The sequence below is a fragment of the Acinetobacter venetianus RAG-1 = CIP 110063 genome, assembly GCF_000368585.1.
Lineage (GTDB): Bacteria > Pseudomonadota > Gammaproteobacteria > Pseudomonadales > Moraxellaceae > Acinetobacter > Acinetobacter venetianus.
Genome location: NZ_KB849557.1, coordinates 57,672 through 101,762, shown reverse-complemented (window position 1 = coordinate 101,762; position 44,091 = coordinate 57,672). Strand labels below are relative to the sequence as shown.

Genomic DNA, 44,091 nt, shown 5'->3' with positions numbered 1-44,091 from the left:
CCTTTCATTTCTAAATCATCTAAGCGATGACGAACCATAGCTCGGTTTCTACTGTGTTTTAGCATATTTTCTAAATCATCTAAGCGATGACGAACGTCTCATTTTTAAATCACAGAAGTTCGACCGTTTTCTAAATCATCTAAGCGATGACGAACCTGTAGTGGATAATCTTGATCATTCGCTTGATTTTCTAAATCATCTAAGCGATGACGAACTCTTCTTATCGATATAGTCCTGAGCTGGGGAATTTCTAAATCATCTAAGCGATGACGAACATAAATAATTGTTACGCTAATTCAATCGGATATTTCTAAATCATCTAAGCGATGACGAACTAAATTCGATGTTTATAACAAAAAATGATATATTTCTAAATCATCTAAGCGATGACGAACTAAAGTAACTACGTTTATGATGTTTTGCATCATTTCTAAATCATCTAAGCGATGACGAACTGTAGTTTTCATCATGATCATGCTCTTGCTTATTTCTAAATCATCTAAGCGATGACGAACAGACCGAATTGTCCGCGTAGGTCTTGGATCGCTTTCTAAATCATCTAAGCGATGACGAACACATTTTTATATGATAAATCACTCAATCGAGTTTTCTAAATCATCTAAGCGATGACGAACATACATAAACCATATTCTTGCCTTCATACTCTTTTCTAAATCATCTAAGCGATGACGAACTGTTCGCAATGTACTGCTTAATAAGAGAAAAATTTCTAAATCATCTAAGCGATGACGAACCCATGTTTGTTTTTATGGACTGGTACAGTGATTTTCTAAATCATCTAAGCGATGACGAACTAAAACTCTTGATTCAGAAAGTCAGTCATAACTTTCTAAATCATCTAAGCGATGACGAACTATTAGGTGTGGTATCACCATTGGCATCGTTGTTTCTAAATCATCTAAGCGATGACGAACAGATTAAGGCTTCGCCTGCAAAACTTCTTCAATTTCTAAATCATCTAAGCGATGACGAACATCGTATAAAAAATGCTCCCCCAACTGATGACTTTCTAAATCATCTAAGCGATGACGAACGTGGTGAGGGTTATGTATCGGGTTCTTTCAATTTTCTAAATCATCTAAGCGATGACGAACAAACTAAACGCCATGGGTGGCGTGTTTAGCGATTTCTAAATCATCTAAGCGATGACGAACTCATAGCTGAACTCGATGAACATCGTCATAAGTTTCTAAATCATCTAAGCGATGACGAACAGAGGTAAGTTTTTAGAAGAAGCTCAGGTAGTTTTCTAAATCATCTAAGCGATGACGAACTTTACCTGTACCAGTACTTCCTGCCATTACAATTTCTAAATCATCTAAGCGATGACGAACTAATTTCAATAATTTTGGCTGTGCTTGCAATATTTCTAAATCATCTAAGCGATGACGAACAAGTTTTTAGTAAGTCATCTTTAGAGAATGCATTTCTAAATCATCTAAGCGATGACGAACGTAATAAGCCTTTAGCGAATTTCTGTAATTCATTTCTAAATCATCTAAGCGATGACGAACTGGATGGCTGTATTGGGTGGTATCTGTGCATTTTTCTAAATCATCTAAGCGATGACGAACGATTGATCTTATCTAATTTCTTCTCAACTCTTTTTCTAAATCATCTAAGCGATGACGAACATTGAAAGGCCTTTGACTAATCCAGATTTAATTTTCTAAATCATCTAAGCGATGACGAACAACAACAAGTAAAGTTCCTGAACTTGGGCATTTTTCTAAATCATCTAAGCGATGACGAACTTAAACCCCATCTATTAGTAATGCCCCAGTAGTTTCTAAATCATCTAAGCGATGACGAACCTGATAAAGCAATATTTGCATCTGTTGTTGATTTTCTAAATCATCTAAGCGATGACGAACTTTTTAACGTGGGAGCAAAGATATATATCAGCTTTCTAAATCATCTAAGCGATGACGAACCGTTGCATCCAAACCAAGCTTTCGAAATGCCTTTTCTAAATCATCTAAGCGATGACGAACCAAGCGATTGCAGAAGAATTCAGAAAAACTGATTTCTAAATCATCTAAGCGATGACGAACGCTAAAGAGTTCAATTGCCCAGTGATTGCTTTTTTCTAAATCATCTAAGCGATGACGAACGAGCCATTATTTCAGCAAGTTGCAGATGTAGCTTTCTAAATCATCTAAGCGATGACGAACTATATAACTCAGTTGCAGCAATTCCTTATGTCTTTCTAAATCATCTAAGCGATGACGAACAGTCTATGAACTTAACTGGTATGGCTCATGATTTTCTAAATCATCTAAGCGATGACGAACATTTTGGATCAGGATCACCCTTGGCAGATTTCTTTCTAAATCATCTAAGCGATGACGAACGTTTATTTGCAGCCTTTTTCACTTCTTCATAATTTCTAAATCATCTAAGCGATGACGAACTTCTTCGATGGTGCAGCCACCGATTCCGTTGATTTCTAAATCATCTAAGCGATGACGAACAGTCTATGAACTTAACTGGTATGGCTCATGATTTTCTAAATCATCTAAGCGATGACGAACACTACGAAAGCATTGGAGGTGAGCATGTTTAATTTCTAAATCATCTAAGCGATGACGAACTCTACTAAATCTGCATGATCATCATTGTCGTTTTTCTAAATCATCTAAGCGATGACGAACCATCTCTATTCTCAACAGCTGTAAACCCTGCTTTTCTAAATCATCTAAGCGATGACGAACTATAACAACATGCTTTCTGATGCTCAAGTAAATTTCTAAATCATCTAAGCGATGACGAACGGAAGTGGCTCACACAATTCGCTGATCATGTCTTTCTAAATCATCTAAGCGATGACGAACGAGTAATCCAACAGCGCCTGCTGACTGATCAATTTCTAAATCATCTAAGCGATGACGAACGAATTAAAGGCGTGGAAGTGGTTAGGGATTGATTTCTAAATCATCTAAGCGATGACGAACAGTGTCATCCGTACGGGCAACTTGATGATTAATTTCTAAATCATCTAAGCGATGACGAACTGTTCTAGATGCACTTCCAACAACTCGCTCATTTTCTAAATCATCTAAGCGATGACGAACCCGTACAAATTAGCCCTACTGCCCACTCTTGCTTTCTAAATCATCTAAGCGATGACGAACTCTGTATTAGCTACAGCAGGTCGAGGGGCTTTTTTCTAAATCATCTAAGCGATGACGAACTGTTTGTTCAACCTGCCCAAGTGATCTATCGATTTCTAAATCATCTAAGCGATGACGAACTTAACCACCCATCATTAAAATCATCGTTCAAATTTCTAAATCATCTAAGCGATGACGAACGAGTCATTCAATCCTGCTGCATTGGCTTCGATTTTCTAAATCATCTAAGCGATGACGAACACCATTGTCCGTCCGACGATTCGGGGTATGTATTTCTAAATCATCTAAGCGATGACGAACTATTCATGATCGTGGTGTCGAATTGATAGTAGTTTCTAAATCATCTAAGCGATGACGAACTAGAGTTAAGTAAGCACAAAACCCCTAAAATCAATTATATAAGCTTTTAATGAATGAAAATACTTCAAAAAGAAGTTGTGTTTGTAATATTATGATTTTATTTGATTTTAGAGCATAGCTCAGAAATAAAGCCAAACATATAATCTAACAGATCACTATCTTGGCAAGTTTCAATCAATTGCATACGAAAGTCTTTTTGATTTTGTCCTTTCGCAGCACAAGAAAAAGCAAGTGGCATGACAAAAGCATCTTTAACCAAATCAGCAATATCAAATACCAAGCCACCACGGCGAGTTTTACCGTGTAAGATAGGTAAGGCAAAACTAATTCCCATACCATTTAGGGCAACGGCTGAATATCCATAAGCAATATAATTACCATGATCCAGATAATTATTGGCTATATCTGTAATGGTATCGTGGGAATTTTTACCCTCATCGCGAGTGAAATTAAACTTAAAACCTTTTGCCAACTCTTTATATAACGCTTTTGCCCATCGACCCTCAGCGGCTAATAATTCTTGTTGATTGGTTGCTTGATCAATATCCTGTTTAAAGGTATTTAACGCATTTTCATTGATATAAATACCATGCTGAATCAGATCAATATTCTTTTTCCAAGTATCAGAGACTAAGGCGATACGCTCCAATAATAATATTTTTGCCATGAGTAAACGGGCATCATCTTCTAGCCATGCTTTCATCCAAATTTGCATATACTCAGTTGGACGATATTCACTTTGAGGTGCCAGAAAGGTTAAATCTAAAGCAGAAAATAGGGGAGAGCCACCTGAGCCACAGAATCCAACCATAACATTGGATTCTGCTAAACGTCGAGCGGCTGCATCCGTGATCGAACTGCCTTTACCCAATAAAAGAAAAGCCGTGTTTTTCTCAGGAATATTATAAAAATACTCAACAGGCTGTAAGCTATTGGTTAAATATACAACTCTATCATCTTTTAAAACGACTTGTACTTTCTCTAAATAGAATACACAAGCTCGCTTTGAAAGCATTAACGGTTTGCTGCGTTCCTGACGAAGTTGGCTCATTTTATTTCCCTAAAATACTGGCAATGCAAAAGGACTTTCTTTACGAGCCAGCCCATAACTATCAGGTAAACCATGTCCTGCATTTTCACTATCTTGAATATCAATAATGACGGTAAATCCTTGCCCTGTACTTTGACTCATGACTTGAAAAAATGGTTTGTCTTTTGCTGTTTTTAAACGTCTATCGCGCAAAGGCTCATTTTGATCAGAAAGTTGGGTACGTTCTGCTTTTTGAGTCGGTATACGAAAACGTCGATAACTTTTCCAACCTGATATTTTGGCTATAGGCACTGCAATCGCTGTCCCGAGAACAGTGTAATCTCGAATTTTCCAGTGTCCTTTAATGGCTTCAATCAGTTGTTCTAACTCATCTTGTTGTTCTGCAAAAATACGCAAAATATCAAAATTAGGTTTAGCGGTACGACCATGCTTTTTTTCAAATTGTTCTTGTTTTGCTTTTAACTTATCCGACATTTCCACCGCCAACGCATAATGCGCTGGCAGTTTGCGAAATGCACCATGAATCACGGTATAAATCTGATTACGAATATGACCCAGTTTTAAATCCGTATCATCTGAAGATTCCAGTACACGGACATCAAGGTAGAAATGAGCATCCATGATTATTCACCTTCAGAGTAAACGCCACCACGAATGAGACAAGCAATCAGGAACATACCTTTTTCACTGTTTGGATCAAGCTCATCTACTTCTTTTAAAATATCAAATGCAGATACTTTATCTTTACCAACGCGATAGAAAATCTGTCCCTCTAAATTCGCGCCGTTTGGTTCAACTGCAATTGGTTTTTTATCGTTTTCCTCAAATTGTGGATACCAAGTATCAATGGTGCGTAGAGCATTACCAATTTTTTGGTCGCGCAACGCAGCTTGCCCTAAATATTGATTATCATTGGCTTTGTGATCAGGCTTTTTAGGCGTGAGCTGGTAGAGAGAGCGAGAAAATCCTTTGGGTTTATCTTCTAAATAATTTTGAGATGGGAAAACTTCAACACCGCCCATACCAAAATCAACAATCGCTTCAATGTGTAAAGCTGCATTGGTTGATTCGCCAGTAATGCCTTTCAGTAAAATATCCGCCAATTTTTGTTCTTGTTCCGATGGATTTTCAAAACTCTTTAGGTGATAAGAGAGCGCATCAAAACTAAAATTCTCAGGGTGGTCTTGAGCAGTCACTTGAATATCAATACTTTCAGCGACGATGCGATTACGCCATAACCAACGACCATTCACAATATTGCGGATATAACGGCGGATTACTTCTTTCAAACCATCACTTTGTTTGGCACGATCTACAAAACTTAAAAATGCTTGGCGGAAATTATATTCTTCACTTTTATCGGCACCTGCCTTTGATGCACTGGCAAAGAGCACGTAGCTTAAATCAATAAAACGAAAATCCCATTTCACTAGAAGCTTAGCATTCGGTTGTAATTTTGCAGATTCAGTCAGTTGAATATTGGTGACTTCACGAGCAAGGGAGTTACCTGTTGCTGCGCCTTTTTCTTTATTACCAGCGACATTCTGAGTACCTCGAATCCCGTGATACATTACGTGCAAAGCTTCTTGTCTACCATCGTCAAATAAGTTGAAAAATGCCCCATCACTCACGACTGTGCCACGTTGTAGGGAAAGACTGCCCGGTAATTTTTTAAAAATTGTCATGTGAAAAATCCTTATATTTAAAGTTTAATTTGCATTGGTACAGTTTTGTTGTAAAAGGAAAATGTCATCTTGTGGCCATTGATAAGTCCACAAAAGTTGTTCTAATTCATGCCATGATGAATCGTCAGCTTCAGCAGATTTTCGTAAAATTTCTCCTAGAGAAAAATATTGCACAATTCCTGTTAATGGCTCGGCATAGGCGTGTGCTGTACTGTGCTGATCTTGAGCTTGGCGAATCCCTGCACGCTGATCGGTTGCTGTTTCAAGCAAGGCATAACCTAAATTGGTTGCAGAAATCCAACTTAAACTTTGATCGTTAAAAAATGTTCTCAGTGGATCAGACTTCAATGCTAAAAGTTGGGTAAATGCCTGAATTCGATTGATCTGATTACGTTGTTGATACTCAATCAACAAGTCTTGTCGATCCAAAATCACAAAGCCTGTTTTTATCTCTTTTAAAGCTGTTTCCAGTTCATTTTCATTGTGTGTACTGATTTCGGAAAACTCGATAATTTGTCCACCTGCAAAACGACTACGTTTTAAAAGATGGGTCAGTTTCTCAGGACTCAATCGAGAACTGGCAAACTTAATGATTAGACTAAATTCTAAATGACAGGAAGCAGTTGGCTGTAAAGACAATGCATATTTATTTTTAGAGGAATAATCCTTTTTACCAATAAATACCGCACCACGTCGTTGGGCAGGTGTGAACTTTCCATATGCCTGACCGCCTAAACGTTGTTGGTCATGGTGAATATATATGATGCCTTGGTCTTGTGTGCCTAACTGTCTGGCCAAATGATGAGCAAACATATTGGCAGCCATGAGTGGCACACCACCCAGTAAAAAGCCATTACTTTGCATATTGGCATTTTGCACCCGAATACGAGGAATAACCGCATAACGACTCATCGAATGATCTCCCGTAAACGTCGGGCAATATATCCCTCTGCATTGTGATCTAAACTAATGGCGACCTCTTCACTTTCTGTTTCGATCATAATGGTTTCATGGGTAATTCTTTTAGCAAGATGATCGGCAAACTTGGTTTTCCAAAGATCATCGCGCAGCTCAGGATCAATGAGCCCTTGAATTATAAGTGGCTGGCTTGGATGCACCCAAAAGGATGGACGCTCTATTTCATCCATACTTGGCAATATGGCTTCTGCTTCTTGCAAAATATTCTTTTGAAAAAAGCCTTGTTTTAATACATCTTGAGCAATAATTTTCAGAAACTTAAGCTCTTGCTCGCGGATTTCCATGTTGGTAGAAGGGGAAAAAATTTCTAATTCATGCCAGTTCTGAATGACATTATTAGCCGTAATTAAAAGCTGTCGATTTAAAATACTTGCCCATTCTGTTAATGCCGCTCCTGCATTTTTTCTTGCACTCACAAATTTCACTTTACGTAGAATACGGTAAGTAAAACCGTTATAGAAAATGGCTAAAGCTTGACGGATTTTTTCACTGGCTTGTGGTGAGCTGAGGGTAATCGGACGTTGCATGGCTCGAACTAGACTTCCGACATTTTGTGGGTTTGCACCACCTATACCAAAAACTGCAGTCTGAATCCCATTAAATTCACTGTCTTTTTCTTTACGCGCAATATTAATGGTATCAATTTCCTGATTTATCAGATAATTCACACCTGCAGCAGTGAGTGGGCTGATTGAAATATATTCACCATTTTTAGGAATTAAAAGTTGGCGCATACGAATATCAATATCTTCTATGCCTGCTTGATAAGGTGCGTTAAAAATAGGCTGAATATATGGTTTCAGTTGTTCAACTTGTTGTCGAAACTCAGCCTCTTCTAAACTGATGTCATCATTGAGCATCGCGGCTTTCACTACTTTAAAATACGAAGCAGTCTTGCCTGCGTTAGCTTGATAGTCGGTTGGAATCAAAAAATTTTCATTGAGTAAAGTTCTGGCGCTGAGATAAGGTAAATCAAGTGCTTGCTGTTTATTTAAACGAATTCCGCCTTTTTCAATATTAGAATTAATCGTCTTAAATGAGAAATGTACCGATTCTTCTAACGCATTTATATAAACATCATTTTTTGGTTCGGACATTCTATTCTCCGTTTTTATTGTCTGGTCTATTTTTAACAGGTTGTTTAGAAAAATAAAGTAATAATGATCATTATTGCGACATGAAATGTCGCATAAATATTTTTTCTAAACTTATGGATTTGCATCGTTAATTCAAGAAGATTAACTTGTATGACAGGAATTACAACAGTAGTAGCAACCGTTGATTCTTGCTTTAGGCCAATTTCTTTTCGCTAATGAAATAGCTCCAGAGCAATGTGTGTGTTCACCTAAATCAATTCTATTTTGAGTTTGAGGCATAAATGAACAACCAGTGGTGAGGTTGTGAACCTCATGATCACCATTTGTTTGTTGATTCTTATTAATAATAAATTTAGACATATATTACCCCCTCACACTTGATGAATTGTTGAGAAGCTAACAAAACTCGCAACATGAAGTTGCGTAGAAATAGATATATAGGCTGTGCTATCATTGAGATAGTCCTCCGGAGTAATTAGACGCTGTGGAAATGGACCTAAGGCAGGTATGAAGTTTGGTCACAGAATACCTGCTTTTTTTGTGTCCATTCGATAATAAAACTATAGATGTAATAAAACCTTGTCAATATTTAATATAAATTTTTCTATCAAAATATCCTAAGTATTAAGGGTTATTTTTTGAGTTGCTGTTTTTTTGGAAAATATTTCTGTCTAAATTTGATATCATGGATAGGAGGCAGCATCTCAGCGCATATAGGAGGTTTAGAAAAGAATCGGAAGGGTTCTAATAGTAGTATTATGTTCTTTGCTACTATAGGATAACTCAGAAAATACCGATTATTCTAATCATGTAGCGTTTATAGTTCACTGCCGCATAGGTGGTTGAGAAATTAATACTTAGTATTGGTTGATATGTGACTTTTACCATCGCTTAGATGGCTTAGAGATGTTTGGAATAGATTGTCCCAAGAGGAATAAGAATGATCAAACGATTAAAAGATTTTAATGTTGAAAATCATAAAACACGTTCAGCTCGGGCTGGGCAAGTCGTATCGATTCAGTTTGAAAATAATGAAGCAACTAAGCGTATGGTTATGCACAGTGCTAAACGTGTTATTCGTCAACATAAAGAAGAAATACAAGAGCTTGCTTATAAATGAGTATGATTAATTCAACCTTTGTAATTGCTGTTCATAACGAGATTCTTCGTCAGACAGGTGTGGGGCGAGAAGGGTGCCATATTGAAAAATTAGAGAGCGTGTTGGGACGTATTGATCAGCAAATTTATTATAATGATGTGAATGACTTGTTTGAAATAGCAGCATGGTATGGTATTGCTTTAGCCAAAGGTCATGCTTTTGTGGATGGTAACAAGCGTACAGGACTAGCTGTAATGCTGACTTTTTTAGAGATTCAAGGAGTGTCTATTCATGAGAGTACAGGCTTAGATGATCTAATGGTTGATATTGTTGAGAGTCAGGAGCAACATGAAGATTTAGCTAAAATTGTTTCTGATTTCTTATATGAACTGTCTGAAATATAATAAAGTTACAGATTCAACTTTGTTGAGATAAAAAATACGACGCAAAATGTCGTTTTGATAACTATTAAGTAATTTCTTATCTTTCCCTGTCTAAAACAACCCACTATATTGTTAATACTTAAAAATTTAACAACTATAAACTATGCACGTTATTTTCATTTCCGCTTGCGAAAAAAGAGCTTTAAAAAAGACTAGAGCGATTTTAGATAGCTATGCTATCCGTACAGGACATACTTCTTGGCATGCGCCAATGACAGAAGCAGCTTTAAAAGAAATCAAAAGTGCATTAAATAAAGTCGCAACTCGGCAAACCGCAGTAGCTGCCTATCGAAATTTTGGTATGCGACGGATGAAACTGGCTTGGGTGGTAGGAGCTAAACAAAAGTTTGCTTTAGATGGCGCCTATCCAATTGCTTCGACCAAGAAACATCAAAAGCGATTGATGCTAGAAAACTGGGTCAAAGCTAGTAGCTTATTGGCAGGTGCAGCAGGGGATATGCATGATATTGGCAAGGCATCAGTGCATTTTCAACAAAAACTCAGCCCCGAAATGGCAGGACAACGCATCAAAGATGATGTCCGCCACGAATGGCTCTCTATGAAGCTGTTACAACAACTCAGAAAAAATAATTGGAATTGGCAATTTGCTTGGAACAATTTAAATAGGGGAATTGAGAAATTTACTTTGGGCGATCGTGAAATTAATCATGACTCAGAATATGGTATCTCCAACCAGTTTGAAGCGGTTGATTACCTTGTAGTTACCCATCATGGCTTATTGGGTATTGAACCTGATGGGGATCATCCTCCTTTCAATGCATTACCGCATTATGAAAATCATGTTCGAGCGCTAAATCCTCACGTCAATCAATTAAAATGTGCAGGGGATTTGCCAAATTCTATCTTTAGTAGTCATCAAAAACGCATGCAGCGTTTAATGGCACTGCTGCCTGAGCAGCCTGTTTCCAAGCCAGAGGATCAACGACTTTATTGGAAAGCATTGGTACTACATTCACGAGCTGCCTTGATCCATGCCGATCATATTGTTTCTGCTCAGCAGTTTTCAGCAGTAAAACCTGAAAATTTCACATTGTTTGCCAATACAAAATTTAAAGAGATAGAGAAAGACAAAAAGGAAAAAATACAAGATCAACCTTTAGAATGGCATTTACACCAAGTCGGTGATCGAGCCTCTCGTATCGCTGTTCAGATGATGACTGATTTGAATTTATCAGGACTATCTGAGCAAACGGTCGATTATATCTGCCAGCCAACAACTCACCCACGTTTCCAGTGGCAGAACATTGCGGCGAATGCATTACAAAAACAGATTCAGAAAATGCCAGACACACCCGCTTTAATTTTGAATATTGCAGGTACTGGCAGCGGGAAAACCCGTATGAATTTACGAGCGGCTTGTACCTTAAGACCTGATGATCCGCGTATTAGTATTGCATTAAATTTACGCTCTTTAACCTTGCAAACAGGCCATGCCTTGCAATCTTCGATGAGTCTTTCTGATGAGGAAATCGCTGTTGTTATTGGTGATACTGTCACACAAAATTTATTTAATGCTGCTAAATTAACTGCCTATATAGATGAAGATGAAAATCGGATTGAGCCTATTTTTGATGCCTTTGGGGATGAGTGTGGTTTACCTGATTGGCTCAATCCCTTATTTAGCATTGAACAAAAAGGTCGAAAAGTTCCAGACCAAAAGAGCATGACTGTACTGGCATCACCCTTATTGGTCTCAACCGTTGATTATTTAATTGCTGCTGGTGAGCCACATCGGCAAGGTCATCATGTCAAAGCCTTACTCCGTGTGATCAGTAGTGATTTGATATTAGATGAAATTGATGGCTATGAACCCAAAGCCCTGATAGCCGTGCTGCGTTTGGTGCAATTGGCTGCGATGTACGGGCGTAATGTGATTTGTTCATCTGCAACTTTATCAATGACAGTCGCTAAAACGATTCATCGAGCATTTGAGTCAGGTATACAAATGCGCTCTGCTTTATATGGAAAACAACAAAAATCAATCATTGCTGTGATTGATAATGAACTTAAACCGCAAATTTGGTTAGATTGTTCAGATCAGCCATCTGATTTCAATACCAAATATCAGCAGCATCTTGATGCCTTGCAAACCCATTTAATGGAAAAGCCAACTTATCGTTTGGCACAGCTTATTTCCTTCACGGATACTTCGGTATTGGGTTGGAAACAGGCGGTATTGGCAGCAGCCCAAACATTGCATCATGATCATGCTTGGGATTTTAGTCAAACAGGAAAACAAATTTCATTTGGCTTGATTCGGGTTGCTAATATCAAGCATGCGATTGGACTGGCCCAGTTTCTATCTGAGTATTGGTCGGAGGCAAAAGTGGCTTGCTACCATGCCAATGATTGGTTGATTTCTCGTTTTTATAAAGAGCAGCGTTTGGATCAGCTTTTAACTCGACATAAAGATGGCAAAAAAAGAAAAACGGGTAATGAACAGATTTTAAAAGATACTGAGGTGGTAGAGCTTGCTAAACACAGTTCTGCGAGTTCCGTACCTTTTATCGTTATAGCAACGCCAGTCGAAGAGGTGGGACGAGACCATGATTTTGATTGGGCGGTGATTGATGCTTCGAGCGTACAATCTATTGTGCAAACCGCAGGGCGGGTCAATCGACATCGTTTAGATAAAATTAAGCAGCCTAATGTGATGATTCCACAATGGAATTATCGTTATTGCCAAGATAGAGATAGGGAACGCCACAAAAAACAGGGGATTCGAAGAACGAGTGCTTTTATCTATCCAGGATATGAAGGCTATAGTTCATCACCAAATATTATAAATACCTATAAAACACAAAACTTGTCGGAATTACTGCCATGGGATCAAAATCAGCAACTGGTGATTAACGCTCGATTGCGGTTTGATCAACAGAACTGCTTGTTTGCGCAATTAGACGATCAAGAGATTCAGAAGTTTTGTCAAAATTATTTTTATGATCAGGGGGAGCAAATGTTTTCTCGTCCTGATGTTGATGCCTGTGTTATGACGGAACACATCTATAATCAAACATCTTTACGAGAACGGAATTACCAAGAAATTTATAAGTTTAAATGGGATGATGGTTTGGTTGTAGAAAAACAGGTGTATGGTCTTGATGTCAAAGCAAGTCAATATGCCAACTACAGTAAGTATGGGTTAGTGTGGGACCGAATCAAATTTGATGAGCGAGCTGCGACAGCACAAGCATGGTTGGCGCTGACACCACAACAAATGCTGGATTATTGCCATGAATATAAAATTTCTGAGGAGCAAGGTTGTCGAGTTTCTTTGACACTATATAACAGCGAAAATCCACCAACTTGGTATTATGACTATGGCTTTGGTATTTCTAAAGCCTAAATCATGGTGCGCTCAGCGGGACTCGAACCCACGTCGGTCGCTTAGGAGGCAACTGCTCTATCCAGTTAAGCTATGAGCGCATAATTTAATGATTATAAACAAAAAAGTGACTACCTTAGCAATCACTTTTTTAATAAATCGATCAATTATTTAGTCTGCTTTCTTTTTATTTAAAACATTAAATAAAATAAACATGAGTACAATCCAGATCGGAATCATCAGTACAGATTCTTTAAAACCTTGCTGCCACATGATGTATAGAACAACTGCAATAAATGCTAAAACTAAATAGTTGCTCAACGGAGACCATAATGCAGGGAAACTGGTTTTTAAACCTTTCTCTTTCGTCATTGCTTTGAATTTTAAGTGCGTTAAGCTGATCATCGCCCAGTTCAGAACTAGAGCACCCACCACGATATACATCAAATGACCAAGAGCATCTTCTGGAACAAAGTAGTTCAATAATACACAACCAAAGATCAATAATGCAGAAAGCAAGACAGCTGGTACAGGAACACCTTGCTTATTTACTTTCGCAAAAACTTTCGGTGCATTGCCTTGTTCAGCCAAACCAAACAGCATACGGCTATTAGCATACATACCACTGTTATAAACCGAGAGTGCAGCTGTTAGAATAATAAAGTTAAGTAAATGCGCAGCCCAACCAATCCCCATTTGACTGAAGATCATCACGAATGGGCTCTTGTCTAAACCACCTAAATCAAGCTGATTCCAAGGCACAAGCGATAATAAAATTGCGAGTGAACCGACATAGAAAATTAAAATACGAACAACAACTTGGTTAATCGCTTTTGGAATTGTTTTCTTTGGATCATTCGCTTCAGCTGCTGCCATACCAATTAGCTCAATACCACCAAAGGCGAACATGAGGAAGGCAAGCATATAGAATAGCCCATCAAAGCCATTCGGGAAGAAACCGCCGTGTGACCATAAGTTGCTAAATGACGCTGTTGAGTTTGCATCTGCGGTAAACAATAGATACAAACCAAAAAGAATCATAGCAACAACAGCAGTGACTTTAATGATTGCTAACCAGAACTCAGACTCACCGTAGAATTTCACATTGGTGAGGTTGATCGCAGTAATGATGACAAAGAAGAATAATACTGACTGCCAAGCCGCAATATGAGGCCACCAGTAGTTGATATATTTCGCTACCGCCGTGAGCTCACTCATGGCAACGAGAATATATAAAACCCAATAATTCCAACCTGATAAGAAACCAGGAAATTTACCCCAATATTGATAAGCGAAATGGCTAAATGAACCTGCTACAGGTTCTTCAACGATCATTTCACCAAGTTGACGCATGATTAGAAAAGCAATCAAGCCTCCAATCGCATAACCCAAAATAATAGATGGTCCAGCAGACTGGATGACTTGCGCAGAACCTAAAAATAAGCCCGTACCAATAGCCCCACCCATCGCGATGAGTTGGATATGGCGGTTTTTTAGTCCACGCTGAAGTTTAGAAGAATCGTTGTTCAAAGGACTGAGCTCGACGAGGAATAAGTGGATTATTCTAATAGATTGAAAGATTTTCGCCTAGTAAAAGTACAGATGAGCTATGACTGGAAAGTTGTTTTTAAAATTCATTTAAAATCTTATATTTGAGTGAATAGTAAACTAAGATTTGTATTTTATTTATACACTTAAATGAGGGCTTTGTTTAATTAACCTTGTTTATTGGTTTAAACGCCATTGTTAAATTTACAGAATAGACTCAATATCAAAGACATATTTTGTTCGCGATCGATGATCTAAAATCAATTGGTCGTATGGCATTTTCGATTGCTGTGCAGTAATTTAGACTCAAAATTTACTTGCACCAAGTACATGATAGAAGGATGAAATTGACATGAGCTCAGTACCGCAAATTAAAGTCCCTGCAACCTATATGCGTGGTGGCACAAGTAAAGGTGTATTTTTCAAATTAGATGATTTACCTGAAGCGGCACAAGTAGCAGGCAAAGCTCGTGATCAACTTTTACTTCGTGTAATTGGCAGTCCTGATCCTTATGGTAAACAAATTGATGGAATGGGAGGTGCAACCTCTAGTACCAGTAAGACGGTGATTTTGGCAAAAAGCACGCAACCAGAACACGATGTTGACTATCTTTTTGGACAAGTTTCAATTGATCAGCCATTTGTCGATTGGAGTGGAAACTGCGGTAATTTAACTGCTGCAGTGGGTTCATTTGCGATTTCTAATGGTTTAGTTGATGCTGATCGTATTCCTGAAAATGGCATTTGTACGGTGCGTATTTGGCAGAAGAATATTCAAAAAACCATTATCGCGCATGTACCAATAACCAATGGGCAAGTACAAGAAACAGGTGATTTTGAGCTTGACGGTGTGACATTCCCAGCAGCAGAAGTTCAAATTGAGTTTTTAGATCCAGCAGATGATGGCGAAGAGGGTGGCGATATGTTCCCTACCGGTAATGTCGTCGATCAGCTTGAAGTGCCTGAAGTTGGTTCATTCCAAGCCACCTTTATTAATGCAGGCATTCCAACGATTTTCTTGAATGCTGAAGATATTGGTTATCAAGGTACAGAATTACAAGATCATATCAATGGTGATTCAGTGGCATTAGCGCGGTTTGAAAAAATTCGTGCTTATGGCGCAGTGCAAATGGGCTTAATTAAAGATATTTCTGAAGCAGCAGCACGTCAACATACACCTAAAATTGCATTTGTTTCAAAACCAAAATCATATACATCTTCAAGTGGAAAAGCTGTTGAAGCTACAGATGTTGATTTACTGGTTCGTGCGCTTTCAATGGGTAAATTACACCATGCCATGATGGGCACAGCTGCGGTTGCAATTGGAACGGCAGCAGCGATTCCCGGAACTCTCGTTAATTTGGCTGCTGGCGGTGGCGAACGTGAAGCTGTTCGTTTTGGTCATCCATCTGGAACGTTACGTGTAGGCGCTCAGGCTGACTTGATTGATGGCAAATGGTCAGTGAAAAAAGCCATTATGAGCCGTAGTGCGCGGGTATTGATGGAAGGTTGGGTACGCGTACCGGGTGATACGTTCTAATCAAGATTTATAGTCGATAAAACCTCCTTTTTAGGAGGTTTTATTATTTTGAATGGATTAAAAATACAAACACAATCTAGTGAGATAAATAGTGTTATGATGTCGCCACTTTGACAAGTTCTGTCATTTATTCTTCCATTTAAATTCCAGAGGCAATTGTGTCATCTATTTCTCAAGTTAATGCGGATGTTTTAAAACAAGCTCAACAACGTATTCAACAAGATTTATTGACAGCATTGGCTGCATTTTCGATTCCAGAACCCTTAAAAGCCGCAGTACACCACGCGGTCATGTTAGGTGGAAAGCGAATTCGTCCAGCATTGTGTTATGCCGCAGCTGCATTAAAACCAAATCCTCATTTTGCTGCTGCTCGACGTGCTGCGGTTGCAGTTGAATTAATTCATTGTTATTCACTGGCACATGATGATTTGCCTTGTATGGATAATGACTTGCTGCGTCGTGGTCAGCCAACTTGTCATGTTGCTTTTGGCGAAGATACTGCTTTATTGGCAGGTGATATTCTGCAATCCATGGCGTTTGAGATTCTAGGTAGCCGTTTATTCGATGAACAAGGGCAGGGCACTGATCCTGCAATTGTACTAAAGCAGATGCAAATTTTAGCGACAGCCAGTTCAAAAATGGTTTGTGGACAGGTTTTGGATTTACAAGCTGAAGGCAAACAGGTCGATCAAGCCGAACTTGAAAATATCCATCGCAATAAAACAGGTGCATTAATCCAAGCGGCAATTATGATGGGTGCAGTCACGGTTTTCGCTGGAACTGATCAAGCAATTCCAAAGCTACGCCAGTTTGGGCAAAGTATTGGCTTAGCGTTCCAAGTTCAAGATGACATTTTAGATATTACGGCAAGCACCGAAACACTCGGAAAAACTGCGGGTAAAGATGAACAGGTGCAAAAATCCACCTATCCTGCGTTAATGGGATTAGCGCAAGCACAAGCTTATGCGCAAACATTACATGATCAAGCCTTTGAAGCTTTGGCATTCTTTGGTGAAGACGCAAAAGATCTCACTGCAATCTCTCAATTCTTATTGGCACGTCAAAGTTAATTTAAGGCATGTTATGAATATTCAATCTTTACGTATTGTTGGCACACTTGAAGGTATTTCATTTTTACTTTTACTCGGCATCGCAATGCCAATTAAATATATTTGGGGAAATCCAATTTTCGTAAAATATATTGGTATGGGGCACGGTGTCTTATTTCTGTTATTCCTCGTGATGTTGTTTGTGGTATGTCATCGCATGAAATGGTCTTTATCAGTCTTTAATATGGGGTTGATTGCGGCAGTATTACCATTTGGCCCATTTGTATTTGATCGTAAGATTAAGCAGCTTGCTGATCAGAATTAAATTAAAGCGACTTATTTAAAAATCTAGAGAATAAAAAAGCCATGGAGAACCATGGCTTTTTGCATACAGAACGATAATTAAAATTAACGTCCCATAATTCCGCGAATCGTGTTCAGTACATCGGCAGGGAGTACGACAGTCTTGGCATTGTTTGATTTTGCCATATCTTGCATCGCTTTAACGTATTGTTCACCGAGTAGGTAAGCAACTGGAATTTCTTTATCACCTACTGCACTTGTAACCATTTCAATGGCACGTTGTGAAGACTCGGCAAGTACAACCTGTGCTTCTGCATCACGACGAGACGCTTCAAGACGACCATCTGCTTCCAGAATCGCAGCTTGTTTTTCACCATCGGCTTTGGTCACAGTCGCACGACGCTGACGTTCAGCAGCAGCTTGTGCTTCCATCGCAGCCTGCATGGTGTGTGATGGTTGAATATCCTGAATTTCAACTGTTTTAAGGGTAATTCCCCAGTCTGAAATATCATCAGAAATGGCAGCTTTAAGTTTAGCTTTGATGTGATCACGAGATGAAAGTGCATCATCCAAGTCCATTTCACCTACGATAGAACGCAATGAAGTTTGAACAAGGTTTTGAATTGCCCAAGTATAGTTCTCGATCCCGTACACTGCTTTTTCTGGTGTCGTGATATTAATATATGCTACAGCATTGGCAATAATGACGGCATTGTCACGAGTAATCACTTCTTGAGAAGGGATATCTAAAACAATATCTTTGGTTGTGATTTTATAAGCAACTTCATCAATATACGGAATGACAAAGTTAAGACCTGGACGTAAGGTAGTATGGTATTTACCTAAGCGTTGTACAATCCATTTATAACCTTGGGGAACAATACGCACCCCTTTAAAAATAGTTGTACCAATAAAAGCGAAAAGCGCTAATACAACAATAGTACCGACAGACATTGAAAACCCTCTTTGTGTTTATGCGGAGCTATGTGGTTGAACGACTAAATCATTACCCAAAATATCAATAACTTGAACGCGATCCCCAACCTTTACTTCGGCTGTTGAACGGCAGTTCCATTCATCAGAGCCTAAGACAGGCATTGGAAAGCGTACAATAATTTGACCATGATCGAGTCCAGTATGGATGACCATGCCAACTTGTCCAATGGTTGATTCACGAGACAAACCAGCTTTGGTTTTATCGATTGAAAGTGGTTTTATAAACTTAAACCAAAGAATCGTGCATAAAATAGATAAAATTCCCCAAGTAATTACTTGGGTTGTAAATCCCATCATCGGGAAAAGCCACAACAAAATGCAGACCATAACGGCTGCAATGCCAAACCATAAAGCGGCAAAAGCTGGCAAAATTAACTCTGAAAGAATGAGTAAAATCCCTAATACAAACCAGTGCCAAGGCTCAACTACAAATTCCATAGATTTGCTCGTGTGATTAAAGTGAGTAGAGGTGAATAAATATTCACCTCTTGCACTCTATCAGATCATTATCTTTATGAATATACAAAGATTGTTTTTTTAGAATTTTGCTCTTGGGGCAGGCTTAAATGCTGCTGGAGATTTCTTAAAATTAGTAATTGCGCTTTGAATTGCCGTGATTTTTGCTTGCGCAGCTTTCTCACCTTCTAGAATGGCTTCATTACTTGATTTAAGGTCGAGCACACCTAAATGTCCGACTTTAGGTTGAATCACAATCGTCGCTTGGTTGAGTTCTTCATTAATACTTTGTTGTCCCATAATATTAATGGTTTGATCGAGTAATCCCCACATACTCAGTGGTTTGTCACCCGTTGGACGTGCTGAAATATCGACAGCAATCACAATATCCGCGCCCATATCTTTTGCCGTTTTTACAGGAATTGGACTTACTAAGCCGCCATCCACGTATTTAGTGCTGCCAATCACGGTTGGAACAAACACATTTGGGATACTGCATGATGCTCTAACTGCTTGTCCTGCATTACCTTTGATGAATTCAGCCTTTCTACCATTATCTAATCGGGTTGCTACTGCTGCAAAACGAATTGGAAATTTTTCAATCGGCTTATTACCAACCTGAGCATTGACATAGTTTTGTAGTTTTTGTCCGAGGATGAAGCCTTGGCTATTCAAAGTAAGATCGCGGATATCCGACTCTTGGAGTTTGAGCGCTAGATTTTGCATTTGATATGGTGTTTGACCACTTGCATAAATGCTCCCGACAAAGCTACCTGCACTCGTGCCTGTTACGATTTTTGCTTTAATGCCATGAGACTCTAATACTTTGATCACACCAATGTGGGAGAATCCTTTCGCACCGCCACCACCTAAAGCCAGTGCAATCACTGGTTCACGTGCTTTTAATGTCGTTGTGGGCGGTATTTTTTTCGTTGCTTGATCACAGCCGAATAAAGCAAGGCTAAGCAGTGCCAAACAAGAAAGTCGAGCAATTTTCATAACAGTTGAAGATAAAATAGACAGAGGAGATGGGCACATCAGATCAGATTTGCCCTTAACTTTCTAGTTTTTTTTCACAAGTTTTTGTAATGGTTCAGCCAGCCAATGTGGATTTTTCGGCGAGAAATGACCTTCATAAAAACTCATAATTTTTTCTAAATCTTGTTGATAGTGACCTGTTGGGGTAAAAGCCCCTAAGCTATAAATGGTTTTATGGTCGTAATCGAAAGAGAACATCACGATTGGAATACCCGCTGCATGAGCAATATGGTAGAAACCACTTTTCATTTTCTCTGCTTTTTTACGTGTTCCTTCAGGTGCCATACCCACCCAAATTCGGTCATATTTTTGAATGGTTGCGACAACTTGCTCCGTTAGCCCATTGGTACTGTCACGGTGAACAGGAATCAGTCCAGCCCAGTCTAAAAGTGGTTTGAAAGGTGGTTTAAATAACGTATCTTTGCCTAAAACTGTGATTTTCAACCCTAAGCCACCAATCGCTAGAAAACCATACCATCCATCGATATTTGAGGTGTGTGGTGAAATAATTGCGACTGCTTTAGGTAGGTTTGGAATATCGCCTACAACTTTCCAGCCTTGGCTTAAAAAGATTTTTTTACACAAAGCCCGACTATAATGAGTTCCACGTTGAGGAACTAATGGGGGTAAATCTGGAAAATGTTGTGGCATAAGTAAAGCTAAATAATGACAACTATAATTATCTTAAACGCTGATGAGATACTCTGCATTGGCAAAAAATGAGAAAATATCGTCAAGATTTTGAGAGGATTAGATACTTTTGAACTTACTAAGCACTTGTCGAGGAAATTGATACATGCCTAATTTACGGCAAGTTTATGTCTTATTATTTTCACTGTATTGGGCTCAAGGTCTACCTGTCGGCTTTATGACACATGCTTTGCCGGTCATTTTGAGAGCGCAAGGTGTTTCACTGGCACATATCGGCGGTTTTGGTTTGTTGATGCTGCCGTGGTCAATCAAAATATTTTGGGCTGCCTATGTTGATCGTTATGCCATACCTTATCCATCCGTTTTCGGCAGGGAAAGAAATGGGAGTGTTAATATTGGGCATTATCGAAGCTGGATTATTCCTACACAGCTTTGTAGTGTTTTGATTTTAATTTTACTTTCATTTTTCCCCATTCAAGCTTTGGATCAACCAAGTTACTTGTTGATCTTCTTTGTTCTATTGTTATTGAGCAATCTAACAGGCGCAACGCAAGATATTGCAACAGATGGTTTGGCTGTTAATTTGCTTAAAACTGATCAACAACATTGGGGCAATACCTTCCAAGTAATTGGTTCAAGGCTTGGCTTTATTGTCGGTGGTGGTGCTGTATTGTGGAGTCTGGACTGGCTGCAATGGCAAGCAACTTTTCTATTACTGGCTGGGATTGTCTTTTTAAATACATTAGCGATCTTATTTTATAAAGAACCTGTTCATCCTAAAGCTTCTACTGATATTGCAAAAATACAGACATCACTACTTCAGGCAATTCGACAATATCTTGCTTACTTTAGTTCATCTGTAGAGTTAAAAGCTTGGTTAATGGTATTAATCAGCTTCAAAATTGCTGATGGGCTTGCAGGACCACTTTTAAAACCGTTAATGGTTGATATGGGGCTGAGTTTTTCGCAAATCGGAATTTACATTACCATGCTTGGTGCAATCGCAGCATTGATTGGTGCAGGTATAGCAGGATTATTACTCAGATATTTTTCTAGATCATCGGCTTTGATTTTATTTTCAATATTAAAAATACTTAGTCTTATCGCTTACGGTTATCTTGCTTATGCATTTGAGCATCAATCTCCGATCGCGCCGATGTGGTTGTATGCTGTCAATGCATTTGAAGATGCATGTTCGGCAATGCTTTTGGTCGTGATGCTGACTTTAGTGATGCAATACAGCCGTAAAAACTTTGCAGGCACAGACTTTACTTTTCAGGTTTCTGTGATGGCAACGATCAGTGGTTTGCTTTATTTAATGAGTGGGGTAATAGGGGATTGGCTAGGGTACACTCGTTATTTAACTGTGATTTGTATGATCGCGGTGATTTGCTTATGGCCGATTTATTACTGGTTGAAAAAGGCAAGACCACATTAGATATTTATTACAAAATTAATTTTTTTGTTGTTATAAGTTGAAATATTGAACAGATGTATACATGGATAAAAAGAGATGAAGATCCTATTTCAATAAAATCAAAAAATTGCCTACCAAGATTTGAATCACCTTAAATTAAAGAAATGGTTGTTTTTATAAGATATTGATAATAAATAATATTATTGAATATTTTTTATTTTTTACAGTAAATGATTATCGTGTATAAAAATTAAACTTTAGTCGAAAATAGAATAAATAAATAAGATTTTAATTGTTTTGTCATATAAAGTTAATGTGTAGGATTTGTTACAAATTAACTAGGATGTCAACAATGAAAATCAAAATTGTAACAGCAGCAGTGCTCAGTTTACTTGCAACATCAACTTTTGCAGCGCCAACAATCTACGGTGAGATTGATGCTAGCGTTGACTATTTACCAGAAAAAAATGCAACTAAATCGAATAAAGATGTTTGGGAAATTAGTTCAAATAGTTCGTTTATCGGCGTAAAGGGTGATGAAAAACTGACTGACCGTTTAAGCGCTGTATACGCTGCAGAATGGGGTTTTAGTGCTGATGGTGATAGTAGTGACTGGACTCAACGTAACCGTTATGTAGGTTTAAAAGACAGTCAATTGGGTACTGTTAAAATCGGTAAGCATGATACGCCATTGAAACAATTATCAAGCGTCGTAGATACCTTCAATAACTATGTCGCAAATAAAGCGGATGTAACAGGGATCTTCACAGGCGAAAACCGTATTGATAATGTGGTTGTATATGAATCACCAGCAGTGAAACTTTTAGATGGTGGTTTCAAATTCAACGCATTACTGGCAACAGGTGAATCTTCTGGGATTAAGAAAACTAGCGGTGGAGCTAAAGTTTCTGGTCGTGGTTTAGGTGATGCATGGTCTGCTTCTGTTGTATATGAAAACCCAATGGTTGTGGCAGCTTTAGCTTATGACAAAGCAATTCCAAGTAATTTTTTAGGACGAGGTATGTTAAATGCTGCTGAACCTGAAATTGGTGGTGGATCTTTATTTGCAGCAGCGAATACTGTTCGTGCCATTGGTCGTGTGAATCCAATTGATGGTTTGGCGTTAAAAGCAATGTACCAAACCTCCGAAGTAGAAGCTGTTGCTGGCAATGATGCAGGTTCTGAAAATATTGATGATGCGCAAGGTTGGTTAATCGGCGCTGAATATAATATTCCTCAAGCGAAAAACTGGACGGTAAAAGGTCAGTACAGCCAAAATGATACGAGTTTTAAAGATAACTCATCTGATTTTAAAGCGAAGCAAATTATCGCTGGTGCAGACTATGCTTTTAACAAACAAGTTAAAACTTATGGTTATGCGGGGTATTTGACTCTTGAACAAGCAAGTAAGAAAGACAAGCAACCTGTTGCAGGTTTAGGTTTAGAGTTCAAGTTCTAATACTTTAGCTTAAAACAACACCCTTAAGTACTGCTTATAGGGTGTTTTTTTATTTCAATTTTTCTTCATTACACTATAATCGCCTTATCCACTGGATGGCTTGTTAACAATAAAATAATACGATGTTTGGAATGATCGGGTATAAGGAAATTATTGTTTTCATATAAATAATTTTTAGCGTCATGATACGAGTTTTAGCGTTCAATCAGCAGTATTGTGAAACATCAAGTATTTAGTTTAAGTCATTTTTAAGTTTCAATTTTTATCTTAGTGAAGCTAAGAATTTTCTTTTTAGATTGTGATGATTATGCTGCTACAAAAACTCAAGATCAGGCCGATTTCACTGCTTACTTTTAACTTATTGCTTGCAATTTGGTTAGGGGTTTTCCTGAATATCGCTTTTTATGAAAAGCTTCAATCCCTTACTCCTTATACAGGCATCAAAGCAGGTCTATTTGTTGCGGCTTCGGTTTTGGTTGTTGTTGCACTGTATAACTTTATTTTTCAGTTATTCAACTGGAAGTGGACGGCTAAGCCAATTGCAATTGCACTGGTTTTTATCGGTGGATTTGCTTCATATGCAGTGAGCACTTTAGGTGTCTTGATTACTTCTGATCAAGTGCAAAATCTGATGCAAACAGATATGGCAGAGGCGCGTGATACTTGGTCTTGGCATTTGGTTGTTTGGACTTTAGGGATGACGGTTTTACCAATCATTGCGATTTTACTGGTAAAACTAAAATCTGAACCTATCGTTGGTCAGTTGCTCAAGAAAGTAATTGCTACTGTTGTTTCTTTAGCAATGGTAGGTGGTCTGCTTTTTGTTTTCTATGTTGATTTTGCAGCAATCTTCCGTGAAAACCGTGATTTGAAAGGTATGATCTCACCACAAAATATGATTGCATCTTTTGCGTCTTATTATAAAAAGAAAGCACCTAAAGAAAATCTTCCGCTCGTAACCTATGGTGAAGATGCAACGATGCAAAAAACTGATGCATCCAAGTTGCCTAAATTAATGGTTCTAGTCGTCGGTGAAACTGCGCGTGCAGAAAATTTCTCTTTAAATGGCTATAGCAAGAACACCAACCCTAAATTATCGAAACAAGACATTATCAATTTTTCTCAAGTGAGTTCATGTGGAACGGCAACGGCAGTTTCAGTGCCGTGTATGTTCTCAGGTATGCCACGCGAAGATTATGATGAAAGTCTAGCGAATCATCGTGAAGGATTGCTAGATATTGCGAAGCGAGCTGGTTATCAAGTGACATGGATTGATAACAATTCTGGTTGTAAAGGAACGTGTGACCGTGTTGAAGAGTTCAAAATTCCAGAACCCATTCAAAAGAAATGGTGTAAAGATGAAGAATGTTTTGATGATATTTTAATTGATAGTTTAAAAGCATACTTAGCGACGATTCCGAAGGATGACACACGTCCGCATTTAGTTGTATTACATCAAATGGGAAGTCATGGGCCTGCATATTACAAACGCGTTCCACCGCAATATAAAGTCTTTAAACCAACGTGTGATACCAATGCGATTCAAGGTTGTTCTCGTGATGAATTATTAAATAGTTACGACAATACTTTGCTCTACACGGATTATGTTTTAGATTCTTTGATTGAAACCCTAAAGACAGCAACCCAATACGAAACAGGTTTGTGGTATTTGTCTGATCACGGTGAGTCGACGGGTGAAAGTGGCATGTATTTACATGGCGCGCCTTATGCAATTGCACCATCTCAGCAAACACATGTGCCGATGCTAATGTGGTTCTCTGATGCGTGGAAACAACAGGCACAGAAACAAATGAGTTGTTTGTCGCAACAACGTCAAAAGGAATTAAGCCAAGATAACTTATTCCCAACGATGTTGAGTTTGTTAGACGTAAAAACCAAAGTAATTGACCCTAAAAATGACATGTTAGCTACATGCTCAAATCCATAAGTGAGATGAAATCATGACCAAAATCTTGATGATCGAAGATGATTTTATGATTGCAGAGTCGACATTGACGTTATTGCGATATCATCAATTTGACGTGGAATGGGTCAATAACGGTGTAGATGGGTTAACGCTTTTATCAAAGCAAGATTTTGATTTGGTGTTACTCGATCTTGGTTTGCCATTAATGGATGGTATGCAGATTTTGCGTCAAATTCGTCAACGAAGCGCATTGCCTGTGTTGATTATTTCGGCGCGAGACCAACTGCAAAATCGTGTTGAAGGTTTAAATCAGGGAGCAGATGACTATTTGATTAAACCTTATGAATTTGATGAATTGCTTGCCCGTATCAATGCATTGTTACGCCGTGGCAATACAGCAATGACGCAATTGAAAAATAATTCGCAACTGTTGAAAAGTGGCGATTTAGTCTTGGATGTCGAACAGCATTTAGCGACGTTCAAAGGTCAGCAAATCGAGTTGTCAAATCGTGAGTGGGCGATTCTTATTCCAATGGTAACGCATCCCAATAAGATTTTTTCCAAAGCAAACCTTGAAGATAAGTTGTATGATTTTGATAGTGAAGTCACGAGTAATACAATTGAAGTGTATGTCCACCATTTGCGTGCAAAACTAGGTAAAGACTTCATTCGTACGATTCGTGGATTAGGCTATCGACTGGGACAACCCTAAGACTTATGAAAACACCCAAGCAATATTCGCTAAAAAAACGGCTCATTTGGGGCACATCAATCTTTAGTTTATTGCTTGGATGCTTATTGATTTTTACTGCTTATAAAATTGCCTTGCATGAAGTAGATGAAATTCTTGATACGCAAATGCAATATATGGCAGAACGTTCAACAACTCAGCCTCTAACGCCCGTTGCAAGTAAGGTTGAGTTGCATCGCACCTATCATGAAGAAGACCTACTTGTCGATATCTGGGCGTATAAGGATCAAAGCCATTTATGGCATCAAACCCATTTGTTGATTCCACCAGTGCAACAGGCGGGTTTCTATACCCAAGAAACACCACAAGGCAAATGGCGCGTTTATGTTATTCCGCTAAAAGATTATCAAATTCAAGTCAGTCAACAGGAGCAAGTCCGTAAAAGCTTCGCATGGGAACTTGCTGGGAGTATGTTTATTCCTTATGTGTTGCTACTACCATTTGCGATTATTATCTTGGCTTTTATTATTAGCCTGAGTCTCAAACCGCTAGATGATTTTAAAGCAGAATTACAGCAACGTGATTCGGATGGCTTAGCACCGATTGATAGTAAAGAATATCCTCAAGAACTCATCCCAACCATTGAGGAAATGAACCATCTGTTCGAGCGAATTCAACATGCTCAGGCGGAACAAAAGCAGTTTATTGCAGATGCTGCGCATGAGCTTCGTACGCCAGTAACTGCATTGAATCTACAGACTAAGATTTTGATGAGTCAGTTCCCAGAACATGAATCCTTAAAAAATCTAAGTAAGGGACTGGCACGTATTCAGCATTTGGTCACTCAACTCTTGGCTTTGGCAAAACAAGATGTCGGTCTGATGTTGATCGAGCCGAATACGCTATTCCGTTTGAATGATGTTGCTTTGAACTGTGTTGAGCAACTGGTCAATCTCGCTATGCAGAAAGAAATTGATCTTGGTTTTGAACGAAATGATGTGATTGAGATGCAAAGTCTTGAGTCGACGGTGCATTCAATCATTTTCAATCTGATTGATAATGCAATCAAATATACGCCAAGTCAGGGCATCATTAACATTTCAGTTTATAACGAGAATGAGGATTATGCTTGTATTCAAATCGAAGACAGTGGTTCAGGAATTGCCCCTGAAAACTATGACAAAGTTTTAAAGCGCTTTTACCGTGTTCATCATCATCTTGAAGTGGGTAGTGGTTTAGGACTTTCTATTGTTGACAAAGCGACTCAGCGACTCGGTGGAACGTTGCAATTGGGGCGCAGTATTGATTTGGGCGGATTGTTAGTGACAGTTCGCTTGCCTAAAAAGCTTGAGCGTCACGGATAAGTTGCTAGCAAGTTAATATGTGATCATCATTTAACTTCGCCATGTTCTCTTAAATAGCGTAAAAACAGCACGCATTTTTGGATGCGTTTGCCATCATTGCCAACACGACTGACATTTAAACGTAAAACCCAATTTAAGCGCTTACCCACTTTGCAAATGTCTTTATAGACTTGCGGCTCTGCGAGTAATGCTCGATATAGAATTTGACTGGCTTCAGAAAGCTGTTCAAACTCGAAGTGATAAGCAGTAGAGAAAATATACAACAACCAATCTCGAACATAGCAATCATGTAGGCTTAGCACAGATGCTGGATCTGTTTCAAAATCAATAAAACTAAAATGAGTATCTTTGTCTACCAGAATGTTGCGAGCAAAAGCTTCACTTAAATATCCACCTTGCAAATGTACATGCTGGATGGCTTGAATCGCTTGAGTAAACAAGTTTAATTTGCCTGCAATATCATCTTTGCAACGTGCCAAGGATTGGTCTAATTGCTTTACCTTGCTTTGACGTTGCGAACCAAGATCTTCTAAGAGTATGCCTTTTTTGGAAAGCGCTAGAACATTTGGGGTTGACACTCCCAATGCTTTGAGCTGTTGGATACGATTGTATTCACATTGAATCGCTGCCGAACCACCTTGATTCGGAACAGGCATGATTGCACCCAAGTTAAAAATTTTGGCCAACCATTTTAGAGGCGTGTATAACCACAAACCATGACGTTCAGACGCTTTCTTTAACCACACTTTCCCAGAGTCTAAGGTGTACGCTTTAATTGATTCTTGCTGAGTAACTAAAGCGGTTTCTAGAAATTCTTGAAAGTCATCCATTCGCAACAAACTATACCTAAGTGATTATAACCGTTCCATTAGGAGGTCACTTTACCACATCAAGCTTAGATTGAGGTATGGAAATGGTCGTACTATTTGCAAGATGGCGTTTGTAGGTGATTGCATAAACAACAAAGTTAATTGCAAGGCAGATCCATCCCGTCCAAAGATTATGACTTAAGAAATGCGCACCACGCATCATTTGTGCCCATCCCATTGCAAAGCCTAAAATGACACTTGCAAATAAGTAAAACCATGCACGACCTTTTTGATCAAGTCGATAAACAAAATAGCCTGTAATGAGTGCAAAGCCAGTACTTGCATGCCCACCTGGGAAACAATGGCCTGCGGTAGCTGAAAAATCCCATACAAATCCTGTCGCAGTTTCATGTGTCATTGCCCAAGGGCAGGCGTGAGCCGAATGCGCTTTCATAAAGCCAACGATACAAGTACATAGCATGCTGACCCAAAACATATAGCCATATTGCCAACGTTTCGCTTTGAATTTTTCGACTTTAAAAGACAGTGCCCATAAAATAAAAAAGGTCACATACACAACGGTAATGATCTGTTTTACATAGCTATGATTTAGCTTTGCCAAATACCAATCACCTTTGAGTGCAAAGTCTCCAAATGTACCGACCCACGGTTGGATGAGATATAAGTCAATTGATCCACCCACAGGAAAAACCCAGAGTAAAATGAAAAAACTGAGTAGCAGAAGAAAACTCATCTGTATAAAAAAAGGTGTTTTCAGGTGCATAGGCGGCACAATTCAAATGAAGACAATATATTTTTTATTAAACTGTTCTAATCTTAAGCATCTCTTAAATAAGCATAAAAAAAGCGGCTTTTTAGCCGCTTTAACTTACTGAAAAATTAGAACATCGACTCTTCGGAGTTGGCTGAAATTTTATGAATAGAAAGGTCAGCACCACGATATTCATCCTCTTGAGAAAGACGGATACCTAAAGTTGCTTTCAAGATGCCATACACCACAAAGCCACCGACAAGTGCGATCGCAATTCCTAAACCTGTACCTATGATTTGAGACATAAGCGAAACCCCACCTAAACCTCCAAGCATTTCTTGACCAAAAATACCCGCAGCGATACCACCAAATGCACCACATACGCCATGTAATGGCCATACACCTAGTACATCATCCACTTTTAATTTATTTTGTGTATAAGTGAATAGGTAAACAAATAGTGCACCCGCAACGCCACCAATCAATAATGCACCAATTGGATGCACAATATCTGAGCCTGCGCAGATTGCAACTAAGCCAGCCAATGGACCATTGTGTAAGAAACCAGGGTCATTTTTGCCCATAAAGTTCGCTGCTAAAGTACCGCCGACCATTGCCATTAAAGAGTTGATTGCCACCAATCCCGAAATCGCTTCTACACGTTGCGCACTCATCACATTAAAGCCAAACCAACCTACAATCAGAATCCATGAACCTAAAGCGAGAAATGGAATTGATGAGGGTGGATGCGCGCTGACGCGACCATCTTTCTTATAACGACCATGACGAGCACCGAGTAAAATCACGGCTGCTAAAGCAATCCATCCACCCATTGCATGTACAACGACAGAACCAGCAAAGTCATGGAAACTTGCGCCGAATGTACTTTCTAACCATGTTTGTACACCATAGTTACCGTTCCAGATCATGCCTTCATAGAATGGATAAATCAGTGCAACTAACAGCAAGGTTGCGATAGCTTGTGGGCGCATTTTCGCGCGTTCAGCAATACCTCCCGAAACAATAGCAGGGATCGCAGCAGCAAATGTCAGTAAGAAGAAGCAGCGCATCAAGTTATAGCCATGATCTTCTGCAAGGACAGCCCCCATATGGAAAAAGTTTTGTCCGTATGCAATCCAATAACCCACAAAGAAGTATGCGATTGCTGAAATCGCAAAGTCTGTGAGGATTTTACTTAGAGCATTGACTTGGTTTTTATGGCGTACTGTGCCAAGTTCCAAGAATGCAAATCCAGCATGCATTGCCAATACCAGTACTGCACCGAGCAGTAAGAAAAATAAATCTACGTTTTGCATAGTGGTGCTCAAAAAAAGTGCTAAATCTAGTCTTGGTGTAAATGTTTGATTCGTTTTTTGCACCAAAATAGATTTAGTAAATCTAAAAACTCAAGTTATACGAGTACAACTCAATTTAATGGGAATTATTATGCAAAAAACGCACCAATTTAGAATTTAATTGTGAGTTTTGGTGAAAAGTGGTGCATTTTGCTTAAAAATAGCACAGCTTTATGGATATTGTAGAGCTAAAAAAGAAAACGGTCGTTATCCTTGTCTGAACCTTGATAAGAATGCCATTTTTTTGTGGCAAGGATAGTACTAGAACCAAAGTCTATTTCTATCGGAATGATTGAATTTTCAAGGCTATTAGGTATTTAAGCTTAATAATTAATAAAGGATATCTGATATATTGCGAACCTTAAAAAGCAGTTTGCTTTAAGGTGAAAATGATATGTTTCGTATAGATTCCTTTCGTAATCGACTCCTGATTTTATTTGCAGGGATGTCTTTTATCTTAGGACTCTGTATTACCTTATACATAGGTAAGACTGCCTCGGTTCAAATGAGCAAAAGTAGTGGGCAAACCTTATATATTGCGGCAAAAAGTATCAGCAATACCTTGGCAAACTCCCTCACAGAACGTGAACGGGAGATGGTGCTATTAAGTCAGTCGCCGTTTTTTGCTGAAGCCGATTTTCAAAATCCAAGAGTGCAACAACAACTCGATCAAGTTAAAACATCTTATAAATATTATGCTTGGATTGGGATTGCTGATCCTGACGGACAAGTTGCCGTTGCTGCTGATCATCTCTTACAAGGCGCGGATGTATCGGAACGCCCGTGGTTCATTCATGGTTCCAAGCAAGTCTATTTGGGCGATGTGCATAAAGCGGTTTTACTGGCGAAGAAAATTAAAGCTATTAACCCCAATGAACCAATGCGTTTCATTGATTTTGCCACTCCCATTTATGATCCGTATACCAAGAAACTCAAAGGGGTATTGGCGGCGCATGCCGACTGGAGTTGGGCAAGTCATGTATTGAGCAGTTCACTGTCTGAAAATGCTGCACAACGTGGCATTGAAGTCTTTATTGTGAATCAGCAGGGTGAAATTCTGTATCCGTTTAAGAGTATCGGACAAGTACAACCTCCTGTTTCTAAAAAACATAAAGCCAATTATTTTGTAGATAATTGGAGCGAAGATCAACAATATTTAACCACTGACGTGCCTGTGCTTTCACAGACCCAGATGAATTTAGGTTGGCATGTCATTATTCGTCAGCCGATGTCGATTGCCTTAGCTGAAGTGAAATCACTGCAACATAAAATCTTGGCGATCGGCTTTATCTTGTCGCTGTTATTGTTATTGATGACCTATAAATTAGCGAATCGTTTTAGTCGTCCAATTGAAACTTTGGCGCAGTCAGCCCATGCAGTCGAAAAGGGGCAAGAAGATATTCGCTTTGCAACCCAGACCAGTATTCGCGAAATAAAAGGTTTGTCACATTCTTTACAAAGTATGACTGATACCTTGCTCACTCAAAAGCATCAACTGCTGGATGCCAATGCCACACTGGAACAGAAAGTGGCTGAACGCACACATGAGTTACAAGTAGCCAATGTCGAATTGGCGCACATTGCTCGTTACGATGCTTTGACTGGCTTGCATAATCGTCGTGCTTTTAATGATTATTTGAGCTATTTATTTACCCAAATGTCACGTACTGAACAGACCTATGCAGTACTGTTGATGGATATCGACTTTTTCAAAAAGGTGAATGATAGCTTTGGGCATGAGGTGGGCGATCAAGTGTTGCAACGTGTAGCTGAGATTTTACCGACGACGCTACGTATTACTGACTTTGTGGCGCGTTTGGGGGGTGAGGAATTTATTGCATTATTGCCTGCAACAACGCTTGAGGGGGCGATGCACTTGGCGGAGAAAATCCGTAGCGCGATTGAACAAGAATCCATTATCGACAATCATCCCGTCAGTCTTAGTATTGGGGTCAGTCTGGCTCAGGTGGATGATGCGGATATGAACGATGCTATTCGCCGTGCCGACCAGTGCTTATATCGGGCGAAACAGCAGGGGCGTAATCGGGTAATTTCTTTAATTACTGATGCTACGGATTGTCTTGCTTAGTTGTTCCTTTGCTTTTTCAGATCGATTTGCCTAGCTGTTCAAAGGCCTGAGTGCTACTTTTGGCCTTTGATTATTGCTACACTTTTTCTTTTTCAGGTAGATGTGTGATGTCCTTTGATCTTAAAGTCAGCATGCAGCAAGGGGCAGAACAGTCTCCACAGCAGAAAAAACTGAATCGCCTGATTGATAAAATTGAACAGCAAAAAATCAGCCTTGCTATATGGCAAAATGCCCAAGACGAAATTCAGCAACATACACGGCAAAAACTTCTACCTATTTATAGTGAACTCCATGCTGTTCTATTTCAGCAGTTGCAACAGCTTTGGGATATGTTACACAGTCATGAATTTTCCAAAGCAGATATGCAGCAGTTGGATGAAAGCATTGCCCAACGTGCGCGCATGTTGAAACATTCCAAAATGCTCTCCAACGAACAGCAGCAACAAGTCGATCAGATTGATACTTTTTATCAGCAACATGCACAGCAGTCCGCCAAGAAAAGCAAAAAAGTGCAGCAAGTAAAAGTCGATCAGCTTGAACGTGATGAGCAAATAACATCGTATGAAGATGACTTTGAACAACATGCAGCCGAGCAGCAACTAGCACGAGAACACGCTAAACAGCAAAGACAGCAGCAGAAACGGGAACAAGCGGAGCAGATGGCAGCCCAGTCACTGAAAACGGTGTATTTAAAAATTGCCGCGATGATTCATCCTGACCGTGAGCAAGACGAGAGCAAGAAAGCAGAAAAAACCGAGTTGTTCCAGCAGGCAAGTCAGGCTTATGAGCAGCAGGATTTGTTTTATTTACTCAAACTCCAATTACAGCTTGAACAGAATAAATGTGTAGGGGCGAAAGCGTTATCTGCGGAGCAAGTAAAGTTTTATCGACTGGCTTTGGATGCTCAAAGTCAGCAGTTGGAAAGCCAAATAGATGAGATTTTAGATTCTTTTCAGTTGGCGAAAAAAGTTAAAGCCGAGCATGTACATATTGGGGATGTGTATAAAGCCATAGATGTGGATTGTGATGAGTTAAAGCAGCAGTTGAAGTGGGAAAAGGAACGTTTAAAGTATATGAAAAAGGTGAGTGGGATAGAGATGTTGTTGGGGCATGGAGTTTTATAGGTTTCCCTCACCCCCTTGCGAAGCAATACTTCTCATCCCATAGGGAGAGGGAGTCACAAGTGATTATATACTTGCATAAAATTTATAATGAACGTTCCCTCTCCTTTTAGGAGAGGGCTAGGGAGAGGTAATAATAAAAAATGAAACTAGACCCACAATTATTAGAATTCGCCAAAACCATGCGGACTAATGCCACCGATGCAGAACACCTGATATGGCAATTACTCCGTGCTAAACGATTTATGAATCTCAAATTTCGCAGACAGCATGTGATTGCGCCGTATATTGTGGATTTTTATTGCCATGAATTGGGTTTAGTGATTGAGTTGGATGGTAGTCAACATAATACAGATGATGGTCGAGCTTATGATTTTGAGCGAACGAAGTTTTTAGAAGCTTTGGGTTTGAAAGTGGTGAGGTATTGGAATAATGATGTGTTTACTAATACTGAATTGGTTTTAGAGGATTTGAGGATACTATGCTTGGAGCTGAAGAACAAAAGCTCCTCCTGATAATCATCTCTCATTAAAAATATAGAAGATGTAAGAATATAAAGTAGATATATTTAAAATTTAAAATAGAATTTATTTGGAGTAAAAATTGAAGATCTTTTTTGTTGCAAAATTACATTTATTAGATTGGTTTTTTCATATACACGAAGATGGTGTTGAATTTTTATCAGATTTAAATGTACGACTAGTCTTATTAAAAAGTGATGAGGGAGAAGGGGTAGTATGCAAAGCATATTATGAAGCAGAAGTTGATGATGAATCCTATAATTTTATAGATACATTAATTTATAATAATAAATATATAACCCTTGAAGATGCACCAATAACTGTTCCTTTTAAGAATTTTGCCAAAGTAGAAATTATTGACTCAAATGGATTTTTGAAAGATGGATTTTCCGTCTATAGAAATCATCTACCTAAAAAAATAGAAAACTTATATATGGATATCGAAGAATTATTAAGAAATACAATTCACCGTTTTGTAAGTGGTATAGTTTGGTTTCAGGGAATCGAAAATCAAATTTCTTTTTTAGATCAGATTTCCTTTTATTGGAAAACAAGAAAAGAAGCTAAAGAATTCCACTTAATGCCTTTGAGTAGCCACCAATTTGACTTGGGGATGAAGAAGGGGCTCTATTGGAACAGCGAATATGCTCTAAAGTATAAGGCATTTTTTAATAGCTCTTTTCATGTTCCTCTTGGTCATGAATTATTACGAGAAGCTAAGAATACATTAGAAACAAGTCCCAAGAGTGCTTTGATGTTATTAACGTCTGGATTGGAAGTAGCAGTAAAGCAACATATAGGAAAGATAGCTCCTCAAACTGATTGGATACTACATAATCTTCCTAGTCCACCCATCCATAAGATATTAAAAGATTATATTGTTATCTTACATAATTCGCAGTTAGAAGTTGAACAATGGAAAAGTTTGGCAGACTTATTTAAAAAAGTTCAAAAATTAATAGAGGTCAGAAATGAAATTGCACATAAGGGAAAATTGAAAGATGGCGAAAAACTTACGAAAACTGATATAGAACAATACTTTCCAATAGTAACTAATGTTTTATACATTTTAGATGTATTAGCTGGTGAAGAATGGGCAAAAAATCATATTTCTAATAAGTATTTAAAATTATTGGGGTGGGAAAAAGAAGACAGTAAATATGATGAAAGAGATAATATTAGCCTAAGAGTAATATGGAACTCTTAAAATAAATTGAAGATAAAAAGGGCTGATTATTCAGCCCTTTATACAACAGATCAGATTAAATATGCAACACCTTAAAGCGCAGCAATCTGCTCCATATTCGCTTTAATCTTCACTAACTGATCAGCAAACTCAGCCAATTTCACTTTTTCACCTTCAACCACAGCCGCAGGTGCTTTTGCCACAAAACCTTCATTGCCAAGTTTAGTTGCAATTTGGTCATGCTGCTTTTGCACTTTGTCTAAGTCTTTTTGCAGGCGACCCAATTCTGCTTTAGGATCAATCAAGCCTTTCATCGGAACGAATACAGACACATGTCCAACCACAGAAGATGAAGACAATGGCGGTTGTTCAGCATCAGCTAAGAACGTAATGCTTTCCACTTTTGCTAATGCTTTAAACAACGCTTCAATACGCGTGATCTGTGCTTTTTCAGCTTCAGTGGTGTTTTGAAGCAATACAGGTAATAAACGTGCATTCCCTAAGCCCATTTCACCACGGATGTTACGTACTGCACCAATCAAACCTTGTAACCATTGCATGTCTGCTTCAGCTTGCTCATTAATTTTCTCTTGAGCAGGCACAGGGTATGCCGCAGTCATAATGGTTTCACCTTGAATACCGAGCATTGGCGCAAGTGTTTGCCAAATTTCTTCAGTCAAGTACGGCATAATTGGGTGAGCTAAACGTAAAGACGCTTCCATTACTGCCAATAACACACGACGAACTTCTGCTTTACGCTCTTCAGACACTTCAGCATCGTTTAATACTGGCTTGGTCAATTCGACATACCAGTCGCAGTATTCATTCCAGATGAAGTCATAAATCGCTTGTGCAGCCAAGTCTAAACGGTAAGTTGCAAACGCTTGTTGAACCGCAGCTTCCGCTTTTTGTAAACGGCTGATAATCCACTGTTCAGGCAATTCCCAAAGATCAGGACGCGCAGTTTGACCGACAGTTTGACCTTCAACATTCATCAATACGAAACGGGTTGCGTTCCAAATCTTGTTACAGAAGTTACGGTAACCTTCAACACGCTTCATGTCGAACTTGATGTCACGACCCGTGTTGGCAAGCGCACAGAAAGTGAAACGCACAGCATCTGTACCGTAAGCTTGAATACCCTCAGGGAATTCTTTACGGGTCGATTTTTCAATCTTCGCGGCTTGTTTCGGGTTCATCAAACCTGTAGTACGCTTTTGTACTAAGGTTTCAAGGTCTACACCGTCAATCAGGTCTAATGGGTCAAGTACGTTACCCTTAGATTTAGACATCTTCTGACCTTCACCATCACGCACTAAACCATGTACATACACAGTTTTGAACGGAACTTGTGGCGTGCCATCTTCATTCTTCATGAAGTGCATGGTCATCATGATCATGCGCGCTACCCAGAAGAAGATAATGTCAAAACCTGTTACCAACACATCTGTTGGGTGGAAGGTATTCAGGAAATAGTTTTCCGCATCTTTAGCTTTGTCGCCCGTCCAACCTAAAGTAGAGAAGGTCCACAGTGCAGATGAGAACCATGTATCGAGTACGTCTTCATCTTGACTCAATGCAACATCAGCAGGGATGTTGTTGTTAGCACGGACTTCAGCTTCGTCACGACCAACGAAGACATTACCTTCGGCATCGTACCAAGCTGGAATACGGTGACCCCACCAAAGCTGACGTGAAATACACCAGTCTTGAATATTGTTCATCCATGCCATGTACATGTTGCTGTACTGCTCAGGAACGAATTTGATGTCACCATCTTTTACCGCTTTAATAGCTGGCTCAGCAAGTGGTGCAATTTTCACATACCATTGATCTGTCAATAATGGCTCAACAATCACACCAGAACGGTCACCGCGTGGTGGCTTCAAGGTGTATGGTTGAATTTGATCTAACCAGCCTTCCGCTTCTGCTTGTTCAACTAATTTTTTACGTGCAGCAAAACGCTCTAAACCAATATAGTCTGATGGTGCAGCGATGGTTTTAGAAATTTGTTCGCCAGCTTTGGCGATGTATTCAAACTCAGCCAATACTTCCGCATTTTTATTGAAGATATTGATGATTGGCAATTCACAACGCTTACCCACTTCATAGTCATTGAAGTCGTGCGCAGGGGTGATTTTTACACAGCCCGTACCAAACTCTTTATCGACATATTCGTCTTTAACAATTGGAACAGCACGGCCTGTAATTGGTAAAATAATGTTCTGACCGACAAGGTGCGTATAACGTTCATCATCGAGCGCCACTGCAACGGCTGTATCGCCCAGTAATGTTTCAGGACGTGTGGTTGCCACCACGATGTGATCTTTACCATCGTGTGTGCGGAGTGATTTATCTTCAAAGAAATATTTGAAGTGCCACAATGAACCTGCTTCTTCTTTATCTGACTCAACTTCAAGGTCAGAAAGCGCAGTTTGCAGTTTCGGGTCCCAGTTTACGAGGCGTTTACCACGGTAAATCAAACCATCTTCGTGTAGCTTAACGAAAACTTCTTTTACCGCATTGGATAAACCTTCATCCATAGTAAAGCGTTCACGAGACCAGTCCACAGAAGAACCTAAGCGACGGATTTGACGAGTAATCGTACCGCCAGATTGTTCTTTCCATTCCCAAATTTTTTCAATGAACTTTTCACGACCCATGTCATGACGGCTAATGTTTTGTGCACCAAGCTGACGTTCTACAACCATCTGCGTTGCAATACCTGCGTGGTCAGTCCCTGGTTGCCATAAGGTATTTTTGCCAGACATACGATTATAGCGGGTGAGGGCATCCATGATGGCATTGTTAAAACCATGCCCCATGTGCAAACTACCCGTGACGTTTGGCGGTGGAATCATAATACAAAATGAATCACCTTGACCTGATGGCTTAAAGTAGCCTTTGTCTTCCCAGATTTGATACCACTTTTTTTCGATCTCAGTTGGATCGTAGGTTGTTGCAATATTTTGAGCAGATTGAGCGTCGGTCATAATATAGAAGATTAAAAATGAATAAAAAATTGGATCTATTGTAGCAAAAATTCTATCAATTTTTTCATCTAAAAAACCCGACGAAATGCGTTGGTTTTTTATGTGAAAAAAGCTAAATTTATGTCTATTGGATCACATATTTAATAAATGTAGATGCATAAAACAACAAAATAAAAATGCGAAAATTAAAAAAAGGATGCTTCTTATGAGTTATTCAATTCTATTGAAAATTAATGAAGTGACACATGGACAGTTTGAGACGATTCGCCAACAGTTGAATTCAGGGACTCAAGAAAGCCAGTCACGCATTTTGGGTGAAGTACTATCAGAAATTGCCTGTGATATCGTGGAGCAAGTATTTTCAGTGCTGTTGATTCAAAATCGCCAACCAACCTACCTCACACAAAAGAGTGCCGCTGAATCCGAAAAAGTGATTCAGCAGATTATTGGCGCGGTTCGAAAATATATGCCGTGGTCGATTGCATTATTTGGCAATGAACGGTTATGTCCTTTTGTGAATTATTTTTCAGATATGATCAAATATCACGATGAACAAGTGTATGTGTCATATCCAATTGATCGAAACTTAGTTCAACAGGCTCATGCATTGGTCAATAAGTTAAAAAACAATGAGATTCAAGATATGGTGGATGTGTTCCAAACGTTGATTGAAATTGTTGATCTTGGAGTGACAAGTCTTATCCGTGAGCCTAAAAAATGTTTGAATTTCAATAAAGTGGTCGATAAGACTTTAAATGGTGTGATTAATATGACCGCGCATTTGAGCTATAAGCGTTTAGAGAAAATGGGCAATCAGGTGGATTCAAATGCAGCGACTGATTGTGTGAATCATTTTTTGGCATTTATGCATGTTGATACTGAATAGAATATGTTAAATTCGGGGTGCAGAAAGCCAAAAATGATACAAAAACAGATTGATGGATAAAAAGGGGCTGATAAAAAAGCCTCTTTTTTATGGATCTAAAAATTAGGGTTAAGAAAATGAACACCGCCGTTTTTTTGAATATTCATGCGAATACATACGCAAGATTTGCGCATATTCGAACGCAGTTAATGCAAGGAAGTAAAGATAGTCAGGCCAATGCTTTGGGGAGTGTATTGTCTGAAATGGCTTGTGAGGTCATCGAACAAGTTTTTATCGTGCTATTACAAGAAAATCAGCACTATTCACAAACGGGTGAATCTGAAAAAGTGATTCAGCAAATCTTAGAAGCAGTGCGTAAATATATGCCGTGGTCAGTCTCATTTTTCAGTAATGATCGTTTAGTGCCATTGGTGGAATATCTGTCTAAGACACTGCAAATTGAAGATGAAACTATTTACATGACTTATCCGATTGATCAGAAATTGGCTCAAAGGGTAGAAACATCAAGTCAAAAGCTAGCTGCTGGTGATCAACAAGAAATCTCAAATGCATTACGACTGTTAACAGAAGTGATTGATGTGGGTGTGACACACTTAATTCGTGAACCTAAAAAATGTTTAAAGTTCAATTTTGTGGTAGATAAAACTTTAAATGGCGTGATTACGATGACGACCCATTTAGGATATAAGCGTTTAGAGAAATTAGGCACTCAACTCGATCATCAAGTTGCATCAACTTATATTGATTATTTCCTTAAGTTTATGCGTCATCAAGCATAGAGGGAACAGGTTATGGCAAAGCTAAAAAGTCTTGAAAACAAAGTGGTATGGATCACAGGAGCATCTTCAGGTTTGGGTAAAGCCTTGGCGCGTGAATGTGCCTTGCAAGGTGCACAAGTTGTACTGACATCTCGCCGTTATGATGAGTTAGAAGCGGTACGGGTTGGATTACTCAAGCCAGAACAGCATCTTTCGATTGCTGCCGACATTACCGATGAAGCTCAAGTCCGCCATGCACATGAGCAAGTTTTAGCATGTAAAGGCCGTGTGGATTGGTTGATTAATAATGCTGGTTTGAGTCAGCGTGCATTGATTCAAGACACGACCATGCAAACTGAACGTGCCATCATGGAAGTTGATTATTTCTCACAAGTTTTCTTTACTAAAACAGTTTTGCCAACTTTTCTTAAACAAAAAATTGGTCGAGTAGTCTTTGTTTCAAGTGTAGCAGGACTATTGGGTACTCAATATCGTGCAAGTTATTCTGCTGCAAAGGCAGCGATTCATATGTGGGCGAATAGTTTACGCGCTGAGGTTGCCAAAGACGGTGTTGAGGTTTCTGTGGTTTTCCCTGGTTTTGTGAAAACCAATGTTTCTTTTAATGCCTTAAATGGTGAGGGGAAGCCGCAAGGTCATCAAGATGAAGCAATTGAAAATGGTTTAGATGCAGGTGTATTTGCTGAACGTGTAGTTGAATCGTTGATGGCAGGCGAGGAATATATTGTTGTTGGTGGGAAAAAGGAACAACTCGGTGTTTTAGTCTCTCGCTTATCGCCAAGCTTGTTGTATAAAATGATTCGTAAAACACGAGTTAAATGATAGTGAACATCCGTAAGAAAGCCGTTTTTAATTGGAGCGGTGGTAAAGATTCTGCTTTAGCACTACATACTGTATTAGAGCAAAATGAGTTTGAAGTTGTTGCTTTACTAACAACAGTGAATGAAGAAACAGAATTATCATCAATGCATGCGATCCCGCATGCATTGCTTGAGAAGCAAGCCGAAAGTATTGGTATCCCACTTTATCCTGTATTTCTTCCAAAAAATCTTCCTGCTTATGAACAACACATGTTAGACGCGGCTAATCATTTTAAAGCCCTAGGCGTTGAGCACTTTATATTTGGTGATATTTACCTGAGCGATGTACGCAAATATCGAGAAGATCGTCTACATCCTCTAGGCATTGAAGTCGTTGAACCAATCTGGAATTTAAATTCGGCAGAAGTGATGCAAAGCTTTTTGGATTCGGGAATTAAAACCAAGATCATCGTAACGGATGCTAGTAAATTAGATGCGTCTTTTATTGGACAAGATATTAATGCTGCACTCATTGCAAGAATGCCGAGTGACGTCGATGTCTGTGGTGAAAATGGTGAATACCACACTTTTGCTTATTCAGGTGCTTTATTTAAAAAGCCTGTCGAGTTTGAAATTATTGAGACGCGAAAAATGTCTTATGATTTTAAACTTGATAATGGGGAAGAGAAAACCTACTACTATTGGCAAGCAATTTTTGGCGACTAGCGTTTTGTCCTGTTATTTTCGAGATGACAGGACAAATTTTTAATGATGATTGACGATCGCTGTTCCATAAGCAAATACTTCGACCATACCGCCTTGCATGCCTAACTCTGTGGTACTCATCCGAACACCCATAATATGATTTGCACCTATTCGATCTGCTTCCTGCTTGAGGCGAAGCATCGTTTCACGACGTGCGCGTTCAACCACACTCTCATAACTGGTCAGGCGACCACCGAAAAAGTTTTGAATATTGGCAAGAATATATTTAAAGTAATCGTGAGAAATAACGACGTTGCTACTAACCATTTGCCCATGCGCTATGGTTTGCTCAAAGCGATTGGTATCAACTCGAATATGTGCAAACTGCTTTTCTTTTTCATCCAATTCACGGAGATGTTTTTGTTCGATATGACGACCAAAACCCCAACCCACCGAAAAAAGAATTAGAAACAGGGCAATCTGAAAAATTAATCCATCCATATGTTTACCTACGCACCAAATGGATCGGGGAGTTTAGGTGTAACAGGCTGAACGACAACTGCTGTTCCATAAACAAAAAGTTCAGATGCGCCCTGCGCAATATTTGAGGTAGAGAAACGAATCCCTACGATCGCATTTGCACCTAAAGCACGTGCTTTATCAATCATTCGTTGGGTTGCTTCTTGGCGAGACTCTTCCAGTAGTTCGGTATAGCCAGTGAGTTCACCACCAACAATATTTTTAAGGCCTGCCATGAGATCACGACCAACGTGTTTACTACGAACGGTACTGCCGTAAACCACATCAAATTGACGCAAAATTTCATGTCCAGGAACGGACTCTAAACTACTTAATAACATTGTATTTTCTAATCATTAAAACGTCGTATTGAAGATAAGAAATATTCGCAATTGTTGCAATAAAAAAAGCTCACCGAAGTGAGCTTTTTTGTGCGCAAAAGTTGATAGTTATTTTGCGTAATGCTTTTCTGAACTAGATGGTTGGTGCGCTACAGTTTCACTGCTTGTCGCTTTCACACCGCCACCAAGTGTTTTGTATAGTTCAACTTGGTTGTTCAAGTCTGCTTGTTGTAATAACAATAGACCTTGTTCAGCTGAGTAAGCAGAACGTTGAGCATCCAATACGGTTAAATAACTATCAATACCTGCACGGAAACGCGCATTTGATAATTTATAGGTTGTATTGGTTGCATCAACTAAACGGCGTTGGGCGGTCAAACGATCACCGATGTTTGCGCGTGTAGCTAAAGCATCGTTCACTTCGCGGAACGCTGATTGAACTGACTTCTCATAATTCGCTAATGCAATCTTCTGATCTGTCTCAGAGATTTTTACATTCGCGCGGCGAGTGCCCCAATCAAAGATTGGCATATTGATGCTTGGTCCAATAGACCATAAACCATTTGCTGATTTAAACAAATCACTCAGGTCAGTTGATGCATAGCCTGCTGAACCAGTAAGGCTAATAGTTGGGAATAACTGAGCTTTAGCAGCACCGATATTCGCACCAGCCGCACTTAACTGATATTCAGCAACTTTGACATCAGGACGGTTGTTTAACAAATCACTTGGTAAGCCCGCCGTTAACACACCTTTTTGTGTGATACGAGCAACTTGTTGGCTCGGCAATAAGTTGTTTGGAACTGATTGACCAACCAATAAATTCAACAAGTTTTGAGCTTGAGCGATTTGTGTTTTGTAATTTGCAACATCATTACGTGCAGTTTCAACTGAAATCTGTGCCTGACGAACAGGGATTTCACTATCAATACCCACATCGAAACGTTTTTTGTTTAAGTTAAACGAGTCTAATTGAGCTTTTAAAGTTTGATCTGCCAGTTTAAGTTGTGCACTGGCAAATGAATAATTTAACCAAGCTTGAGTAACTTGACCAATTAGACTGATTTGCGTTGCATCACGCGAACTTTGAGTAGCTAAGTAGTTGTCTAATGCTGCATCTTTTAAGCTGCGAACACGACCCCAAAAATCTAACTCATAAGAAGTTAAGCCTAAGCCCACTTGGTAAGTTGAGTAAGGATTATTTGGGTTGCTGCTCGGCGATACTTGACGAACCGCGCTACCACTTGCACCAATCGTCGGCAACTGATTGTTTTCCGAGATTTGGTATTGTTGTTGCGCTTTTTGAATATTCAACGCTGCAGTACGCAAATCACGGTTGTTGGCAAGCGCCATATCAATCACTTGTAGCAGGCGAGGGTCAGCAAAGAAATCTTTGTAACCTTGTTCTGCGATTGATGTTCCAGAAGCATTACTATACGACGCATAGCCTTCAGGAATATCTGTGTTCACAACAGGCTCTGGCCCGCGCATGCTTTGGCAGGCAGCCAAAGAAAGCGCGAGTGCAGAAATTGCGATGCCACGACTAGAAATAGACCATACAGTTT

General features: G+C 39.2%; 37 protein-coding genes, 1 tRNA gene and 1 CRISPR repeat array (1 of these 39 cut by a window edge). Of the genes, 19 read left to right on the top strand and 19 right to left on the bottom strand.

Annotation, left to right across the window (positions count from 1 at the left end; translation table 11 throughout):
• Positions 1-7: 7 nt before the first annotated feature.
• A CRISPR array of direct repeats spans positions 8-3,515; the repeat unit is 28 nt; unit sequence TTTCTAAATCATCTAAGCGATGACGAAC.
• Between the two features lie 97 nt (positions 3,516-3,612).
• The 6 genes from cas1f to F959_RS16415 all read right to left on the bottom strand — a co-directional run bounded on the left by cas1f (position 3,613) and on the right by F959_RS16415 (position 8,686).
• Positions 3,613-4,566, bottom strand: coding sequence for a type I-F CRISPR-associated endonuclease Cas1f (gene cas1f / locus F959_RS01980; RefSeq protein WP_004877066.1), 954 nt, complete (start codon positions 4,564-4,566; stop codon positions 3,613-3,615).
• A gap of 9 nt (positions 4,567-4,575) precedes the next feature.
• The gene (cas6f, locus tag F959_RS01975) at positions 4,576-5,187 is read right to left on the bottom strand and encodes a type I-F CRISPR-associated endoribonuclease Cas6/Csy4 (protein ID WP_004877065.1); all 612 of its coding nucleotides are present in this window, start codon (positions 5,185-5,187) and stop codon (positions 4,576-4,578) included.
• A gap of 2 nt (positions 5,188-5,189) precedes the next feature.
• Positions 5,190-6,251, bottom strand: coding sequence for a type I-F CRISPR-associated protein Csy3 (csy3, locus tag F959_RS01970; protein ID WP_004877064.1), 1,062 nt, complete (start codon positions 6,249-6,251; stop codon positions 5,190-5,192).
• A 24-nt stretch (positions 6,252-6,275) separates the two neighbouring features.
• Positions 6,276-7,163, bottom strand: coding sequence for a type I-F CRISPR-associated protein Csy2 (gene csy2 / locus F959_RS01965; protein ID WP_004877063.1), 888 nt, complete (start codon positions 7,161-7,163; stop codon positions 6,276-6,278).
• The gene (locus tag F959_RS01960) at positions 7,160-8,326 is read right to left on the bottom strand and encodes a hypothetical protein (RefSeq protein ID WP_004877062.1); all 1,167 of its coding nucleotides are present in this window, start codon (positions 8,324-8,326) and stop codon (positions 7,160-7,162) included. Before F959_RS01960 ends, csy2 begins: the two co-directional genes overlap by 4 nt.
• Before the next feature lie 141 nt (positions 8,327-8,467).
• On the bottom strand, positions 8,468-8,686 hold the full coding sequence (locus F959_RS16415) for a hypothetical protein (protein ID WP_004877061.1): 219 nt from the start codon (positions 8,684-8,686) through the stop codon (positions 8,468-8,470).
• Between the two features lie 580 nt (positions 8,687-9,266).
• Here F959_RS16415 and F959_RS01955 point away from each other — a divergent pair.
• From F959_RS01955 to cas3f, 3 genes are all read left to right on the top strand, one after another.
• Positions 9,267-9,446: a hypothetical protein gene (locus F959_RS01955; RefSeq protein WP_004877060.1), complete on the top strand. Its 180-nt coding sequence runs from the start codon at positions 9,267-9,269 to the stop codon at positions 9,444-9,446.
• Complete coding sequence (locus F959_RS01950) at positions 9,443-9,829, top strand: type II toxin-antitoxin system death-on-curing family toxin (protein ID WP_004877059.1); 387 nt, start codon at positions 9,443-9,445, stop codon at positions 9,827-9,829. The genes F959_RS01955 and F959_RS01950 overlap by 4 nt, the downstream gene beginning before the upstream one ends.
• 142 nt (positions 9,830-9,971) lie before the next feature.
• Positions 9,972-13,235, top strand: coding sequence for a type I-F CRISPR-associated helicase Cas3f (gene cas3f, locus F959_RS01945; RefSeq protein ID WP_004877058.1), 3,264 nt, complete (start codon positions 9,972-9,974; stop codon positions 13,233-13,235).
• A 4-nt stretch (positions 13,236-13,239) separates the two neighbouring features.
• On the opposite strand, the gene F959_RS01940 is transcribed toward cas3f, so the two are convergent.
• A tRNA-Arg gene (locus F959_RS01940) sits at positions 13,240-13,315 on the bottom strand.
• Between the two features lie 70 nt (positions 13,316-13,385).
• Positions 13,386-14,744: an amino acid permease gene (locus tag F959_RS01935; RefSeq protein WP_004877057.1), complete on the bottom strand. Its 1,359-nt coding sequence runs from the start codon at positions 14,742-14,744 to the stop codon at positions 13,386-13,388.
• 370 nt (positions 14,745-15,114) lie between these two features.
• Here F959_RS01935 and prpF point away from each other — a divergent pair, with 370 nt between their 5' ends.
• The 3 genes from prpF to F959_RS01920 all read left to right on the top strand — a co-directional run bounded on the left by prpF (position 15,115) and on the right by F959_RS01920 (position 17,676).
• A complete protein-coding gene (gene prpF, locus F959_RS01930) occupies positions 15,115-16,302 on the top strand; it encodes a 2-methylaconitate cis-trans isomerase PrpF (protein ID WP_004877055.1) in 1,188 nt (395 codons plus the stop codon).
• Positions 16,303-16,460: 158 nt separating this feature from the next.
• Positions 16,461-17,372 carry a polyprenyl synthetase family protein gene (locus F959_RS01925; protein WP_004877054.1) on the top strand — a complete coding sequence of 304 codons (912 nt, stop codon included), beginning with the start codon at positions 16,461-16,463 and terminating at the stop codon, positions 17,370-17,372.
• 13 nt (positions 17,373-17,385) lie between these two features.
• A complete protein-coding gene (locus tag F959_RS01920; RefSeq protein ID WP_004877052.1) occupies positions 17,386-17,676 on the top strand; it encodes a DUF3817 domain-containing protein in 291 nt (96 codons plus the stop codon).
• An 83-nt stretch (positions 17,677-17,759) separates the two neighbouring features.
• On the opposite strand, the gene F959_RS01915 is transcribed toward F959_RS01920, so the two are convergent.
• The 4 genes from F959_RS01915 to F959_RS01900 all read right to left on the bottom strand — a co-directional run bounded on the left by F959_RS01915 (position 17,760) and on the right by F959_RS01900 (position 20,795).
• Positions 17,760-18,608: an SPFH domain-containing protein gene (locus tag F959_RS01915; protein WP_004877049.1), complete on the bottom strand. Its 849-nt coding sequence runs from the start codon at positions 18,606-18,608 to the stop codon at positions 17,760-17,762.
• Between the two features lie 18 nt (positions 18,609-18,626).
• Positions 18,627-19,088 carry an NfeD family protein gene (locus F959_RS01910; RefSeq protein ID WP_004877046.1) on the bottom strand — a complete coding sequence of 154 codons (462 nt, stop codon included), beginning with the start codon at positions 19,086-19,088 and terminating at the stop codon, positions 18,627-18,629.
• 99 nt (positions 19,089-19,187) lie between these two features.
• Positions 19,188-20,105: a patatin-like phospholipase family protein gene (locus F959_RS01905; protein WP_029424891.1), complete on the bottom strand. Its 918-nt coding sequence runs from the start codon at positions 20,103-20,105 to the stop codon at positions 19,188-19,190.
• 63 nt (positions 20,106-20,168) lie between these two features.
• Positions 20,169-20,795, bottom strand: a complete 627-nt coding sequence (locus F959_RS01900; protein WP_004877042.1) for a lysophospholipid acyltransferase family protein — start codon at positions 20,793-20,795, stop codon at positions 20,169-20,171.
• Positions 20,796-20,940: 145 nt separating this feature from the next.
• On the opposite strand from F959_RS01900, the gene F959_RS01895 reads away from it, so the two are divergent.
• The 5 genes from F959_RS01895 (at position 20,941) to F959_RS01875 (ending at position 27,653) form a co-directional block, all read left to right on the top strand.
• Positions 20,941-22,233 (top strand): MFS transporter, encoded by a 1,293-nt coding sequence (locus F959_RS01895; protein WP_004877039.1) that lies wholly within the window; start codon positions 20,941-20,943, stop codon positions 22,231-22,233.
• A 331-nt stretch (positions 22,234-22,564) separates the two neighbouring features.
• Entirely contained in the window at positions 22,565-23,671 is a 1,107-nt protein-coding gene (locus tag F959_RS01890; protein ID WP_004877036.1) for a porin, read from the top strand.
• Positions 23,672-23,978: 307 nt separating this feature from the next.
• A complete protein-coding gene (locus F959_RS01885) occupies positions 23,979-25,619 on the top strand; it encodes a phosphoethanolamine transferase (protein WP_017196892.1) in 1,641 nt (546 codons plus the stop codon).
• 13 nt (positions 25,620-25,632) lie between these two features.
• The gene (locus tag F959_RS01880) at positions 25,633-26,310 is read left to right on the top strand and encodes a DNA-binding response regulator PmrA (protein ID WP_004877031.1); all 678 of its coding nucleotides are present in this window, start codon (positions 25,633-25,635) and stop codon (positions 26,308-26,310) included.
• A 5-nt stretch (positions 26,311-26,315) separates the two neighbouring features.
• Positions 26,316-27,653: a sensor histidine kinase gene (locus F959_RS01875; protein ID WP_017196893.1), complete on the top strand. Its 1,338-nt coding sequence runs from the start codon at positions 26,316-26,318 to the stop codon at positions 27,651-27,653.
• Between the two features lie 26 nt (positions 27,654-27,679).
• Here F959_RS01875 and F959_RS01870 read toward each other — a convergent pair whose 3' ends face one another.
• The 3 genes from F959_RS01870 to F959_RS01860 all read right to left on the bottom strand — a co-directional run bounded on the left by F959_RS01870 (position 27,680) and on the right by F959_RS01860 (position 30,550).
• On the bottom strand, positions 27,680-28,483 hold the full coding sequence (locus F959_RS01870) for an RIO2 family protein (protein WP_004877027.1): 804 nt from the start codon (positions 28,481-28,483) through the stop codon (positions 27,680-27,682).
• Between the two features lie 46 nt (positions 28,484-28,529).
• Complete coding sequence (locus F959_RS01865) at positions 28,530-29,246, bottom strand: phosphatase PAP2 family protein (RefSeq protein ID WP_004877024.1); 717 nt, start codon at positions 29,244-29,246, stop codon at positions 28,530-28,532.
• Between the two features lie 116 nt (positions 29,247-29,362).
• Positions 29,363-30,550, bottom strand: coding sequence for an ammonium transporter (locus tag F959_RS01860; RefSeq protein WP_004877022.1), 1,188 nt, complete (start codon positions 30,548-30,550; stop codon positions 29,363-29,365).
• A 433-nt stretch (positions 30,551-30,983) separates the two neighbouring features.
• Between F959_RS01860 and F959_RS01855 the strand changes: the two genes are divergently transcribed.
• From F959_RS01855 to F959_RS01840, 4 genes are all read left to right on the top strand, one after another.
• Positions 30,984-32,678, top strand: coding sequence for a sensor domain-containing diguanylate cyclase (locus F959_RS01855; RefSeq protein WP_004877019.1), 1,695 nt, complete (start codon positions 30,984-30,986; stop codon positions 32,676-32,678).
• A gap of 107 nt (positions 32,679-32,785) precedes the next feature.
• On the top strand, positions 32,786-33,802 hold the full coding sequence (locus F959_RS01850; protein WP_004877017.1) for a J domain-containing protein: 1,017 nt from the start codon (positions 32,786-32,788) through the stop codon (positions 33,800-33,802).
• 140 nt (positions 33,803-33,942) lie between these two features.
• Complete coding sequence (locus F959_RS01845) at positions 33,943-34,314, top strand: endonuclease domain-containing protein (RefSeq protein WP_004877016.1); 372 nt, start codon at positions 33,943-33,945, stop codon at positions 34,312-34,314.
• An 88-nt stretch (positions 34,315-34,402) separates the two neighbouring features.
• Positions 34,403-35,527, top strand: a complete 1,125-nt coding sequence (locus tag F959_RS01840) for a hypothetical protein (protein ID WP_004877015.1) — start codon at positions 34,403-34,405, stop codon at positions 35,525-35,527.
• A 71-nt stretch (positions 35,528-35,598) separates the two neighbouring features.
• On the opposite strand, the gene F959_RS01835 is transcribed toward F959_RS01840, so the two are convergent.
• Positions 35,599-38,499, bottom strand: a complete 2,901-nt coding sequence (locus F959_RS01835; RefSeq protein WP_004877014.1) for a valine--tRNA ligase — start codon at positions 38,497-38,499, stop codon at positions 35,599-35,601.
• Positions 38,500-38,704: 205 nt separating this feature from the next.
• Between F959_RS01835 and F959_RS01830 the strand changes: the two genes are divergently transcribed.
• The 4 genes from F959_RS01830 (at position 38,705) to F959_RS01815 (ending at position 41,687) form a co-directional block, all read left to right on the top strand.
• Positions 38,705-39,385, top strand: coding sequence for a hypothetical protein (locus F959_RS01830; RefSeq protein ID WP_004877013.1), 681 nt, complete (start codon positions 38,705-38,707; stop codon positions 39,383-39,385).
• Positions 39,386-39,501: 116 nt separating this feature from the next.
• Positions 39,502-40,164 (top strand): hypothetical protein, encoded by a 663-nt coding sequence (locus F959_RS01825; RefSeq protein ID WP_004877012.1) that lies wholly within the window; start codon positions 39,502-39,504, stop codon positions 40,162-40,164.
• 12 nt (positions 40,165-40,176) lie between these two features.
• Positions 40,177-40,983, top strand: coding sequence for an SDR family NAD(P)-dependent oxidoreductase (locus F959_RS01820; protein WP_004877011.1), 807 nt, complete (start codon positions 40,177-40,179; stop codon positions 40,981-40,983).
• Positions 40,980-41,687, top strand: coding sequence for a Dph6-related ATP pyrophosphatase (locus F959_RS01815; RefSeq protein WP_004877009.1), 708 nt, complete (start codon positions 40,980-40,982; stop codon positions 41,685-41,687). Before F959_RS01820 ends, F959_RS01815 begins: the two co-directional genes overlap by 4 nt.
• A 39-nt stretch (positions 41,688-41,726) precedes the next feature.
• On the opposite strand, the gene F959_RS01810 is transcribed toward F959_RS01815, so the two are convergent.
• The 3 genes from F959_RS01810 to adeK form a co-directional block, all read right to left on the bottom strand.
• On the bottom strand, positions 41,727-42,167 hold the full coding sequence (locus F959_RS01810; protein ID WP_004877007.1) for a YbjQ family protein: 441 nt from the start codon (positions 42,165-42,167) through the stop codon (positions 41,727-41,729).
• 8 nt (positions 42,168-42,175) lie between these two features.
• Positions 42,176-42,526: a YbjQ family protein gene (locus tag F959_RS01805; RefSeq protein ID WP_004877005.1), complete on the bottom strand. Its 351-nt coding sequence runs from the start codon at positions 42,524-42,526 to the stop codon at positions 42,176-42,178.
• Positions 42,527-42,634: 108 nt separating this feature from the next.
• Positions 42,635-44,091: the 3' portion of a multidrug efflux RND transporter AdeIJK outer membrane channel subunit AdeK gene (adeK, locus tag F959_RS01800; protein WP_004877003.1), read on the bottom strand. 4 nt of this gene lie beyond the right edge of the window; the window shows 1,457 of its 1,461 coding nt (coding positions 5-1,461); the start codon falls outside the window, past its right edge; its stop codon occupies positions 42,635-42,637.

What these genes read in the sequence shown, in the direction of transcription:
- cas1f (WP_004877066.1), bottom strand. Translation starts at nt 4,566, where the DNA reads ATGAGCCAACTTCGTCAGGAACGCAGCAAACCGTTAATGCTTTCAAAG.
- cas6f (WP_004877065.1), bottom strand. Translation starts at nt 5,187, where the DNA reads ATGGATGCTCATTTCTACCTTGATGTCCGTGTACTGGAATCTTCAGAT.
- csy3 (WP_004877064.1), bottom strand. Translation starts at nt 6,251, where the DNA reads ATGACAATTTTTAAAAAATTACCGGGCAGTCTTTCCCTACAACGTGGC.
- csy2 (WP_004877063.1), bottom strand. Translation starts at nt 7,163, where the DNA reads ATGAGTCGTTATGCGGTTATTCCTCGTATTCGGGTGCAAAATGCCAAT.
- F959_RS01960 (WP_004877062.1), bottom strand. Translation starts at nt 8,326, where the DNA reads ATGTCCGAACCAAAAAATGATGTTTATATAAATGCGTTAGAAGAATCG.
- F959_RS16415 (WP_004877061.1), bottom strand. Translation starts at nt 8,686, where the DNA reads ATGTCTAAATTTATTATTAATAAGAATCAACAAACAAATGGTGATCAT.
- F959_RS01955 (WP_004877060.1), top strand. Translation starts at nt 9,267, where the DNA reads ATGATCAAACGATTAAAAGATTTTAATGTTGAAAATCATAAAACACGT.
- F959_RS01950 (WP_004877059.1), top strand. Translation starts at nt 9,443, where the DNA reads ATGAGTATGATTAATTCAACCTTTGTAATTGCTGTTCATAACGAGATT.
- cas3f (WP_004877058.1), top strand. Translation starts at nt 9,972, where the DNA reads ATGCACGTTATTTTCATTTCCGCTTGCGAAAAAAGAGCTTTAAAAAAG.
- prpF (WP_004877055.1), top strand. Translation starts at nt 15,115, where the DNA reads ATGAGCTCAGTACCGCAAATTAAAGTCCCTGCAACCTATATGCGTGGT.
- F959_RS01920 (WP_004877052.1), top strand. Translation starts at nt 17,386, where the DNA reads ATGAATATTCAATCTTTACGTATTGTTGGCACACTTGAAGGTATTTCA.
- F959_RS01915 (WP_004877049.1), bottom strand. Translation starts at nt 18,608, where the DNA reads ATGTCTGTCGGTACTATTGTTGTATTAGCGCTTTTCGCTTTTATTGGT.
- F959_RS01910 (WP_004877046.1), bottom strand. Translation starts at nt 19,088, where the DNA reads ATGGAATTTGTAGTTGAGCCTTGGCACTGGTTTGTATTAGGGATTTTA.
- F959_RS01905 (WP_029424891.1), bottom strand. Translation starts at nt 20,105, where the DNA reads ATGAAAATTGCTCGACTTTCTTGTTTGGCACTGCTTAGCCTTGCTTTA.
- F959_RS01900 (WP_004877042.1), bottom strand. Translation starts at nt 20,795, where the DNA reads ATGCCACAACATTTTCCAGATTTACCCCCATTAGTTCCTCAACGTGGA.
- F959_RS01895 (WP_004877039.1), top strand. Translation starts at nt 20,941, where the DNA reads ATGCCTAATTTACGGCAAGTTTATGTCTTATTATTTTCACTGTATTGG.
- F959_RS01890 (WP_004877036.1), top strand. Translation starts at nt 22,565, where the DNA reads ATGAAAATCAAAATTGTAACAGCAGCAGTGCTCAGTTTACTTGCAACA.
- F959_RS01885 (WP_017196892.1), top strand. Translation starts at nt 23,979, where the DNA reads ATGCTGCTACAAAAACTCAAGATCAGGCCGATTTCACTGCTTACTTTT.
- F959_RS01880 (WP_004877031.1), top strand. Translation starts at nt 25,633, where the DNA reads ATGACCAAAATCTTGATGATCGAAGATGATTTTATGATTGCAGAGTCG.
- F959_RS01875 (WP_017196893.1), top strand. Translation starts at nt 26,316, where the DNA reads ATGAAAACACCCAAGCAATATTCGCTAAAAAAACGGCTCATTTGGGGC.
- F959_RS01870 (WP_004877027.1), bottom strand. Translation starts at nt 28,483, where the DNA reads ATGGATGACTTTCAAGAATTTCTAGAAACCGCTTTAGTTACTCAGCAA.
- F959_RS01865 (WP_004877024.1), bottom strand. Translation starts at nt 29,246, where the DNA reads ATGCACCTGAAAACACCTTTTTTTATACAGATGAGTTTTCTTCTGCTA.
- F959_RS01860 (WP_004877022.1), bottom strand. Translation starts at nt 30,550, where the DNA reads ATGCAAAACGTAGATTTATTTTTCTTACTGCTCGGTGCAGTACTGGTA.
- F959_RS01855 (WP_004877019.1), top strand. Translation starts at nt 30,984, where the DNA reads ATGTTTCGTATAGATTCCTTTCGTAATCGACTCCTGATTTTATTTGCA.
- F959_RS01850 (WP_004877017.1), top strand. Translation starts at nt 32,786, where the DNA reads ATGTCCTTTGATCTTAAAGTCAGCATGCAGCAAGGGGCAGAACAGTCT.
- F959_RS01845 (WP_004877016.1), top strand. Translation starts at nt 33,943, where the DNA reads ATGAAACTAGACCCACAATTATTAGAATTCGCCAAAACCATGCGGACT.
- F959_RS01835 (WP_004877014.1), bottom strand. Translation starts at nt 38,499, where the DNA reads ATGACCGACGCTCAATCTGCTCAAAATATTGCAACAACCTACGATCCA.
- F959_RS01830 (WP_004877013.1), top strand. Translation starts at nt 38,705, where the DNA reads ATGAGTTATTCAATTCTATTGAAAATTAATGAAGTGACACATGGACAG.
- F959_RS01825 (WP_004877012.1), top strand. Translation starts at nt 39,502, where the DNA reads ATGAACACCGCCGTTTTTTTGAATATTCATGCGAATACATACGCAAGA.
- F959_RS01820 (WP_004877011.1), top strand. Translation starts at nt 40,177, where the DNA reads ATGGCAAAGCTAAAAAGTCTTGAAAACAAAGTGGTATGGATCACAGGA.
- F959_RS01815 (WP_004877009.1), top strand. Translation starts at nt 40,980, where the DNA reads ATGATAGTGAACATCCGTAAGAAAGCCGTTTTTAATTGGAGCGGTGGT.
- F959_RS01810 (WP_004877007.1), bottom strand. Translation starts at nt 42,167, where the DNA reads ATGGATGGATTAATTTTTCAGATTGCCCTGTTTCTAATTCTTTTTTCG.
- F959_RS01805 (WP_004877005.1), bottom strand. Translation starts at nt 42,526, where the DNA reads ATGTTATTAAGTAGTTTAGAGTCCGTTCCTGGACATGAAATTTTGCGT.